This window comes from Cupriavidus sp. 96C5-1 (assembly GCF_057798855.1).
This window is the reverse complement of sequence record NZ_JBYOJU010000045.1, coordinates 1-55964: the sequence shown is the minus strand read 5'-3', so window position 1 is coordinate 55964 and position 55964 is coordinate 1. Positions and strand designations below refer to the sequence as shown.

The following is a 55964-nucleotide window of genomic DNA, read 5'->3' as shown; positions in this document are numbered from 1 at the left end:
AAGTGGGTAACGGTATCCGTCGATTAGCACATCGGCATCACCCACGTTTGGGGCCAGTGCCCGCATGACGGGGCACAGCAGCATGTCGGCCTGCTCGAACTGAGCCATTATCTGCTCAACTAGCATGCGCCGCAGGCGCTGTGCCTTTAGGTACCAGTGCCCCGGCAGGAACTGTGCCATCTCAAGGCGAACACGTACGTCCTCACCCAGTTTTTCGCCGCAATCCCGCAGGCGTTCCGAATGGGCGGCGGCCGCTTCAGTCGATACCGTGATGTACTGGATCGCCGGCGCCAGATCCATACCGCTTACCACAGAGTCGAACACGCGAGCGCCATCGTCTGTCAGCACTTGTGCACCGTGCTGCATCGCGGCACGGACATGCGTGTCCAGCGGGGCATCGAAGAAACCACCTAACCGCGCGACCCGCAGGCCGCGCAGCGGTCTCTCCGATAGACCGGGAAAGGCCGGCAGGCCGGTGAGGGCGGCAAAAGACCGGGCGCAGTCCATTACAGTGCGTCCAATCGGCCCCACGTGATCAAGCGAAGCTGCCACGTCAATCACGCCTTCACGCGAGACGGCGTCGTAGCTCGGTTTGAAGCCAACGACACCACAGCAGGCAGCGGGAATTCGGATCGAACCGCCGGTGTCCGTGGCCAGCGCGACATCCACAATGCCAGCTGCCACCGCCGCAGCAGATCCACCGCTAGAGCCGCCGGGAATACGCTCCGGGCTCAAGGGGTTCAGCACCCGGCCGAACACGGGGTTTGCGCTATTCGCGCCAAGTGCCAGCTCGTGCAGGTTGGCAAGCCCCATTGCCACGCCTCCCTGCCGCTTCATCGCGGCCACTGCGGCAGCGTCAGCCGCGAAAGGACTGGCGTCGCTCGACGCGCTGCCGCCCGTGCGTGGCATTCCTGCGACGCCTATCAGATCTTTGACCGCGAATGGGACTCCGCGTAGATAGCCATCTGCTGGCGGCGCCAGGCGCTCGGGCAGGTACGTGAAGGCATTGAGATGCGGTTGGGCCTGCGCGCGGACCAGCGCCTCCTGCGCCGTCAGGCCGCTAGCTGGCGCCGGGGCGAGCTGCGCCTCGGGCGCTTCGATTCGTACCGGCTCTGCCACGTAGGTTGGTCCCTGTGGCGTTGCTGCAGCGCGAAAACGCGACAGCTCCTCTTCGTTCATGCGAAAACGCTCCACCCACAGCGGCGCGCGTTCCCGATGGCAGTAGCCGAGCCAGTCCGCATATCCGGCCAATACTGCGGCAAAGTCGGAATCGTTGAGGCTCATTCCAGCGTCACCTTGGCGTCGCGAATCACGCGCTCCCAGCGAGCAATGTCGGTGCGCAACTGGTCGGCGAGGGTCTGCGGCGGGGTGCGGCGGATACTTCCGCCCTCCAACCCTTCCAGGAATGCCTTGACGTCATCCTGCGCGAGCACCCAGTTGATGTTGTCGTTCAGGCGTTGCACGGCCTCCCGAGGCGTGCCGGCTGGCGCGAAGATGCCATACCACGTACCGATATTGAAGGATTTCAGCCCCGCTGCTTCAGCAACCGTGGGGATGTCAGGTAGCGCTGTGCTCCGCTTAAGGCTGGTCACAGCCAGTGGCCGGAGCTTGCCGGCCTTGATGTGAGGCACGGCCAGCGAGATGGACGAATACATCAGCGACACTCGCTGGGCCATCACATCGGTCAGCGCGGGGGCCGAGCCTTTATAGGATACGTGGCGCATCTGGATGCCGGCCGCCTGGGCGAACAATTCGCCCGAAAGGTGGGGCGTAGTGCCCACGCCGGCAGAACCGAAGGTCAACAGGTTCGGGTCCGCCTTTCCCGCGCGCACCACGTCAGCCAGCGTCTTGTATGGCTGTCCAACTGATGTCACGATCAGGATTGGGATGTCGGCCAGATATGCTACGGCCTGTAAGTCGGTCAATGGGTTGTACGGCACGCTTTTGATTAGGAGGGGGGCGACGGCTAGGTTGTCGGCTTGGCCGATCAGGAGATTAAGTCCATCTGCCGGCATCTTGGCGGCCGCGCCGACGCCGATGGTACCGCTGGCGCCGGGCCGGTTATCTACCACCACTGGCATGCCCATGCGCTCACTGAGCCTGGCACCGATTAGGCGGGCCACCGCATCTGTACCTCCTCCGGGAGGAAATGGCACTACTAGTCGAACTTGGTTGCCTGCAACGAGCTGAGCGGCGGTCGGGCGCGACTGTAAAGGGCCAAGAAGACCACCAATGGCCAAGGAAAATATGAACTGTCGGCGCCCGAGGATTTTAGAGTACATGTGCGTCTCCTTTTTTTTGAAATGACACTCCGCCGTTCTGGACGGATGGAAGCGATTTTACGTATCTACGCCTGCTAGTCTCTCATCGTTTTTGAGCGCACCCCCCCTTCGCGGTCGGCGAAGGTTTCGACTCTACCCTCCGGTCAAACCAACCGTTCCAGACAATATGCAGTCTCCAGTATCCCAGCGTTTGCAATGCCTGCTGATTCAGAATTCCCGTTCCTGAGACGACCGATCCTTCGGACCGGAGCACATTCTCTGAGTGGGCAAGTCGCTTGGCAATGAGTGACCGAACGCTGGCACGCTTGGTCGAGCGTGAGACGGGTCTTCCTTGGGACGCTGGCGACAACAGCTTCACCCCCGGCTCAAGCCCCGTGGAAACTCTCCACAACGCTTGGGCGACTCAGTGGCACGCGCGCTGGTTAGCGCTTGGCATCGGCAAGCAATCGCAGTTGCTTGTCGGGCTGTGTGGAGGGCGTCGATTCGGCGGCAGGCTTGCCGCGTTGCGACGCGTGCCACGGCATCATACGTTCTTCGGCGAGTTCCAGGCCCTTGAACAGGATTACACCAAGGATGCACAGCAGCGCTAACGCGACGAAGACGGTCGGCGTGTCAAAGCTGCCTTGGGCAACCAGGATGATGTGCCCCAAGCCAGTCTCTCCTGCCACGAACTCGCCTACGATTGTGCCAACAAGTGCGAAAGAAATACCGACCTTCATTCCGGCAAAGCTGCTTGGCAGCGCGTTCGGAAAGCGAATCTTCCAAAGTGAGCCGCTCGATCTCGCGCCGGTAGGCAGATAGCGTCGCCGCGCTGTCGGTATAGCGCGCGAGCCAGGCGGTGACGGCAGCCAACTCGTCTGCGGCGGCAATCCGGGCGGCGGAGGCGGGGGCGCGGTTGCTGTCGCCACCCGTAGAACGAAGCAATTCTGTCACTCGGAATAGTCATTTCACCAGCTTCAAATCCCTCTTCACATCAGCACGCATTTCGAAGAGGCGTCGATGGAGCGCATTTACAAATAGGGAGGGATTCTTGAGAACAGCTTCCGCATGAAGCTTGGGACAGCCTAATCGACAGAGCCTTGCCGCTTTGCGGAGAATATGCGGCGGTTTGGTGTGGTTACGCTCAAGCAGCTTGCCTCATAGACGCTATCCCCTCGCCGGCTATTGCGCTCCAAGCCAGTCTAAGCCCTACCTCTTGAACTCGCGAATGTACTCGGGGAATCAGGCCTTGCTTCAAAAAGCCTTCCAGGTTCGGTAGAGGTGCTGGCCTCCACTTTTCATCTGGGAGCCGTCCCTCACCCATCCCGGGTTCTCCTGGCATCGTTCGCACAGCAATATGGTGGACATTATCAACTAGATGAATTACTATGTCCACAAATATAGAAACGGTCCAAATCAAGGAGACATGATGATGCGTCTGATGATGTACGTGCTGTGGACGGCTGCCTTACTGATGGTCAGCCCTGCGCGAGCTGCCTATCCGGATCGGCCGATCGTTCTGGTGGTGCCGTTTGCGGCCGGCGGGCCGGCTGACGTGATGGCGCGCACGCTCGCCAAGTCCATGGGTACCCGGATAGGACAGACGATCGTGGTGGAGAACCGGCCGGGCGCCGGAGGGCTGGTGGGAATTGCCGGTGTGGCGCGTGCCACGGCAGACGGATATACGCTTGGTATGGCCGGTACGGGCGCCCTGGTGTACGCTCCGTTCATTTCGCCGAAGATGCCATTCGACCCGCTTAAGGATGTGACCCATCTGAGCACGATGGTCTCCACCCCCAACCTGGTGGTCGTCAATGCCAGCTCTCCATTCAAATCGGTTGCCGATCTGTTGGCAGCGGCCAAACGCGAGCCGGAGAGGTTCACCGTGGCGTCGGCTGGCGTGGGCAGCAGCACCCATGTGGTTGGCGCGTTGTTCCAGCGCGAAGCGGGCATTCGTCTGCGCCACGTACCTTACAAGGGTGGCGCGCCCGCCGTGCAGGATCTGATGGGCGGGCAGGTGGACATGTTTATCGCCGAAGTCCCAGCCGTGGCGCACCTGATCAAGGGCGGCAAGCTCCGTGCACTGATGGTGACCGACACCAAACGGCTCGCGGCGCTACCGGACGTTCCCACAGCGGCCGAAGCAGGTTTGCCGAAGGTGCTCGCCGCGGGAGCGTACGGCATTGTCGCGCCGCGCGGCCTGCCTGAAGACGTGGCCCGCAAGATTGTCGATGCCGTCACCGGTGCATTGCGCGCCCCTGACGTTGTGGAAAAGTTTGCCGAGCAGGGCGGCATCGGGCAGTCCAGCACGCCGGACGCGTACCGGGCGCTGATCAAGTCCGAGCAGGGGCGATGGGGGCCGGTCATCAAGGCTGCCGGCATCACCGCAGAGTAACCGTTGCAGAGGAATCAGAACATGAGCATCAAGACGCGAATTACCGAGTTGCTCGGGATCCGCTACCCCATCATCCAGGCCGGCATGAGCTGGGCATCGTCAAGTTCGCTGTTGGCGGGGGCGGTGTCGAAGGCCGGCGGTTTGGGGGTGATTGCGGCTGGCCCGATGCGGCCCGATGACCTGAGGCGTGCGATCCGGGAAGTCCGTGCGATCACGGATGCGCCATTCGCGGTCAACGTGGCGCTGTACAACAAGCGCGCTGCCGAGCATCTGCAGATCGTGCTAGACGAAGCCGTGCCAATTCTGATCGCATCGCAGGGCAGCCCGCGCGACCACATTGGCCGTTTTCAGGCGGCCGGGGTCAAGTGGCTTCACGTGGTGGCGCATCCCGACCATGCGCGCAAGGCAGCCGCCGCCGGTGTTGATGGACTGATCGTGGTGGGTGGCGAGGCAGGCGGACATCCGCCGCCAAGCGGCACAAGCACGCTGGTGCTTGTGCGGTTGATTGCGCGTGCCGTCAACCTGCCGATCATTGCCGGTGGCGGGGTTGCCGATGGCGCGGGCGTTGCGGCCATGCTTTGCCTGGGCGCCGATGCCGTGCAGATGGGTACGCGCTTCCTGCTGACGCCCGAGGCCTCGCTGCATGATGCCTACAAGCAGAAGGTTCTGGGAGCCGGGGTGGGCGACACCACGCTCGTGGGCTGGCGTGGCCTGCCGATTCGCGCGGTGCGTAATGCGTTCACCGATGAGTACGAAGCCGCGGAAAGGGCCGGCAAGCCGCGCGAGGCGCTTGAGGCGCTGTTCGGCAGCCGTTCGCTCAAGATGGCGGCAATGGATGGTGATGTCGATCAGGGCAAGGTCGAGGCGGGGCAGAGTGCAGCGCTGGTCGATGCACTGGAGCCGGCCGCCGCGCTGGTCGAGCGCATTGCGGCCGAGACGCGCGAAGCGATGTCACGCATGGCAAATCAATTGAAGTAAAGAGGCTGGACATGAGCGAACTGCAGATTGAAAACGTCGGCCAGGTGCGCGTGCTGCGCATGAACCGCCCTGAAAAGCGCAACGCGCTGAACAATGCACTGACACGTGGGCTGGTGGATGCACTAGCGGCGGCCGAGGCCGATGAGGCTGTGCATGTGGTGGTGTTCACGGGCAACGGTTCGGCGTTCTGCGCCGGCGCCGACATCACGGAGTTCAAGGACCTGGCCCCGGACCAGATGTCGCGCGTGGAAGAGCGCGCCGAGCTGACGATGCAACTGCACCTCAGCGTATCGCGCATGAGCAAGCCCGTGATTGCCGCAATCAACGGGTTTGCCATGGGCGGTGGGGCAGGGCTGGCCATTGCGTGCGATCTGGCGCTGGCAGCGCGTTCGGCGCGCATTGGGTACCCGGAAGTGAAACATGGCATCGTGGCTGCCATCGTGCTGCCAAACCTGACGCGACAGATTGGTCGCAAGGCGGCCTTTCACATGGTGGCCACCGGTGAATCGATCGATGCGGAGCGCGCGGTCGAGCTCGGCATGGTCAACGCCGTGCATGACGACCATGTGTTGATGGATGAGACCATGGCGTTAGCCAGCCGTCTGGCGGGTGTCAGCCGCGCAGCCATGGCCACCACTAAGCAGACGTTTCACGAAGTGGTGGACCTGCCGCTGGCTCGCGGTCTCGAGATCGGCCGCGAAGCCAACAAGCGCATGCGCAGCTTCGTGCGGACGGAGCGGTAGCGCGCCATGAGCAAACCACTCGAACACATCACGATCCTCGATCTCTCGCGGGTGCTGGCCTGCCCGTTCGCATCGATGATCCTTGCGGAACTCGGTGCTACGGTGATCAAGGTCGAGCAGCCCGGCTGCGGTGACGAGACACGCAGTTTTGAACCACGCGTGGAGGCCGAGGGCGGTAGCGAAAGCGCCTACTACATGGCGTTCAATCGCAGCAAACAGTCGATCACGGTCAACCTGCGCAGCGAAGCGGGGCAGCAGATCGTACGAGATCTGGCCGCAAACGTCGATGTGGTGATCGAGAACTTCCCGGTCGGCACGCTCAAGCGCTATGGACTGGGCCCCGAAACGCTCAGGGAGATCAATCCGAAGCTGGTCTATCTATCTTGTACCGGATTTGGGCAGACCGGTCCCTACGCACCGCGCAAGGGCTACGACACCGTGTTCCAGGCGATGGGCGGGATCATGAGCCTGACCGGCGAGCGCGATGGCGGGCCGGTCAAGCCTGGCTTGCCGGTGGCCGACCTGACGTCCGGACTCTGGGCGGCCATTGCGGTACTGTCGGCGCTACAGGGCCGCAGTGCGTCAGGGCAGGGCTGTCACATCGATCTTTCGATGTTCGATGCGCAGGTCAGCCTGCTCACGCTGGCGGCGGCGCGCTGGTTCGCGCTGCAGGAAGTGCCGCAGCGTATGGGCACGGAGCACCCCGGCCGCGTGCCATCGGCAAGCTTTCAGGCCGCTTGTGGCCGCTGGCTTCATATCACGGCGAGCGACCAGCACTGGGAGCCGCTCCGCAAGGTGCTGAAACTGGAGACCTGGGGTGCGGATCCCGAACTGCAGACGAACGTGGGACGTGTGCGCCGGCGCGATGAAGTGATGCGGCGGCTGACTGACGCCGTAGCGGCGTGCGATCGCGACGAACTGTGCGCTGCCATGGATGCTGCGGGCGTGCCTGCCGGTCCGATCAAGTCGGTGGACGAAGTCCTCTCCGATCCCCATGTGCTGGCGCGCGGCATGGTGGCGAACTTCGACCATCCGGTCATCGGCCAGTTTCCGGCGCTGCCGGTGCCGCTGCGCTTTGACGGCTGGGACAACCCCGAGGTTGGGAGACCGCCGCTGCTTGGCGAACATACCGGCGACGTACTGCGCGAGCGGCTGGGTATGGACGCGCAGCGTGTGAAGGCGCTGCGCGAGGCCAAGGCCATCTGAAGTGTATGGAGATAGCTATGACTGAATCGAACGAAACGGGCACACAGCCTGCCGTGCTATACGCGGTCGAGGGCGGCATTGCCACAATCACGCTGAACCGGCCGGATAGCCGTAATGCGCTGAACCTGGCCATGTGCGAGGGTTTGCAGGCCGCAGCCACGGCGGCCGCCGCCGATGCAGACGTGCGAGTCGTGCTTGTGCGCGCTGCCGGTCCGGTGTTTTGCGCGGGGGCCGACCTCAAGGAACGCAAGACGATGGACGAAGCGCAGGTGCTGGCCCGCCGCATGCGTGGATTCTTTGCCTATGAAGCACTGGAAAGCCTGCTGATGCCGGTGATCGCCATTGTGGCAGGCCCGGCAGCGGGTTCCGGCGTGGAAATTGCCTCGGCCTGCGACTTTGCCGTGGCCACGCCCGCTGCCACGTTCTGGACGCCGGAGGCGCAGTGGGGCACCGTGGGTGCGACCCAACGCCTGGCGCGCATCGTCGGCAAGCGGCTGGCCAAGGACATGATGTTCACCGGACGGCGGCTGACGGCAGCGGAAGCACTGGATGTTGGGCTCGTCACGCGTATTGTCGCGCCGGACAGTCTGGAGGAGGAGGTGGCGAACCTGGCGGCAAGTGTCGCCAAGGCGCCGCCGCTGGGCATGCGCCTGGCCAAGCGTTGCATCGACCGTGGCATCGAACTGGGCCCACGTGGCGCGCTGGCCGAGGAATTGCTGGCGATTGAAAAGAATCTGGCCCGCTCGGACTGGCGTGCCGGCATCGGGGCATTTGGAGGCAGAGAATGACGTGGGAACCTCGGACACTGGCCGCGGTGCTGGCGCAGCAGGCCGGTTTGCGTGGCACGGAACACGCGCTGGTCACGCCCGGCGGGACTGCCTCATGGCGCAAACTAGAGGCGCAATCGCGCCGCGTCGCCAAGGCGTTGCTCGCGCGCGGTGTGCGCCGCGGAGATTTCGTTGGCCTGCTGTGCGGCAACGATGAGCATTGGGTGGCGAGCTTCTACGGCGCCGCCCAGATCGGCGCCGTGACCGTGCCCGTCAACACCCGTTTCAAGGCTGCGGAGATCGCGTATTGCCTGCGCCAGTCCGATGTGCGGCTGTTGATCCTGACCGACCGGTTCCTTAAGATCGATTTCATGGCGTTCCTGCGCGAGGTGGAGCCTGCCGTCGATCATGCGCTGCCGGGGCAGGCGCTGCCCTTGCTCCGCGATGTGGTGGTCGTTGGCAGCGATGTGCTGCGTGCCGGTCTCGAGTGGGAGGCATTTCTTGCCGCGGGCGATGCGCTGCCCGACGATGCGCTCGCGGGTGCCATCCGTGCCGTCACGCCGGAGGATCTGCTGCTGATCCAGTTCACGTCCGGTACGACGGCGCACCCCAAGGGCGTGATGCTCACGCACGACAACATGTTGCGCAATGCCGCGGCCGTAGGCCAGCGCCTTGGCATCGAACCTTCGGATTGCTATTTCAACTGCCGCCCGTTCTTTCACGTGGCCGGCTCCACGCTGTCGCTCCTTTGCGCGCTGTGCGCGGGCGCAAGCATCGCCACGCTGCCCACATTTGATGCCGGCGCTGCGCTGGCGATGCTGGAGCAAGAATGCTGCACGTTCATCTCCGGCAACGAGACCCTGTTCCAGATGCTGATCGCGCACGGGTCGTTCGAGCGCTCGCGATTGCATCTGCGTGGTGGCTGGGCAGCGGCAGGCCCTGACACGATGCAGCGCATTATTGACGAGATGGGCATCGATCAAATCTGCTGGGCGTATGGCCTGTCGGAGGCGTCACCGAATGTCGTCATCAATGATTGGCGCGATGATGTAGCGTTGCGCGTGGGGGGGGTCGCGCTCCCGCATGATGGTGTAGCGGTGCGAATTGTCGATGAGGCGTCGGGCGCCGTCTGTGACGCCGATGCGGTAGGCGAGATCCAGGTCAAGGGCTGGAGCGTGATGCGAGGCTACTACAAGCAGCCTGACGCGAACGCCAAGGTGTTCACTGCGGACGGCTGGCTGCGCACCGGCGATCTTGGGGCATTGCGCACGGATGGACGCTTGCGGCTGGTTGGCAGGTTGAAGGACGTGTTCCGTGTCGGCGGTGAGAACGTGGCGCCCGCCGAGGTGGAGCAGGTGCTGTTGTCCCATCCCGCAGTGGCATCGGCCCAGGTGGTGGGTGTGCCCGACACGCGCCTGGGCGAGGTGCCGGCAGCGTTTGTCACGCTCAAGCCCGGCATGACGCTGGACGCCGAAGCGCTGCTAGCGTGGGCCAGGCCGCGTATGGCGAACTTTCGCACACCACGCTACGCCGAAATTGTGACCGACTTCGAGCGCATCGGCATGACCGCCAGCGGCAAGGTGCAGAAGAACAAGCTGCGCGAGCATGCCATCGCGCTGTTTCACCTGTCGAGCCAATGAGCACCGAGCCGGAGATATCCATGACTGCCGAAGTCGTCCTGTGTGAATGCTTTGCCCGCGACGGGCTGCAACATGAGCCCGATTTTATGCCCACCGAAACGAAAATGGCACTCGTCGACCGCTTTGCGGCAATCGGCTTTCCCCGCGTGGAAGCCACGTCGTATTCGAATCCGAAGGTCGTGCCGCAGTTTGCCGATGCCACCGATCTGCTGCGCGCGCTGCCACGGCGCGATGGTGTGATGTACAAGGCGACCTGTGCCAACACCCACGCCGTGCAGCGCGCGCTGGCGGACCTTGATGCCGGTATTGGTGCCACCGAGGTGAGTCTGCTGGTGTCTGCCTCGTCGTCGCACTCCGAGCGCAACCTCAAGCGCAGCCGGGACGATCAATGGCAGAACATTCGCGCCATGGCAGATGCGGCGCGTGGGCGTTTCCGCATGGTCGGTACCATCTCGGTCGCGTTCGGTTGTCCGTTCGAAGGCCATGTCGACCTCCAGCAGGTGCTGCGCGATGTCGGGCGGTTTCGCGATGCCGGCGTCAGGCTCGTGACACTCGGTGACACGACCGGCATGGCCACACCCGAAACCGTGCGGGCATTGTTCCGCGCCATGCGCAATGACTTTCAGGACGTCACGCCAATTGCGCACTTCCACGACACACGCGGTACCGGCCTGGTCAACTATGTTGCCGCGCTGGAAGCCGGAGTAACCCACTTCGATTGCGCGATGGGCGGCGTGGGGGGGCACCCTGCTAAGGTGCAGTACGGTGGCGGGCATACCGGAAACGTCTGCACCGAGGACTGGGTGGCGTTGCTCGACGCGATGGGCGTCCGTACGGGCATCGATCTGGACGGCATGCTGGCGGCCGCGCAGGAATGCGAAGCCGTGCTCGGCCGGCGGTTGCACAGCCGGGTGCTGCGCAGTGGCCTGAACCCGTTACGCACCTCGTTACGCGCCGCCTGAGCCGCCTACCAGCCGGTTGAGACGTGACACCAGCGAGCGGATTTCGGCAAGATCGAGCCCGGTGCCGTCACCCTGTTCCATGGCGGCGTCAACCGCTGGCGCAGGGCTCTCCGTTTCGTCAATGGGTTCGCCCGCAGCGGCCCGCCGCTCTTCATCCAGCACTTGGCGCGCGCTGGCGGTGAGCATCGACAGCATTTCCATCAACTGTTTGCGCTGCTCTGGGCTGAGCGGACTCAGCAGCCGCTCGTTACGCACATTGGCGTCGATGATCACCTGCCGGTAGAGCACATCGCCAGCCTTAGTCAGACTGAGCAGCACCGCGCGTGCATCGGTGTCGCTACGCTCGCTGACGATCAACCCGCGCTCGATCAGGGTCGATACGGTGCGGCTGGCGTAGCTCTTGTCCAATGCGGCGCGGCGTGCGAGTTCCTTCAGCGAAAGCGGTGCGTGCGCGCCAAGCATGCCTATCGATCGCCATTCCAGCAGTGTCAGCCCGAACTTGCGCTGTACGCGCAACGATGCACTCGCGGCGGAGAGGCCGGCCAGGTTATGCAGACGTGAGGAAAGCAGGTCGGTAATGATCCGCGGTGCGGCACCTGAACTGCGTTTTGTTGCGCTCATTGGCGAGGGTTCCAATTAGTTGACTCTGTCAACTATTCTACCCGCATTGTCAAAGCTAGACGACAGATTACTGCGTCAATTTACGTGAAGTGTACTAAAACCCGGTCTCCCGCACTTTATGTGATGGCTGCGTCGAGGGCTTGATTTCCGGCCGATCTGGCTTTACGTCGATCGTTACCATGAGCCAAGTTCTCGGTGGGATCGATCGTATTCTCGCCCGTGTGGGTAAGCGCTTCGTCTCCAGCGACGCCCGAGGGGAGACCATCACCGTCGAAGCCTGCAATACGGTTCGCGCGGCACCTTGTCCTGCCTGCCATCGTTAGAGTAGCCGACTCCACGGCAGCTATGTGCGCAGGCTGGAAGAACGTCCGATGCTCGAGCAGCGGGTCGTTCTCGCCGTAGAGGTGCGTCGTTTCAAGTGTGCAAACGCCGGCTGCCCGCGTCGTATGTTTGCCGAGAACATCCACGCCTTGGCCGGTCGGCATCAACGTCGGACGCCATCGCAGGCTCGGGCGTTGCACGCGTTGGGCCATGCCATCGGTGGTGAGGCGGCAGCCCGGCTTGCCAACGCCTTGGGCTTGCGCAGCAGTGCCGACACGGTGCTGCGGGAGTTGAGTTGCGTGGTCCGCCTCCTTTTTCCGCAGGGCAAGGTACCGCTTGTTCAGGCACCCGTGCGCACGATGCCGTGCCCGTCGGCCCGGCGCGTGTTCGGATGGCTTGTCGGATGGAGGAAGCTCGCCGTCGAGGAGTCCAGGAGCGCGGACCACGAGCGCTTCGTGCAGGCGCTGTGCAAGATCGAACCCATGGTGGGTGAGGTCCACAGCCTCGCGCGGGAGTTTCTCGGGCTCATGCACCGGCGAAGTCTGCGGCAGTTCGATCGATGGTTGAAGCGTCTGTCGTGCTGCGACGCTGCGGAAATGCGTAGGTTCGCGCAAAGCTTGCGCGCCGACTTACCGGCTGTGCAGGCGGCCTTCAAGCTGCCATGGAGCAATGGCCAGATCGAAGGTCACGTCAACCGGCTCAAGTTCCTCAAGCGACATTCATATGCAATGACGCATGTGCGCCTATATATGGTTGTAAATGACAACGTTATGATTGACGATATCAACTATATCGCCTACAGTTGCGGTGTAGGCGACACAACTGGCATGGCGACTCCGCAGACAACGCTGAGCCGGACGTCACGCCGATTGGCCATTTCCACGACACGCGAGCCAGCGGCCTAGTCAACTATGCTGACGCGCCGGAGACGGGCGTTCCCCACTTTGATTGTGCTTTTGGTGGCGTGGGCGGCCATCCGGCCAAGGTTCGGTACGGCGGCGGGCATACCGGCAACGTCGCCACTGAAGATTGGGTCATTCTGCTCGAGTCAATGGGAGTGAAGACCGGCATCGATCTGGGAAGATTGCCGGCCGTTTCGGCTGAATGCGAGGCGGCGCTAGGTCGGGAGCTGCACGCACGTGTCACACGCAGTGGCCTGAACCCGTTGCTGGCGGTCGTCGCGGCGGAACGCAATCAATGGCCCAAGGCAAATTCCATTTGGCCGGCGGGCCCGACAACTTGCCACTGAAGTTAAGAATTGGAATTCAAAAGAAGAACATGAAGACGGAGGAGACGCAGATTGGATAGAAGACGATACATGGCGGCGGCCATTGCCGCATTGGGCCTGCTGGGTGGCACCGCCTTCGCTCAGGGCACCGACAAGACGGGAACGTATCCGGACCGTCCGATCCGGATCGTCGTTCCCTTTACCCCGGGCGCGATCAACGACGTGCTTGCCCGCGCGATGGCGGAGAAACTGACCCAGTCGCTGGGACAGCCGGTACTGGTCGAGAATCGTCCAGGCGCGGGTAGCGTTATGGGAACCGACTATGTGGCAAAGGCCGTGCCGGATGGTTACACGCTGCTGCAGGTGCCCGCCGCGTTCGCGATCAATGAGTCCTTGCTGCCGAAGCTGCCATACCGCTGGGACAAGGAATTCAGCTTCATCTCCATGGCCGCCACTTCGCCCTTTTTGCTGCTGGTGAGTGCATCTTCGCCAGCGAAGACAGTGAAAGACTTGGTGTCGATGGCGCAGGCTGCGCCGGGCCGCGTCGCCTTTGCCTCGACCGGAAAAGGGGGCAACGCGCATCTGATGGGGGAGATGCTGAAGACCATGGCAAAGATTGACGTGATCCACGTGCCATACAAGGGAGCCAACCAAGCCATCACCGACCTGATTGGTGGCCAAGTGCAGTTCACCTTCAGTACCTATACCGGTGCTGCCAGCGCCATCAAGGCGGGCCGCATACGTCCGCTGGCGGTGACCTCCGCCACGCGCTGGGCGGCATTGCCAAACCTGCCCACAATCGCCGAATCGGGGTATCCAGGTTACGAGGCCATAGGCTGGTGGGCGTATGCGGTGCCGGCCAGAACGCCCAAGCCCATCATCGACAAGCTGAATCGGGAGTTGAACAAGGTGATGCAAATGTCCGACGTGCAGCACCGGTTCCGCGCGGAAGGCATCGATCTGATGGGCGGTTCACCTTCGCAGGCGCGGCAGTTTGTGGCGAAGGAGATCGACACCTGGTCCGACGTGGTCCGGCAATCCCGGATCAGCCTGACGGAGTGAGGGAGGCATGAATGAAATGCACCACACCCGGACGGACAAGAAACATGTCCTGCAATGGCTGGATGCGGGCAAGGCCGGCCATGACGGCGCCAGGGTCCATGCCCTTGTGAAGGGCGATGACGTGGAGATCTACGTCATCGCGGAAGGGAGCGGCATGCCCATCGTGCTGTTGCCGTCGCGTGGGCGCGATTCCGAAGACTACGACGACGTGGCCGCGCGGCTGGCACGCGCCGGCTACCGCGTGCTGCGGCCTCAGCCTCGCGGGGTGGGCCGCAGCACCGGGCCGATGACCAGTTTGACTCTGCACGATCTTGCCGGAGATATCGCCTTGGTCATCCGAGCGATGTCGGACGAGCCCGCTGTCGTGGTGGGCCACGCCTTCGGAAACTGGGTGGCACGGATGACGGCGACGGACTATCCAGATCTGGTGCGCGGGGTCGTCATCGCCGCCGCTGCGGCGAAGCAGTTCCCGGCGGTGCTCAGCGAATACGTCAACAAGAGCGCGGACATGTCGCTACGCGCTGCCGAGCGCCTGCATTACCTGCGTATAACCTTCTTTGCCCCCGGTAACGATCCTACCGCTTGGCTGCAAGGCTGGTACCCGCGAGTGAGTGAGAGCCAGCGGTTGGCCGGACAGGCAACCATGCAGGCCGAATGGTGGGCAGGCGGTTCCGCCCCCATGCTTGATCTCCAGGCGGAGGCAGATCCGTTCAAGCCTGCCGACAAGCGCAACGAACTCAAGGAGGAGTTCGGCAGCCGGATCTCCGTCGCGCTCGTCGCGAACGCGAGCCATGCGCTGCTGACGGAGCAGCCAGCTGCGGTGGCGACAGCCATCGACGAGTGGATTAGCACTCTCTAACGCGGGGACACGTTCGAAGTTGTACCCATGCATCCTGCGCTGCACGCGCGGGAGGGCCGGCTGCTGCCAAAAAAACTACGGGATCCGGAAGGATTCCCAATCCAAGAAGATCGGTCAGAAAGGAGACAATTCAATGAAGCACCCAATTCGCGTCAGCATGCTGATCCATCCGCTTGTGTTGCTCTGCGCTAGCAGCGGGGCACATGCGCAGTCGAGCGTCTCGCTATACGGAATAGCCGACGCCGGTATCCGGTATGCGACCAATGCGAATGCCGGAAAAGACCGGAAGTTTGAATTATCGGAGGGTGCGCTGACCGGCTCGCGCTTTGGTCTCAGGGGCGAAGAAAACCTCGGCGGGAGCCTATTGACTTTCTTCCAACTGGAAGGTGGCTTCGACTTGGGCACGGGGGCATCGCTTCAGAGTTCGGCCAGCACCGGCTACGCGCAAACCGGGACTGGCGGCAGCGGGCGGCTGTTCGGCCGTCAGGCATTCGTTGGCATCAAGAGCGAATACGGTGCCATTTCTTTCGGGCGGCAATACTCGGTCGGCTACCAGAGCATGGCCGGTGCGCAGATCTTTGGCAACCCGAATCTGGACACGCTGATCATCGTCAGCAAGTACACAGGGAGCCGGCAAGATAACGCGGTCAAATACGAAGGTAAGTTCGGGGGCTTCAGTGCCGCGGCCGACTACGCCTTCGGCGAGATCACTGGCAATACGAGCGCCAACTCCGCAGCCGGCGTCGCACTCGGTTACATGGCGGGCGGCATCAGCGTGGGCTTGAACTATACGACCGCGCACAGCGCGGACGGGCGCGAAGCACGCCGCACGGTGGGTATCGCCGGCGGCTATGCGATAGGGCCGTTCAAGGCAACGCTAGGTTACTTGGGCAATCGATACAAGACTGCGGAAACCAGGAATGATGTCTTTATCGGCGGCCTCAGCTACACTCCGGTCGCGGCCTGGCTGTTCGGCGTCGGTGCCTTCCGCGACAAACAGCGCGACCCGGGTGGAAGCCGAGCGACCATCTACGGGATGATCGACTATCGACTCTCCAAACGAACCAATGTGTACCTCGAAACTGACTACAATCGCATTACCGGCCGCTACGAACTGATCAAGTCGCAGGGCGTGCCTGGTGGCAAGTTCGGCGCAATGCTTGGTCTGCGACATCTGTTTTGACGCGCGTTGGACAGCGGAAACGGGTGGTCAAGGCGCCGCGGATAACCTTGCCCGTATGGAGTCATTTGCGTCGCCTCGTAATAGCGCAGCCTACTATTTCTAGCTGCCGAGTCGATCCGGTGCCGCTCCTGCGTGGCCTCATGTCGCGCATTGTCCTCGCTGTGCGGGTAGTCTCGTCGCCGGCAGCGAGCAGCAACAAGGCATGGTTTTTTGCGGCGCGAGGAGCGTATGCCTATCGCAACCGTACCTTCGTGTATGGGACCGCGGGTATATCGACAACCGAAGCACATGCTGTAGAGCACCTGCAGCAGCATGGCGCGCAGCGACTTCTCCGGCGCGATGCTGGGCCGGCCACCCTTGATATCGGCCTCGTACATCTGCGCGAGCAACCGGTCCATCTTCACCAGCGCCTGGTTGGCCATGGTTCGGATCGAGCGCAGCGGGTGCGACTTCGGCACGAAATCATCCAGACGCCGTATGGTGAACAAGCTTTCGGTGAATGTGTCTGTGCCGCGCATGGATGTTGGGGTTGGATGGTGTCCTCAAATCAACGCCTCAGCCAGTTGTCGCGCCGACGTCCGCTGGAGGTGTTTCAGCGACCCGCTAGGGCTGAAAAGTCAAGATTTTTGCGAAGGTAGGAGAGCTGCAACGCGTTCACCCAATCGGTCTGCTACCTGTCGCGCCTCTTGTCGCAGAGCCGCCCAATCATCGCTTTTCCGGTTCAGATATCCTTCTCGCGCCCTGGCAAGCAATATGGCAGCCTCAGCGGGCAGGCGGGGCAATGCCCATGCTGCGGCAACGTCTTTGGGCACGAAATCTCCCTGGGCCAGCGTTCGCCACATACGCGCGAGCGTCAACAGAACATTGCGCTCATCGCCTTCCATGGCTTCGAGCAACGTGGGAAGAGCGTCCCCAATCGCGTGGCATATATCAGAGTACGGGATGATGGGCAGCAACTCTGTCGTATCGGGGCCGATCAGCGCCATTGCTTCGTTCCGGGCTTGCGCCAGGAGCAAGGTGAACTCGGGATCAGAAGCTGGCTCGGGCACCTCGCCGGCTTCGAATGCGTCTCGTAGCCACTCCCCGTAAACGAACTCGCTGCGGGCGGGGTAGGCCAATGCCGCGAGATCAGCGCGTTGAAAAATGATCAGTTCAAGAGGACGCGGGCTATCAGGGGGAGCAGGATACCGTCCCGAAACACCCATTAACTCTGCCACTAGACGTTTGCGAACTGCATGTGTCATCGGTTGCTCGACAACGGCAAGTAAGTCGACATCACTGTTTGGACGCAGGCCACCCCTTACCGCCGAACCGTGGAGGTAGGCCGCAAGGAGCGAATTTCCTAAGCATCGTTGCACTACCAACAATGCTTGCGATGCTTCGACTGGAGTTTGCGACATGTCTTTCTTCATATTTACCATCTATAGGACGTGCGAACGCAATGCCTTCGCGTTGGCGCGCGCGCTCGAACGTGCGGACGCTCTCTCACTGACAACATCAGATCGCCAATGGAGAGTCTTCGCCTGTGAACGGCTTCCTGCCGAGAAGACGCTCGCACCCATGCTGGGAATTATCGCAGCCCAACTACGGATTTCGCCAGCCGTGTGGAACCTGTAACGAAGCCCGTCGAGAGCCATCCTACGCGACGCGGGCGAGCCGCCTTTCGCTGCTGACCCATATTGGTGTCCCAAGGTTGGAGGAACTTCAAACACCAATGGCGTGGGTTTCAGACCGAGAATGGCTCCCGTACTGCTTCGACTGCCTAGTTCTGAATCCCGCCGACGTTTTATCGCCGCGCTGGAAGCGGGATTGGCTAGATCCGCACACGGCTGTCTGCCGAGCCCCTGGCCATAGACTGAATGCGCTCCCGCCATTCACGCTACGCATGTGCGGGAATCTCACTGCGGTGCTCGGCGCGATCAGCAAGCGACAGCGCAAGGGGTAGGTAGCAGAGTCCAGATCTCGGCATTGGCGGAAATAACGTTCTGCAATTGTGGTTGCGCTCTTCCGCCAGTGGGGCGTCCCACGTATCCAGGCGAAGCCGTTACGCCGAACCTAAAATGCAATTAATCGCCAGGCTTTGCCTGCAACCATTAGCCACTGGCTGGCATGAGGCAGTTCCCCTCTGCGTAGAAGGCAGCCAATCCCGTTTAGATTATAATTTCACTTTCATGAAATAATCTGGCCAGCAGCCTCCACGCTGGTTTGCCTTCTTCACGGGACGGGCCTCCATGCCGCGACCGCTACCTGATCCGACGCCACCGTCGCGCGCGACGATTCGCACCATTCACCAACTGGGCGACCGCATTCGAGCCACCCGCGCAGGGGAAGGGATGCCCATTGACCAGGCGGCGAGGCATTGCGGTGTCCCCGCCGGCATGCTGTCTAAGCTAGAGAACGGCAAGGCATCAATCTCGAGCACGCCCTGCGTGTGATGGACGGACTGGGTTTGACGATGCTGGTCGTTCCCAAGACGCATGCGCCTTGGCTCGAACAGGCAGCGGCCCATGCGGCCAAGATCGGCGAGGATGCGGCCAGGGAACAGCATGCCTGGCTGGAAGGGTAGAGACGCCGATCAGGACGGGCGTCATTCTCGGATGCGGTCCGCGATCGGTGCGGAAATGCCATTCGCTTTCGTGCGGACGCGCCTTCCGCCTTGCTGAGAGCTCTTGTCCCGATTCAGCCTGGTGACGACATCTTCGACGGTTTGGTTTGGATCGTGCCGGTGGCGCACGCCTCGCTTGCAGTTGCTGCGCACGTTTTGCATCCTCCGGTCGGGCGTGCCCGGCCTCTAGGCCGGCCAGATCCCTTAGAGGCCAGTTCAAAAAGGCTGGTCCATACGCCTGAGGATGTTCCAGCAGACGAGAGCGCAGCCGAACTTCAGGAATGCTTCGTGAATGTCGGCCCGACGATCGAAGCCAATGCGTAGACGACGGAAGTTGTGGGGCCACGAGTGAATCCGTTCAACCTCCCATCGGAATTTTCCCAGCCCGATGCCATGCTCTGTGCGGCGCCCGGCGATCACCGGCTTGCTGCCTCGTTCGCGCAGTTGCTGACGATGCCAGTCGGGTTCGCAGCCTCGATCGGCGTAGATTCTTGGGCGAAATAAGGGCAACTCACGCTGGCATGATGATCGCTGTGCCGGCCGAGGTCTGGCGCGCCTATGACTCACTCGCCCCGGCCAAACTCGGCTGCGTGCTGATGAACATCGCGGCACACGTTGACCCCCGCGCGTTGCGCAAGCATGCGCGGAGACCGAAAGCGCCGAGTGAGAAGGGCCAAGTTGCCGGATGCGTGGCACGACGGCATGTCTCTACCGCCCGTGTCATCAAGACTGGACGTGTCGTTCAATCACCTTGAAAGGGGGGCTCTAAGCCCTCGTCCAGGTAGGTGTGCGCGCCCGCATGTGCCTGCAGCATCGGCAGCGCAAGCGGCAAGCCAGTGAGTGCCCCGGCCATGCCCAACGACTTCAGCCATGCACGGGCCCCGGCATTCTGCGATGAGCCTGTGACCCGTCGCAACGCTTCGCCCCCCTTCGATGGAAGGGTTGCCGGAGCGCCTGACAGCATGCGAGAGAAGCGCTGAGACTAAGCGCAAGGACGAAACCCAGACGAGCCCCCGACCAAGGCACCGAAGGATGCCGCTCGCCTCAAGCCACGGAGCTCACGAAGGCCTCGAACGCGCAGGCCTCCACCGGCGGACAGAAGAAGTGGCCTTGCCCGTAGTCGCAGCCGGCAGCCAGCAGGATGTCGCGCTGCGACTCGGTCTCGACGCCCTCGGCAATCACGCGGATGCGCAGTGCATGCGCCATGCTGATGATGGCGCGGCACAAGGCCACGTCGTCCGGGCCCCGCGTCAGCGAGCGGATGAAGGACTGGTCGATCTTGATGTAGTCAATGTCCAGGCGCCGCAGGTACGACAAGGACGAGTAGCCGGTGCCGAAGTCGTCGAGCGCGATCTCGATGCCGGCCGCCTGGAAGCGGGAGAGCTGGTCCATGACATCGGCGTTCTGCTCCATCAGCGAGCCTTCGGTGATCTCGATGACGAGGCTGCCCACCGGCACGTTCCTGCGCTCGATCATGCTGGACCAGGACTCGGGCCCGCTCGCAGGCGCGCAGAACTCCACTGGTGATTTGTTGACCGAGATCTGGAAGCCCTTGCCCAGCAGCACCTGCCAGCGCGCAAGCTGGTTTAGCGCTTCCGTCAGCACCCAGCGGCCGATGTCGATGATGAGGCCGGATTCCTCCGCAACGGCAATGAAATCGGCCGGGTGGATCGGCCCGCGTACCGGATGGTCCCAGCGGATCAGGGCCTCGGCCTTGCAGACCTTGCCCGTGCGCAGATTGACAATGGGCTGGTAGTGCAGCGCGAACTGCCCGGACGCCAGCGCCGTGCGCAGATCCTGGGTGATGCGCAAGCGCTCCCTCTCCGCCTGCAGCAGCGCCTGGGTGAAGACCTTCCAGCGATTGCGGCCCTCCTCCTTGGCGGCAAACATCGCCTGGTCGGCGCACACCAGCAGGGCCTCGGCATTGTCGGCGTCCTTGGGGTAGGTCGCCACGCCGATGCTGGCCGACACCACCACCAGCTCGCCGGCCAGGCGGTAAGGCGCGGCAATCCGCTCCAGGATCGCCTGGGCAATGCCCTCGGCAACGCCGGCATCGCCCACCGCGGGCAGGATCACGGTGAACTCGTCGCCGGCCAGCCGCGCCACGGTATCCGAAGCGCGCACTGATGCCGCAATGCGCCGCGCCGCCTCCAGCAGCAACAGGTCGCCCTGGTCGTGGCCGAGGGTATCGTTCACCTCCTTGAAACGATCCAGGTCGATGAACAGCAGCGCCAGCACATCCTGCGTGCCGCGCGAACGCTCGATCTCCTGTTCCAGCCGGTCGAAGAACAGGCGGCGGTTGGGCAGATCCGTCAGCGCATCGAAATTCGCCTGGTGCCGGATGACTTCTTCCGCCTGGCGCTTCTCGGTCATGTCATGGATCAGCGCAACGCGGCGGCGCTCGCCATACGCGTGGGCCAGGTAGGTATCCACGGTCAGGTAGGCGGGAAACTCGCTGCCGTCCTTGCGGCGGATCGAGAGTTCGCCGCTCCATGTGCCCTTGGCTGCCACGGTGGCCCGCAGGCGCTCGACCAGCCCTGCCGCATTGCCTGCCCCGCTGACGCTATAGCCCGAGCGGCCCTTGACCTCCTCGACTGTATAGCCGGTGGCGGCGGCAAAGGCCGGATTCACGTCGATGATGGTGCCATCGAGCGACGTCACCACCATGGCCTCGCTGCTGGACGAATAGACCAGCGAAGCCAGCCGCATCTCCTCCATATGGCGCCGTCGCTCCCCCATGGAGCGGCGCAGGCTGTAGTACAACAGGCCAAGCAGCAGCGTGGAAGCAATGGCACCGGCCAAGGTAACGCGGCGATAAACCTCGTAGGGCGCCAGCACCAGGCCGACCGACTCGCCCACCACGAAATTGAGCCCGAACTCCGGCGCACGGTAATAGCCGAAGACCCGCTCCACGCCTTCGGAGCCCGACACCGCCCGGTAACTTCCAGACTGGGGCGACTCGCTGGCGAGGTACGGCCTGTTGCTGACCGCCCTGGCCAGCGCGCCCTCCAGGGCCGGCACGCGCGCAATGACCTGGCCGGAAGTCTTGATGACCGACGCCACTTCGCCATCGCGGTTAGTGAACGTCTGCGCAAAGCTGGCGAACTGCTCCGGACTGACCGAGACCACGATGACCCCGTCGAAGCTGCCCGCACGCAGGATGGGGCGCGTGAACTGGATCGACCATTTGCGCGAGACCTTGCCCTTCACCGGGTCGCTGATGAACAGCATGTCGCGCCCGCCCGCGTTCTGATGGACCCGGAAATGCTCGCGCCCGCTCAGGTCGACCTTCTCGCCGCGCGCGGGCGGGGCGATGGACGAGTAGATGAGCAGGCCATGCTTGTCGATCACCGACACCTGGAACGACAGGTCCACCACCAGGTTCTCCCGCTCACGCACCATCTCGATGAACCCCGGCTGGCCGGCCAGCCAACTGGCCCGCAGGTCGAGGAGGAATTCGGACAGCCGCAGGATGCTGGATTTCGAGTACGCGCCGAACGCCCGGGCCTCCGCCTGGGTACGCTCCGCGGCGTCGTGCAGCAAGCGGTCCCGCTCGCTCACGAGCTGAAACGCCGCGAACGCCCACGTTGCAATCAGCCACGCCGCCGCCCCCAGGTTCAACGGGGAAAAGACCTGGCGCAGGCGCTGCAGCGCCTTGCCATATCGGGTGGTCGAGCGTTCTGGCATCAAATGGGTATCGCAGCGCAGCGAAGAATCGACATCGATAACAGGCTAGTCGAGGTCAGCGAACCCGACAAGCAGCACACACTCTAGTCCCGTGCTCACCGCGCGGAGCCGGGCCGGCGCGCGCCGAAAGCGTCACGTCGTGATCATGCCCCGCTCGAGTGGCAAAAGCGGCGTGGCAGCCGTGGAATCGCGAAGCAATGATGTCAAAGCGCTCTCCGGATATGCACCGGCAGGGCTTGCAGGAGGTGCGCCGCCCGCCGGCGAGACGGCGGGTAACGGCGACCAAGCGAATGTGCAAAGGCTGGCCGGCATGCATTATGGCTACTATGTGCCATTCCGGCCTGATTGACTCCCCCCAAAAGGGGGCTAAGGTATTTCCGCGACAGACATTTCGGCGCCGCTGTCTTGCCCGCGCAGGCGGACATCAGGCGCCTTTCACGGCAGTGGAATCCGCGCAAAGACGCTGGGTCCCCGCCTCCGCAGATACTGTGTTGCTCAAGCCTTTGTAAGTGTTTTTCCCAAGTCGAAGGCCTGAGCGTGCTTTAGAGGCCAGTTCAAAAACGCCGTGAGGGGGCTGTTTGCATTCCGGCGAAGCTGTTAACCTTGGCTGCCTCAACAACGAAGCCCAAGGAATGGAAGCGCCGGTCATTGATGACGAACTGTGGATACTGATCGAATCGTTGCTGCCGCGACCGAAGCCACGGCGCAAGAAGCACCCTGGCCGGCCGCGCGCATCGGATCGGGCGGCGCTCAACGGCATCCTGTTCGTGCTCAAGACAGGAATGAGGTGGGACCACCTGCCGACCCGCTTGGGCTTCGGCTCGGGTGCAAGCTGCCGGCGGCGACTGCGCGACTGTCAGACGGCCGGTGTATGGCGTCGGATGCACGAGTTGCTGCACGACAAGCTGCGCGAGGCTGGCCAAATCGACTTCTCATACGTCGCAGTCGATGCCTCGTCGGTACGAGCTGTTGGGGTGGGCGAAAAACAGGCCCGAACCCCACGGATCGCGCGCGACCTGGTTTCAAGCACCACATCCTTGTAGACGCCAATGGCGTTCCCGTCAGCGCCATCCTGACTGGCGCGAACCGCAACGACGTCACGCAGTTGCTGCCGCTGGTCGACGCGATTACGCCGATCCGCGGTACGCGTGGCCGACCGCTCCAGAAGCCCAAGATCATCTACGCCGATCGAGGCTGCGATTCCGACTGGCATCGTCAGCAACTGCGCGAACGAGGCAGCAAGCCGGTGATCGCCGGGCGCCGCACAGAGCATGGCAGCGGGTTGGGAAAATTCCGATGGGAGGTTGAACGGATTCACTCGTGGCCCCACAACTTCCGTCGTCTACGCATTGGCTTCGATCGTCGGGCCGACATTCACGAAGCATTCCAGAAGTTCGGCTGCGCTCTCGTCTGCTGGAACATCCTCAGGTGTATGGACCAGCCTTTTTGAACTGGCCTCTAAGAACACAATTGCCGGATCAATAATCAGCCCAGGGCGATTGGGGGGCTGGGGTTGGTCCAGCCATTCTCGAACACCATCTCGCCCAGGGATTGCCGTCTGGCCCAGCCTTCCTGTTCCCGCATCGGCTTCTCATAGAAGGTGTCGACCTGGCCGACGCACAGCACAGCCACTGGCCGGGCACCGGGCGGCAGCCGCAGCAGCCGGCCAAGCTGTTCAGGGGCGAACAAGGAAACCCAGCCCACGCCGATTCCTTCGGCGCGCGCAGCAAGCCAGAGGTTCTGGATGGCGCAGGCCACCGAAGCGAGATCCATGTCCGGCATGGTGCGCCGACCGAAGATATGCGGCGCACGTCCATCCATCAGCGCTGCCACCAGGACTTCCCCGCAGTCCAGGATGCCCTCTACCGTGAGTCGCATGAACTCGTCCTGGCGTTCGCCCAAGGCGACCGCGGTGCGCTGGCGTTCGGCGACGACCAGCGCGGACCTGCGCTCTCAGGCTCCTGTCAGTGATGCGGATGAGGCGCCAGGGTTGCATGAAGCCGACGCTGGGGGCGAGATGCGCAGCGTGCAACAAGCGTTCCAGCAATGCAGGATCGAGCGGGTCCGGCCGAAAGTTGTGCATGTCGCGACGCTCCCGGATGGCGCGATAGACAGCGGCAATTTCATTGTCGCTGTACCGATATGGGTTCATGGCTTGCATAGCGCGGCGGTGCTTAGGCTGGAGGGAAAGTCGCAATGCAGGTAGCTCGGCACGATGGTGCCGTGACGATAGACGGCTTTGCCCTGTGTGGTTTGGCGATGCTGGCTCATCCTAGGTCTTGCTGGTCCAACCGATGCGATGCCGCTCTTGGGTGGCCTCATGCCGCGCATCCTCCTCGCTGTGCAGGTAGCCGCTCGTCGTCGACAGCGAACTGTGACCGAAGTTGTCGCGCACAAAGCGCAGGTCGACCTGCTGGTCGGTCATGTGCGAGCCGGCGGTGTGGCGCAGCCAGTGCGCCGAGGCGCTGGCCAGCACCGCGGCTTGCGGTTCCCATTCCGGCCCGCGTCCCCGCAGGCGCGTCGCGGCCATGCCGAATACCTCTTTCAGGATCAGGTGCAGCGCGCCGCGTGACAGCGGCTTTTCGCTGCCCGCTTTTCCAATCACCGGCAGCACCAGTGGACGCGTCTCCCCCAACTGCGCGGTAGGGGGCAACGCGTGGGCGCGGCGGTAGCGCGCGAGTTCGGCAATCAACTCGTCGGTCGCCGGCACCAGCCGGGTCTTGTTGCCTTTGCCGGTCACCTCGAGCCACCAGCGCTCGATGCCCTGGGCATCGCGTCGGCAGAAGAACGCGCCCATGGTGGTGGCCGTCAGCTCGGAGGCGCGCAGGCCGCCCAGGTAGAGCACGGTCAGCACCCACCGACAGCGCGCCGCGTGCAGGCGCTCGCGTGCGGTGTCAGTCGGCATGGCTGCCACCGCGTCCTTCACGGTCTCCCACAGGTCGTGGCTCAGATAGCGGGTGATGCGCGCCTGGTTGGGGGCGCGCCGGCGGCGGGCGAGGGCGAGCGGGTTGCCGGCCAGGTAGCCCGCCTCGGTCAGCCAGGCGAAGCACGCGTTCAGGATCACCATCGCTTGGCGCACGCTGCCGGGCGACAGCGGCCCGGCAAACGGGCGCCAGTCGGGGTGGTCGCGCGCGAGTTTCTTTTTGCTGCCGGCCAGGACCCAACGCGCGGCCGGTTGCGGGTCTGCGAGGAAGCGCTCGTACGTGAGCAGATCCTCGTGTGTCAGCGAGGACAGGGGCCTGCCCAACTGCAGCACGGCCCACAGCAGGAGCCGCTCGGCTTCGCGCCGGTAGGTGGCAAGCGTCGTCGCGCTGTCGGTATAGCGCGCGAGCCAGGCGGTGACCGCGGCGAGGTCGTCAGCAGCGGCGATGCGAGTGGCGGTGGCCGGGGCGCGGTTGCTGCCGGCCACTCCGGACAGCCCCGGGGTCAGGCGCAGACGCTCCAGCGGGGTGAGGAGTGGGGCGGCCGGGCCGTCCGAAGATTGGATCGGGAGCAGTTCCATGAAGGGTGTCGGCTGAAGCACATGCTGTATGCATCAATATAGCAGATTAATAGACATAAGCGCAGTTATGTCTAAAGATTTGTAAAATTATTCAATAAATTAACGTATTACGTAGTAATATTTAATTAAACTGATCTCGTGTACCGCCCAAATATGACCGCCAGCCCTGAATCCCCATCGTCCGAGGCCGCCCTGCAGGCCACGCTCGCCGCCGACGTGGCGACCCTGCGCGCGCAGTTCCCCGAGACCCGCGCGCTCTACCGCGAGGTCTGCGCCCTGCTGTTTTTCAGGTATGGCATCACGCCCACCGCCAACAAGCTCTACGGCCTGGTGCGCAAAGGCAGCATGGGCACGCCGACCGAGGTGCTGGCGCAGTTCTGGGCGGACCTGCGCGGCAAGATGCGCGTGACCATCGACCAGCCCGGGCTGCCGGATGCGCTCAAGTCGATCGCCGCCGACGCCGTGCAGTCGATCTGGCAGGCCGCCAACGCGGCCGCTAGCAGCGAGCTGGCCGCCTTGCGGGCCGAAGCGCGGCTGCAGGCGAGCGAGGCGGAGGCGCAGCGCGACCAGGCGCGCGCCGCGGTGGTCGTGGCCGAGCAGGAGACCGCCGCCGTACAGGCGGACTTCGACGCAGCCCAGCAGGCGCGCGCGGCGCTACAGGGGGAACTGGAGGCCGAGCGCCAGGCCCACGCGGCCGCGCGGGCGCGCCAGGAGGAGGGCCGGCGCCAGATCGAGGCGCTCGAGCGGCAACTGGGGGAGATGCGTACCCAATTCTCGGCGGATCTGGAGCGCACCCGCGAGCAGGTGGCGGTGGCGCAGGAACGCGCCGAGGCCACCGAGCGCCGCGCGCTGCGCGAGATCGACCAGGAACGCACGCTGCGCCAGAAGGCCGAGCAGGCGTTCGCGGACCTGCGCGCTGAGTTGGCGGCGGTGCAAGCGCGGGCGCAGGACGCCGCCGTGGCCAGTGCCGAGGAACGGGCAAGGCAGCAGGCCGAGCGCGACACGCTCAGCCGGCAACTGGCACAGGCGCAACAGGCGCTGGCGGAGGGGCAGGCGGTGCAGGGCAGGCTGGAGGCGGAACTGGAGATGGCAGTCCGGCGCGCGGAGCGGGCCAATGCGGAAGCCACCGCGGCCCGGCGCCTGGTATCGCCCAGGCGCCGGGCGCCGGTGACGAAAACCAAGTTCAAGCCCGGGCCGGCCTGAGAACAGGAGCGGGATAGAAATTGTCCACCGTTCGCTGGGATAAGCCTGTGGACAAGCCGCGCGGGGGCGGATGGCCGATGGTCTCAGCAGATTTGATTAAAATTTAAGCAGTGAGGGCGACGGCCACGTCCTCCCGCCAGCGCGGATTCCCGCTGCAGCCGTTACCTGGAACAACCCCGAAATCCAGCGCTGCCGCCAGACGGCATCACGCGGGATCCGGCGCCGCCCCCAAATCTATTCACCCACACCATGTCGATCGAAATCGAGCGCGCGCAAGCGATTACCAGGATCCGCATCCAGATGGCCCAGCACGGCCTGACTTTGACCGACCTGCAAGCGGCGGGCTGCTTTGCCGAGCCGCCGCCGACTCCAACGCAAGGAGCGGTGCGTTACCGCAACGCGCACGGGCAGAGTTGGGACGGCCGCGGTGCCATGCCGGACTGGCTGCAGCGGGCAGTCAACGCCGGGCAGACCGTGGAACATTTCCGTATCGGGTAGGACTCACGCGGCGACGTCGTCCCATGGGACGGCCTGGGGCCTTGCATTGCTCGCCAACTGACCAACCCGGATAATGAGGGGAGACCGGCGCTGCCGGCCCGTAATCCGAAACGAAACCGAATGCCGGACGCAACGCTCCCTTCCCCCGACTACACCGCTTGGCTCGCCGATCTGAAAAAGCGGGTGGAGCAGGCACGTCAGCGTGCCGTCCTCTCTGTCAACCGAGAACTGGTGATGCTCTATTGGCAGATCGGACGCGACATCCTTCAACGGCAGCAGCAGCAGGGGTGGGGTGCTAGGGTGATAGACCGGCTTGCGCACGATCTGCGAGCGACATTTCCGGACATGAAGGGATTCTCGCCGCGCAACCTCAAATACATGCGCGCGCTGGCCGAGGCTTGGCCGAGCGGCGAATTTGTGCAGCAGGCTGCTGCACAATTGCCCTGGTTCCACCTTTGCACACTGCTGGACAAACTGAAATCGAACGAATTGCGCGAATGGTATGCCAGCCAGGCCGCCGAGCACGGCTGGTCGCGCAATATCCTTGTGATGCAGATCGAAACTCGCCTGCACGAGCGGCAAGGCCGCGCGGTCAGCAATTTTGCGGACCGGTTGCCGCCGGCCCACTCGGACCTGGCCCGCGACGCGCTTAAGGATCCCTACATCTTTGACTTCCTGGGCTTGGCGGAAGATGCCCAAGAACGGGACATCGAGCGTGCCCTGACCCAGCATATCACGCGTTTTCTGCTGGAACTCGGGGCCGGCTTTGCCTTTGTTGGCCGTCAGTACCGCCTGGAAGTGGGCGGCGACGAGTTTTTCGTTGACCTGCTGTTCTACCACCTTAAGCTGCGCTGCTACGTGGTGGTCGAACTGAAAACTACGCCCTTCAAGCCTGAGTATGCCGGGCAGCTCAATTTCTACTTATCCGCGATCGACACGCAACTTAAGGCAGCTGACGATCGGCCGTCGATTGGACTCCTACTTTGCAAAGAGAATAACCGTCTAGTCGCAGAGTACGCGTTGCGTGGCATGGCGAAACCGATGGGTGTCGCCGAATACCAGTTGCTACGCGAGATTCCGCCGCCCTTGACGCCGGATCTGCCGTCGATCGCACAGATCGAAGCCGAGCTTGCCTCAGGTGAGTAGGAATGTGAAGGACCGACTGCTCGATCGGGGCCGAAGCCGGGGCGTACGTTTGACCGCGAGGGCTAAGCGAAACGTTGTGATGTCTGACAGACAGGGGCCGCTGTCCCGGCGAGGAGAAGCTGGCTCGTTTTAACGAGTGGGAAATTGTGCAGCAAGTTGCTGCACAGTTGTGCTTAGCACCCATCGAGCGGCAATCCATCAATCAGATAAAGCGCCTATGTGCTCACATTAATTGTCACGCGACAACACGTAATATGTTTGATGATGCACTTTTATGCGGCATCTGGACATCTATACGGTATATTTTTCTGCATGTCGTACCCAAAGGGGTCAAGGCGCGAAGGGGCGAAGGACGGGCTTGTGACGCCGGCCAACGGCAACCTGTCGATGCTCCTGCGCAAGGTCAACGCCAGCGACTTCGCTGGGGCAGCAGACGAGTTCCTGAAGTGGAGCAAGGCGGGGTGATCGTGCTTTCGCTGCAAAATGATACGCCGGCGCTAGAAATTCTCTTTGAAATCAACAATTTGCACACAACGACTTTTCCACGAAAAGCTCTTTGCACAACTCGTTGATACAGAGCGGTTTACTTGCTGAAACCGTGTCAATCAGCACCGAAAGCACGATCACCCCTTCTTCATGTTGCACGGTAACCGGCTCGGATCTTGGGTGGGAGAGCGGATTCTGGAGGCGGCAGAGGCGGGAATCATCTCGCTGCCCGAGCACGACTACCAAGTGCTGAAGGACTGGAGTCGCGTGCCGTATGGCTTCTAAGCGTAGGTGCTCTTTGCCAAGCTGGCAGGAAAGAGCGCTGCAGCGCGCGATGTGAAGAGGCCCCTCGTGTGAGCGAAGGGCCTTTTCATTTTCAGCGCACCCGGCAACCGAGCGCGCTGAATAGCTATCAGCACACCACCGGATCACTCCGCAATCAGAAAATTGTCCCGATTCTTGCCGAGCCAGGCCGGTGCACGCCCACGGCCGGTCCAGGTAGCGCCGGTCTTGGGATCCTGGTACTTCGGCGGCAGCGAGGTCTTGGCCTTGGTCTTCGACCTTGCCTGAGCGCCGCCGGCAGGACGGCCGCGCCGACGCTTCTGGGCGATGTCATCGACCGTCAATTCGTACTCCGCCATCAGATATGACAAGAGACGTTGCAGGCTGCCGGATGTGAGCAAAGTAGCTTTTCCTACGTCGATTGCATCCGTCGACGGCTAGTGGCGTGGCAAGAGACGAACTGAGCGGGGCTTGAACTGCAAGAGCTCAACGTTATTGCGCCCATCTTCAGGTTGAGATGCATCCGGCCCGGCTTGCAGCGTGCAACGCGTTATGGATGGCGAAAAGCGTCGATTCGGATTGGGGGCCAACGCCGGACAACAAAAGCAACTTCTCTCGATATCGATCGAATTCAGCCCGCGCGTCCAGTCTCGCGACAAGCCGCTCGATGTGAGGCGGTGGGATGACGTGAGGGAGGGGAGCTGCGAAACCCACGTATGCGGCGCGTCCCAGGACAGCCGCAATCACAACAAAAGCTACAGCGCTGACAAATTGGAATAGGAGCCGAGTTCGGTTCGGCGTTTCGCGAGCACCGGCTTGATGCCGCGCTCGCGTAGCTTCTGCCGATGCAGTTCGGAATCGTAGCCGCGATCGGCGTAGATGATTTTGGGCTTCTGAAGTGGTCGGCCACGCACGCCGCGAATGGGTGGAATCGCGTCGACGAGCGGCAGCAGTTGGGTGGCGTCGTTTCGGTTCGCGCCGGTCAGGATCGCGCTGACGGTGATTCCGTTGGCATCGACGAGGATGTGGTGCTTGGAACTTGGTCGCGCGCGATCCGTGGGGTTCGGACCCGTTTGTCGCCCGCCCCAACAGCTCGCATCGACGACGAATCGACGGCTGCTCGTGAGAAATCGAGTTGGCTTTGGCGCGGTTTCTTATATGGAAAACGCGCTGCAGTTGGTGCGCCGTGCCTGCCGCCGACGCGCGCTCTCCAGCGCGCCAGCAGGCGTGCCCATGGGGTCGGGAACAAAGTTCTGCAAGAACTGTGAACAAATTTATGAGCGCCGTTTTCGTCGTCCGGGCATGATCATCGGAGTTGCGGGCAACGGTCCACCTGAATAGAAGTCGGAGATCAGACGCTTGCGGTTGATTTCCGCAAATGCAAAGCCGTTTATCGGGATAGCATTTGCGATATGTGGCTGTACGATGAGATATCGTGCCCGTACCGCATCGGCGGTCAGAATGTAAGCCCGAAGATGCCGCATTCCCAGCCCCCGCACGGTCCACCGGGGCTTCAAGTGAGACACTCTCGCATACTCTTCAGCGTGAGCGCGCGAGATGAACAGCGCTCCAAAGATCTCATCCCCTTGTGTAAAGGAATAGGGTTCTTTCGTCTCGAGGTCGTACAACGTCCAGAACGGTTCGCCTTTCACTTCAGGGCCAGGCATCACAACGTTGTCCAGGCGCAAGGCAAGAAGTTGCCCAATGGACGGAAGTTCTTCAACCGACAGCACCTTCAGGCCATTTTCGTTGGCGGAGTCAACAGCCCCACTTTGATAGCCGTTGGCTGAGACAACTACGCCGACCACCCCTTGGCAATCGTGCACTTTCATTGCAAACGCTAGAACATCATCCCTTTCCATGGGGCGGCTGGTGTTCTTACATTCAATCGCAACACGGTGTCGCAGACCAGCAATCTCAAATTCGTAGTACACGTCTATCTGGTAAATGCTCCCCTTTGATCCCCGTAAGCTGACTCCACGCCCGACGACAGCGTTCTCAAGTTCGAGGTCAAGCAAAGTCTGATAGACATTGCGGACATGGTCCTCGAGCCCTGGCCCATCTCCTACTTCGGGTCTCGTGGTGCTTTCATTCAGTAGAGCTATGAGACCTGCCATCGAACGTTGGTTCGTCATACTCGAAAACCCTTTAACTGCCTGCGCAACAGGACGGAAGACCGACCGGCTCTTTACCAGCGCAGTCCAACGGCACGCTCGTGAGCCTCTCGGTTCTGCTGAAGGATGCGATTGCGCTCGTCGTCATCGTCAATTGCGTACCGTAGCAGATACTCGAAGCCGTCGATTCCCTCCGCGGCGGCGGCTTCGCTCATGGCTTTTGCTGTCTCGATGCGTCGCAGTTCTGTCACTTCCTCCCCCAGCGCGTCTGCTACCGCTTGCGTGATAGAGTTCACTCGGTCTACAGCTTGTGGGTGGTCTGCCAGAAATCTGCCGCGTCCTCGCGCAATTTGCTCTTCGGTCAATTTACTCATGTCGGTAGATATTTTGTATCGAGCTTGGAATTCTGCTCGCTTTGCCAAGCCGGATTTGCAGTTGAGATGCATGGAAGTATGCCACTAGTATCTCCGGAAAATCGCTCACGCCGCTAAATTTATGCTTGACAACGTCCGATATTTTCGTCGGCGATATACCGGTATCTCGGCTTACCAACGAACGATATGACAGGCAATGAACTGAAACTTCGAGCGGCTATTTACACCTTTATGGATGGAAATGGCAGCATGCCGACGGACGCGGCATCGTTCGATTCGGTCATAGCGGAAGCATAGGCAATGCGCTTGATCACCATGATCAGCGTGTTGATGGCTTCAACCACATTGGTGCCCAAGGGCCAGCGGGCGTGGGCGAGAATGCCTATGCCTAGCAAGTAAGGCCTGAGCCGCCGGGCGAACTGACACAGCGGCCCGATCTTACAGCTCATAGTCGTACCAGTCCTGCTGACGAGGCGGAGCTACTGCGCGGCGCCCACGCGGCTCGCAGGGTGGTGGGGGCCTCGCGTTGGCCTGCTACGAAACCGGGAGAACGCACCCTATCCGAGGGTCGGCCGGGATTCGCAAAAAATCCGTCACATCTCCGCTAAGCCGCTGATTTAAATAGGAAATCGATCGATGGATCGAGTGGCGGCACGCGCCGCTGCAAGTCGAGTAGGTAATCGCCGAACCGGTTGACACGCTCGCGGCGGTATGGCGACAGCGCCTTCAGCACTTCGGCATTCACCGGGTGCCCGCGTTCCTGCAAATCCTTCAGCTTGCGTGACATCCACTGAACGTTGTGGAGGATGACCATGTTGGCGACCAGTTGGTTGCACTTGATCACCTTGCGCAGTTCGCACCGTACCCGGATCAGCTCTTCGATCAGCACGTTGACGATGTCGGGCAATTCGACCTTGGTGTGCGCCGCATCGGTTGCGAGCGCCTCCAGCCATTTCAGCGTGTTGGCCTCGGCCGGCCGAATGTGGAGGTACCCGCGTAGCAACTTCTGATGCCGGGAGCGTGTGCCAGAGGCATCGTAGAGCTTGACCGCGCTTGTGAGTCCGTGCATCGATGTGCTCTCCGTGGGGGTGCCGCCGGCACGACGGCGTGTCGCGCGACACTACGGACAAGCGTAGGGACTAGAGCCTGCCCGCGAAGGATACAGTTCTTGCGGAACCGCTAAAGCTCAGTTTGCAGAGCCGGAAGAAGCGCTTGCCAGGCGCCACAAAGCAAATACAGATAGCGCTATTGCGCGGGATCACAGTCATGGATGGATCCCGCTGCATCGACGATCCGGAACCAGCTCCATGGACTGCGCCGGCGGCCGCTTTATTGACGGATCGGGACGCAGCGGACCGCCGGTGCGGGCGCTCAGCTGAACAGCGTCACGGCCTTGCCGAGGGTCGACCAGATGCCCGCGCCCAGCGGGATGAGCACGTAGGCCCAGAACGCGAGCAGCAGCAGGGTCTTGCCGAAAGTGCGGTCGTTTTGCATGGCTGGGGTTCCTGTGTGTTGGGGAATGGCGTTCAGGCGGCGCTGGCCACTTCGCGCAGGTGGTGGCGCTCATGCACGGGCCGGATCAGCAGGTTGCAGACGAAACCCGCCACCAGCAGGCCTGCCATGATGTGCAGGGTGTCGACGTAGACCTCCGACCTGGGCACGCCCATTGCCAGCTTGTGCTCGCGGATGTAGTTCACCAGCACCGGCCCGGCGATCCCGGCGGCGGCCCAGGCGGTCAGCAGGCGGCCATGGATGCCACCGACGTAGGCCGTGCCGAACATGTCGGCCAGATAGGCCGGAATGGTGCTGAAGCCGCCGCCGTACATGGTGAGGATCAGGAAGTAGCAGACCACGAACAGGGCCACGTTACCGGACGCGCCGACGGCCGGCACGGCCATGTAGAGCGCGGCGCCGAAGGCGAAAAAGATGGCGTAGGTCACCTTGCGGCCGAAGTAGTCGCTGGCGGAGCTCCACAGGAAGCGCCCCGTCATGTTGCCGATGCTGAGCAGGCCGACAAAGCCGGCCGCGGCGGCGGCAGTGATGGTGCCCTTGAAGGTTTCCTGGATCATCACCGCGGCCTGGCCCAGCACGCCGATGCCGGCCGTGATGTTCAGGAACAGGATCAGCCATAGCAGGTAGAACTGCGGCGTCTTCAGCGCCTGGTCAATATGCACGTTGGCGTGCGTGACCATCTTGCTAGCATTGGCGGTGGGCATGTAGCCCGGGGGCGCCCAGCCCGGGGCAGGGATGCGGATGGCCATCGCGCCGATCGACATCGAGATGAAATAGACCACGCCCATGACGAGGAAGGTCTGCGCCACGCCCGCGCTGGTCGCGCTCTTGAAGTGGTTCATCAAGGCGACCGACAATGGCGCGCCGATCATCGCGCCGCCGCCGAAGCCCATGATCGCGAGCCCGGTGGCCATGCCGCGGCGGTCCGGGAACCAGCGGATCAGCGTGGAGACCGGCGACACGTAGCCGAGCCCCAGCCCGACCCCGCCCAGCACGCCGTACCCCAGGTACAGCAGCCAGATCTGGTGCAGCCAGATGCCCAACGCCGACACCAGGAAGCCACCGCTGAAGCAGCACACCGCCGTGAACATGGTGCGGCGCGGCCCGACCTTCTCCAGCCACTTGCCGGCAAAGGCGGCCGAGATGCCGAGGAAGAAGATCGCCAGCGAGAACACCCAGCCCAGCGTGGTCAGTTGCCAGTCGCCCGGGGCGGACTGCGTGACGCCGATGATCCGGGTCAGCGGCTCGTTGAAAACTGAGAAGGCATAGGCCTGGCCGATGCACAGGTGCACCGCCAGCGCGGCAGGCGGCACCATCCAGCGGTTGAAGCCCGGGCCGGCGATGATGGCCTCCTTGGAGAAGGCCGAGGGGCGCGGCGATAGCCGGGACGGCGGCGCATGTTGGGACCGCTGCTGCGAGGATTGCGACGGCGTTTGCGCTTGCGCGGGATATGACATGAAGTTGTCTCCTACCTGGAAGTGGCAGCCTCTTTTTGCGCGTGGTGCGATGGGCTGGAGTGCGTCGTTCAGCAAGACCTGTGCCCATGGCGGATTCCGTTTGCCATCAATGGTTTGCAGCGCGCTGACGGTGCCGCCAGGAGAAGCCGTGGACAAAATGTCCTGCCGGCGGCCCCTCGCCTTGGCCAAACTGTCCATCTGCGGCCGCGATTTCCGCGGCTGGCTCGGTTTACTCCCAATACTGGCGGATGGTGCACTGTCGTTAGACTCTCCTCTTGCCCCCGCAACAACTAAAGTGATGAGCGAACGACAAAGCAACGCAGCCGAACCAGACAACTGGCAGCGCCGCGCGATCCTGGTGGTGGACGACGAGGCCGGCATGGGTTCGTTCCTGTCCCGCGCGCTGGAAGCCAAGGTGGACAGCGTGGTGACGGCCGACAGCGCCGAAGCGGGCGCCGCGCTGCTGGAGCAACGCCATTTCGACCTGATCCTGCTCGATGTGGCGCTGCCCGGCATCAGCGGGGTGGAGTGGCTCAAGGCACTGCGCGCGGCCGGCAACCCGGCCGATGTGATCCTGATGACCGCCTTCGCTGACATGGACACGGCGATCGCCGCACTACGCTCGGGCGCAGCGGACTTTATCGTCAAGCCGTTCCGCGTCGACCAGATGCTCAATGCCATCCAGCGCTGCTTCGACCGGACCCGGCTCGCGCGCGAGAACTACCTGCTGCGCCGCGAGCTGGACAAGTACACCATCCACAAACACTTCATCGGCGAGTCGGAAGCCATGAAGAAGGTCATGGCCCTGGTCGCGCGTGTGGCGCCGATGCCGTCGACGGTACTGGTGACGGGCGAGTCCGGCACCGGCAAGGAAGTGGTGGCGCGCGAGCTGCACCGGCTCAGCGGGCGGCAGGGCCAGTTCGTGCCGCTGAATTGCGGCGCGATGGCGCCCGACATCATCGAAAGCGAATTGTTCGGCCACGCCAAGGGTGCCTTCACCGGCGCGGCCGGGGCGCGTCACGGCCTGTTCCTCTATGCCGACGGCGGCACGCTGTTCCTGGACGAGATCTCGGAGCTGCCGTTGCCGATGCAGGCCAAGCTGTTGCGGGTGATTGAAGACCGGCGCATCCGGCCGCTCGGCAGCGAGCGCGAGATTGCCGTGGACGTGCGCATCGTCGCCGCCGGCAACCGCAACCTGGCCAACGAGGTTGCCGCCGGGCGCTTCCGGCAGGACCTGTACTACCGGCTCGACGTAGTGTCCGTCGCCATCCCGCCGTTGCGCACGCGGCCGGAAGACATCGTGCCGCTGGCCGAGCATTTCTCGGAACAGTTGTCCGCGCAGTTCGGACTGCCCCCAGTGCCGCAGTCGCCTTCATTGATCCGGCTGCTCAAGGGCTATGACTGGCCAGGCAATGCGCGCGAGCTGCGCAACCTGGTGGAGCGGGCATTGATCCTGGGCGAATACCCGGTCGAGTTGCTGGCGCAGCATGCCGATCCGGCGCAGGCCGGCCTGCCGGAAGAGGCCTGCGAGGACGCAGCCACGCCGGCCGACGACGCCACGTTGCTGGAGGCGGTGGAGCGGCGGCACATCCTGCAAGTGCTGGCGGCGGAGGGCGGCAGCCGGGTGGAAGCAGCGCGCCGGCTGGGCATCTCGCGCCGCACCCTGGACCGGAAATGCCTGCAGTGGGGCCTGCGTCCTTGAGCCCGGCCGCGCTGCTGCGCCGCTATCGCGCCTCGCTGCGCGCCAAGCTTGTATCGATCGTGGTCGCGCCCCTGCTGGTGGCGCTGATGGCGCTCCTGTTGATCATGGGATTGTGGGGCAACCGCGCGTTCCAGGCGTTGCTGGCATACAAGGTCAACAGCGACCTGCTGGTCGCCCACGAGTACTTCGAGCATATGGTGGGTGGCGTGGGCGACCGTGTCCTGCAGGAGGCAAGGTCGTATGCGCTGGTGGACGGACTTGGCCGCCGCGACGTCTTGCCCGGCATCCTGGCCGACGCGCGGCGCACGCACGGGCTCGATTTCCTGCAGTTGCTCGACCCGCGAGGGCGGCTGCTTGCCGCTGCGCCAGCCGGCGCAGCAGGGGCCGACTATGCCGCCTGGCGCGTGGTGGCTAGTGCCGCGGCTGGCCGCGCGGACGCCGCCACGGACGTCTGGTCTGCCACGCAACTGGCCGCCGTTTCCGTCGAGCTTGCCCGGCGTGCACAGGTGGCGCTACGCCCCACCGTCAACGCAGCGGCGACCGACAGGACCCAGGAAACCCGCGGCATGGTGGTGCACGCGGCGGCACCGGTATTCGATGAAGCGGGCAAACTGGTGGCGATCCTGCACGGTGGCACACTGCTGAATAACAACCTTGGCTTTATCGACACGATCAACGCGCTGGTCTACCAGCCGGAATCCCTGCCTCGTGGCAGCCAGGGCACGGCGACCCTGTTCCTGGACGACACGCGCATTGCCACCAATGTGCGGCTGTTCCATGGCGAGCGGGCGCTGGGCACGCGGGTCTCGCGCGAGGTGCGCGACAAGGTGCTGCTGCGCGGCGAGAAATGGCTGGACCTGGCCTTCGTCGTCAGCGACAGGTACATGAGCGCCTACGAGCCGATCGCCGACAGCCGCGGCCAGCGCATCGGCATGCTGTACGTGGGCTACCTGGCCAGGCCGATCAGCCAGGCCAAAGACCTGGCGCTGGGCGTGCTGGTGGGCTTGTTCCTGCTGCTGGCCGTGGCCGGGGCGCTGTTTTCGCTGCTATGGGCCAGGCGCGTGTTCGCGCCGATGGCACGGATGGTCGGCACCATGCACGCGCTCAAGGCCGGCGATACGGAGGCACGGGTAGGCCCGGTGGGCAGCGAAGACGAACTGGGCCAGCTTGCCGGCCAGTTCGACCAGCTGCTGTCGGACCTGCAGCTGCGAAATGCCCAGCTCAAGGACTGGGCGGACTCACTCGATCGCAAGGTGGCCGAACGCACCCGCGAGCTGGAGGAATCCAACGCCGTCTTGCGGGCGGCCCGGCAGCAGCTGATCACGTCGGAAAAGCTCGCCGTCGCCGGGCAGCTTACCGCCGGCGTGGCGCATGAAGTCAACAATCCGATTGCCGTGATCCAGGGCAACCTGGACGTGGCACGCGAGATCCTGGGCCCGGCTGCGGAACCGGTCCGGCATGAACTGCGGCTGATCGACGAACAGGTCCGCCGTATTCAGTTGCTGACCAACCGGCTCCTGCAGTTTGTCCGGCCAGAAGCCTACGCCGGCAGTATCGAGAACCTGGATGTGGGCGAGGTCTCGGCAGGCTGCGTCGAACTGGTCCAGCACATGCTGAAGGGCGCCGCGATCCGGGTCGAACTGGACTGCCAGGCCACGCGGCAGGTGCGCATCAGCCGCAGCGAACTGCAGCAGGTGGTGGTCAACTTGCTGACCAATGCCATCCACGCCATGCCCGGGGGCGGCACGCTCACGCTGGGTACGCGCGATTGGGGCGGGCGGGGCGTGACGCTTTATGTGCGCGACACCGGCCAGGGCATCGGGGAAGAAGACCTGCCCAACCTGTTCAACCCGTTCTTCACCACCAAGAAGCAGATGGGAACCGGGTTGGGTTTGTCGATCAGTTATGCGCTGGTGGAGCGGTATGGCGGCCGCATCACGGTGGAAAGCACGCTTGGGCAGGGCGCCGAATTCATCATGTGGCTGCGCGACGACGGGCTCCCGACGCAGTCAGAGGCAGGCGGCGAAGTGTGATGACGTGGCATGCGGCAGCGCCTTGCCGCTCGGCAGTTTGAGTGCCCGCTTTGGGTTGCGGTATCGGCCTCTCGACTCGAGAAAGGTCACCGCAGGCGGCCGTTCACGGCCAGAAGCAATCAATCGCATTCGACCAGCCCGTGACGCGCACCGCTCAAGCCGGCACGCCATGCAGCACTATCGCTATCCTTAGATAGGCCGAGCACTTTGCGCGCGTGTTCGATGCAGCTCCTGCGTTCAACTGGAGTCCCGTCACTGCCTCGAGTACCGCGCGCTTGAGCAGACGGTCTATTGGCGTGCAACGCGGCGCCAGTACAGTGTCGCCGCCAATACGCCCACCCACGCGATCGACACGCCGTAGTTGATGCGCTGATACAAGCCGAACGGACCGCCAGTTCCTGCGGTCTGGGCCATCAGCGGTAATGTCAACAAACAAAAGAGCGTTGTAACGGCCGACAGTGCACTGAGCCAACCAAGACCGAGCGCACGCTTTCCCAGCACGATCCACAGCGTATTGGCACTCAGTAACGACAATGCCATGACAAGGCCAGCCAAATTGTGGATCTGCTGGGACGACGACACGGCGTCCAGACGACATCCAGCATCGCAAGTCCACATCCCCGTCGCGACATTTCCCAAGCCGTGAATCAGTAGCAACACGGCGCTCACGCGGGCAAGCCGGTTCTCCGTAAATGTGCGCCAGACGGCGCATCCGAACGAGACGAACCAGAACGCCAACGGGAAATTGTTGATCAGGGGCGACCACCGATGCGAGCGGGCTCCATCGCTATTCCTTCGGCCTAAACGTAATCGTGAAATCTGTCCGTTGGCCTTTCGGTGGCACGGGCAAAGGCGATGCATTTCTGATGGCACGAAGGACGGTGGAATTCCAGACGGGATTGTCACTGACTTCCTCTGTGCGGACCTGCAACACATTTCCTTCGCTGTCGATGAAGACCCGAACAACAACCTTTGGGTTCCTTTCTAAGTCTTCCAGTGCGCCTCCATAGGCTATAAAGGGACGGACTTGATCGCGGACGGCACTAGCGAAGTCTTCAATAGTGCCTGGAGCTACCGTACCGGCTGATGCCCCGGCGACCAGAGATTGCAGTCTTGCAAGAGCTACCCTGCGATCATCTAGCGTCTGCCGAGGCGGGCTCGACGCGCTCTCGATTGTCAGATCATCTCCCTTCTTACTCGTTTGGGTCGAATCGAGTGCAAATGCTATTGGTTGAATCGCGGTTACCTTATGCAACTTCCCGTCGGCGGTCTGGTAGGGGCGGCATCTCATGCTTAGCACGGCGAACTGTGCTGCCTTATCCAGCGATGCGAATCCAGAAGATCTGCGAATGCCCGCAAAACGCACCAAGCCACTTTCATCGGCGAGCAATCGAACCAATACTGTGCCAGACTGATTTTGGCGCCGAGCGGCAGCGGGATAAGTAACCTTCGGTAGGGTGCATGCGAGGTCGGTCAAGTTGACCTCGGCGACATGTCTTACGCCTGGGACTGGCTCAAGGGCAGCCTTGCATTCCGGTGAGTCTGCCTTGAATTGGCCTTTAGCGATCTCGGCATACTTCTGGACGGTCAGGCGATCTAAAAGCTTGAGGCCAAGTGGGGTGTTAAAGAACTGTCTTTCCGCATCCAAGTCTGCTTCCGTTCTAGACGAGACCGGCGACAGATTCCGTTGCCGATCCGCATAGCGCTGACCGGGCCCGCTTCCTAGAAAGTCCAAGGCCTCTTGAAATTCGGAGGCAGAAAAGTCCGACGCGACTACGCCGGCCAGCTTCTTGCCCAATGCCGATGGCGCCATCCACGCCGCACAGGGCAGCGCATCATCAGTGCGGCCCCAATCAGCCAGTAGTTGCTGCCGAACTTTGTCAGCGATGAATACTTGCGCAATTTCGGCCGTATTGGGTTGCGCCAAGACGTAAGTGGGGAAAATCGCGATCAGCGAATGAAGTACCGTCGTCGCCACGGCGCTAGCGAATTTCATGGACAATTTTCACGTTGAGCGAGAGTGCCATTATTTTCACATTTTTATTCCTGCTCGCGAGCCTGCTGATTCAAGTCATTGACGGCGCGGTGCGACAGTAGCACATGCAGGTCGGTGTCGCCGAGAAGAATGTAGTCGTCGGCCACCTCAGTGCAACCAGCATCACGAAGCAACTGGATGGCCGCTTGAGAGAGTTTCGCCACTGCTTTTCCTTGTTGTCACAGGTACGACGCCAGGGCGTTCCTTAGATCCTGCTCCGCGAGATCTCCCGCATCCTTTCCCTCCGGCAGGTACACCACCTGGTTGGCGAACTTGGCCAGCTTCCGGCCGGCAGCATCTCCGTCGCACACGGCAACTGTGAGCTGCGGCAAGCAGGCGAGCCACTGACGCAGCGGCTTTGGATCACTGCCAAGCGTCGCGACGCACGAGAGTCCCAGGGAATGCAGCTTGCATGCGTCGAAGACACCCTCGCAAAGGAACAGAGGACTCCCAGCCTGCGCGGTTTCCAACCCCCAGACAGCCAACTCCGGTGTCCGTGCCCCATAGCGCGAGACGAACGTGAAGTAGCGTTGCTCGCGCGGATCTCCATCGTGAGCCTTCGGCCGATCCGGGCGGTAGGTCTGATAGCCGACCATTTGCCCCGACAGATTCCACAGAGCAAACGTCACGCTATCATCAGAGACAAACACGCCTCTGTAGCGTGCTGGGTCGAGCCCGCGCGCCGCCAAGTGCGTCCTCATTGCTTCCATGACGTCCTCCGTCTTTTTCCTAATCGCAGATAGCGATGATCTGGTTTAGCTGCTCACACGCCGCAGAGAAAACGTCTGCCGGAACTTGCTTCCACGGGTGAGCCTTCGCTCCACGGGCACGCCAGTCAAACGATTTTGGCTGGTGCGCGAGCACGTAGCTCGCCAGATTTTTCGGCCCCTTGAACTTGATCGCAAACGGATTGCTGTCGTTGAACTCGGCAGTCGTCATCGGGAGCCCAATCACAATGCCGGTCCGCTCGTTGAATGCCTTTGGCGACAGGACCAGCATGGGGTGCAGGTCCTTCATCTCACGACCCACTTGGGGGTTGCAATCGATCCAAATGATGTCGCGACGATCCGGCACCCATGAAGCTCCCGCCATCAGAACACCTCCGCACCGATACGGCCGGTAGCCATTGCTTCGCCGCCGTGCCTGGCCGGATCAAACAGCGCTAGCTTCTCGGCCAGCGTCAGTTTGCGCGGGCCAACTGGCTTAACGGTCACACCGACCTCATCGGTTGTGACCTGGACTTCCTGCCCGACCTCAAAATGTGCGGCCCGAGCAACCGCAGCAGGGATGCGAACCGCCAGGCTATTGCCCCACTGCTGGAGCGTGAGCGTTGCTGTCTTTGCCATGATGCAAACCTCCTGAATTCGTAGAAACCAGTTTAGACGAATCGCCCTTGGGTTTCAACATGTTTATACGCGCCCATGCGCAGAAGCGGGCGCGGGCTGACGGCCATGGCCAGGCTGCTATACGCAGGATCAGCGCACGCCTCCCCCTCAAAACATCGGCGGTGGCGGGTCGTGCTTTAGCGATCGCGCCCCCTTGCAAGTAGGGCGCGCACGCCTTCGGCGCCGCCAAGCAGAAGAATGGATTCGACGGCTTCGCCAGCAGCTTCGAAGTCGCGCTTGGTGACTTCGAGGTATGGGGAAACATGGTCGAGCTGTGAATGTCCAAGTAGCAATTGAACGGTGTCGAGGGAATGCCCCTGCGCGAGTAGCTTGCTGGCAAACGTCCGCCTTCCGGAATGGCTGCTGTAGCCCTTGCCGAGCCCTGCGGCGCGATAAAGGCCCGTCACATAGGTTTGCAGGCTGTCGGCGGCCAAGCAATAGACTTGCTCGTCGGCATCGTTGATTCGGCGCTTGATGCTCAGCTCGTAGGGGCCGCCCTTCTGCGTGAGGATAAGACACGTTCGGGGCATCGGACCACGATACATGCGACGGTCCAACGCCGTGCCCTTGTCGCGCCCCCATCGCCATTCGATATAGCGTTCCAGGGCGGCAACCGTTTTGGGATGGGTCAGATAAACGCACCGCTGACGGCAGCCTTTGGTGATCGCGGCCCTCAGGCTCATCTCATCTCGAATCTTGCCCGAAGGTAGCAAAACATCGGCTACTTCGATTCGGGCTATCGCCGATACTCGCATGCCACAGGTAAAGCCAAGAAGCAGTATGAGCACGTCGCGCTCCGGGTGCCGGTTGGTGGCCTCGATGACGCGGAGCAGGTGGCGGATTTGGGGAGGCTTGAGGGTCTTTGCGCGTTTGATTTCCATGGTTCCTCCGATCTCGGAATACGCTCGATTTCGAGCTGCGTTACGAGAGAGAAACGGCCAGCGCTCCTTTCCATGATAAACCGGCTTGTTTCCTGACTTCCTAGGAAAAACAGGAAATCTGGATACCCCTTACCGGTTTTGTCGATAGGTAAGTCAAAGCACTCGTTTCGCTAAGACGGCGCGCAGGTGCTCGCCCGCCTGTTACGGCCCCCTGCTGCCGTACGACGACGATTTGAGCCGCATAGCGATTGTGGGCATCCAACTTGCCTGCTAATGCCTGCTAGCGGTCCCCGTTGGCGGGCACGCACTTGAGCAAATGCGTGTCTGCGCAGAACCGCGGGCTCTTCTGGACTTCTCGTCCACCCCTTCAAAACTGGCAGGGACTATCGGCTACCTGGCAGCGGCATCGGCAACCGTGGTGCGTTGACAGGAGCGCATCATGGTCTGACTTCAGACAGGAACGCGAAGACCAGTGGCTACGGAATATGGGGCCGAAGTGGTGCAATCCATTGAGGACGAGAAGGGGGACGCTGCTGCGTCTTGGTCGCCGCTCCGTTCACTGTGGCGCGGGGCCGGTGGTGCCGCGGCGCGCCAGGCTCACCGGTAGCTCCGTTCGGCCTGGAATGGTGCCGTCCTGCGACCAGTCCAGCAGCGCGTGCGCGGCGAGTTCGCCAAGCTGACGGGTATGCAGGGAGATGGTGGTCAGCCCCGGCGCGATTTCGGCGGCGATCGGCAGGTCGTCGCAGCCGATGACCGATAGATCGTCGGGGACCCGTATGCCGAGTGAGGCGGCTTCAAAGAGGCATCCGAGCGCGAGTACGTCATTGCCGCAGAAGATAGCAGTGGGGCGCTCTGCGCCAACGCTCATCAGACGCTGCAACCCGGCCCGTCCGCCCGCGAAACCGTAGGGCTGCTCACAGATCGCGCCTGGCTGAGGAGCCAGGCCGTGTGCCTTCAACGTGTTGACGAAGCCCTCCACGCGTTGGCGTGCGCGGTCATTATGCCGTGTGATGCCGGAGATCATGCCGAAGCGGCGGTGGCCGAGCTCGAGCAGGTGGCGCGCGGCCATCGCGCCAATCTCGAAGTTGTCGAAGCCGATGCAAGGGTAGTCGTTGGACAGCGACCACGTCAGCAGGGCATGGATCCCACTCTTTTCCAGAATCGAGAACGTTTCATGCGCATGCTCGCTGCCCACCAGCACCAAGGCGTCCACCGCGCGCTCCGATAAGGCGCGAACCACGGCGATCTCGCTTTTCAGATTGTAGTTGTGGGTGGCCAAGAGCAACTGGTACCCGTGCTCGGCCAGGGTCGTCTGAAGGCCTTGGATCGCATTTGAAAATATGGCGTTATCCAAAGTGGGTACCACCGCCCCGACCGTGCGCGAGCGCCCGGAGGCGAGCGTGCGTGCGGACGCGTCCGGTACATAGCCCAGCGCCGCAATGGCCGACTGGACCCGCTCAAGGGTCTTCTCCCGCACCACCGCGGGTGAGGAAAGGGCACGCGAGACGGTCGCCATCGATACGCCCGCGAGTTTCGCCACATCTTCTAACCTTGCACGCCGCACAGCCTCTGCTCCGTCTGTCGAATGGCGTCATTGTCTCCGATCTTCCCGCGCGCGGGTCGGGTGAATGGTGCGACGCAACATAGCGTTCCCGCTCAAACCACAGGAAAACCCTAGCTTGCATCGACTGGCCGGTGCACTATTCTTACGCATGAAAGCGCTTACATTAAATCTGAGGTGACATTGGATCGGAAGAGATTATGTGCTTTATCAGTGCATGAAATGCCGTTTCAATCATGATGATCAAGACTTGATAGCGCTTGCATATTTGACACCAACCTGCACTAGGGAAATCATGATCTACCTGAAGAAAGCCAACAAAACGCCGGAGACCGAAACGGCAACTGCCCAGCAAGTCGTGACGGAGATGTTGGCCCAGATCCGGACGCGCGGCGACGATGCCGTTCGCCAGTACGCCAGGGATTTGGATGGCTGGAGCGGCGACTTCATCCTTACGCCGGAGCAGATCCGGCGGCAAACCGCCGAGGTGCCGGCCGCGGTACGTGCCGACATCGACTTCGCCATCAAGCAGGTGCACGACTTCGCCATGGCGCAGCGCGAGTCGCTGCGCGAGTTTTCCGTGGAGCTGCATCCCGGCGTGACGGCGGGGCAGCGGGTGATTCCCGTCAATGTGGTTGGCTGTTACGCGCCAGCCGGGCGCTATGCGCATATCGCGTCGGCCTATATGGGCGTGGCCACGGCCAAAGCCGCGGGTGTGAAGACGGTGGTCGCGTGCTCCAGCCCGTTCCGGGGCCAGGGCATGCACCCCCACGTGCTCTATGCCTTTCAGGCGGCCGGCGCGGACGTGATCATGACGCTGGGCGGCGTGCAGGCCATTGCCTCGATGGCCTACGGGCTGTTCACCGGCAAGCCGGCCGATGTGGTGGTGGGGCCGGGCAACAAGTTCGTGGCGGAGGCCAAGCGAGCCCTGTTCGGCCAGGTTGGCATCGATGTGTTCGCTGGACCGTCGGAGGTGGCGGTGATCGCCGACGACAGCGCCGATCCCCGCATCGTTGCCAGCGACCTGGTCGGGCAGGCCGAGCACGGGCACGAGTCGCCGGCCTGGCTGTTCACGACTTCCCGCCGGTTGGCCGAGCGTGTCATAGCCCTGGTCCCCGAGCTGATCGCTGACCTGCCGCCCACGGCACGTGACGCGGCAGCGGCGGCCTGGCGCGACTACGGCGAAGTGATCCTGTGCGATAGCCGCGAAGAGGTGGTGGAGGTGTCCGACCGATATGCTTCCGAGCACCTGGAGGTACATGCCGACGACCTGGATTGGTGGCTCGCGCGGCTGACCTGCTACGGCTCGCTCTTCCTGGGCGAGGAAACCACGGTGGCTTTTGGCGACAAGACCAGCGGGCCTAACCACGTGCTGCCCACCAAGGGCGCGGCGCGTTACTCGGGGGGGCTGTCGGTACACAAGTTCATGAAGACGCTGACCTGGCAGAAGATGACACGCGAAGCCGCACAGCAGATCGGGCAAGTGACCGCGCGCATTTCCCGGCTGGAAGGCATGGAGGCGCATGCGCGTACCGCCGACGACCGGCTGGCCAAGTATTTCCCTGCCGAGCGCTTCGAAACCGGTGTTCCGGTCGAGGTTTGACAATGCCATATCCAACTATCACTTCGGCCGCCCTGCCGCCAGGGCTGGTACCGGATCTGCGAGGGCGGCAAGCCCTGGTGACTGGCGGCAGTTCCGGCATAGGCGAGGCCATCGCCACCGCGCTGGGGCTGGCCGGCGCGCGCGTGGTGCTGACCGCCCGGCGGCAGGGCCAGCTTGACGAAGCGGCGGCCCGGCTGGATGCACTGGGCATCACGGCCGAAACCGTCGCCGGCGACATGTCCGACCTGGACGCACTGCCGGCGTTGTCGGAGGCTATCCTGCACCGCTTCGGTGCCATCGATATCCTCGTCAACGCGGCGGGCATGAACCTGCGCGAGCCTTTCGGGGCGGTGACGCCGGCCAGCTGGCGCCTGCAACTGGATACGCACGTCGGCGCGCCCTTCTTCCTCGCGCAGGGCCTGGCGCCCGCCATGCAGGCCCGCGGCTGGGGCCGCATCCTGAACATCGCATCGCTCCAATCCCATCGGGCCTTCGCCAACAGCGCGCCGTACGGCGCCGCCAAAGGTGCGATCGTCCAGTTGACCCGCGCCATGGCCGAGCAGTGGTCGCCGCACGGCATCACCTGCAACGCAATCGGTCCGGGCTTCTTCCCGACGGCGCTGACCGGCCCGGTATTTGCCGACACCGAGCTGGCCGGCTATCACGCGGCGCGCACCTGCATGGGCCGCAACGGCGAACTGAAGGACCTGCACGGGCTGGCGGCCTTCCTCGCCAGCGATATGGCGGCCTACATCACCGGCCAGACCTTCATGGTGGATGGAGGCTACACGGCAAGGTAAACACGCAGACCATGGCGCCAGAAGTGCAGTCGCGCTTGCGCGCGGCGGCCGCCATGCCCCTACATAAAAATACAAGGCAGGAGACAGGATCATGGATTCGACAGCGAGCAGAGGTGCGTCAGCGCACAAGCTGCGCAAGGTAGTCACATCGAGCACGATCGGCGCGATGGTGGAGTGGTACGATTTTTTCCTGTACGGCGTGGTCGCCGGACTGGTCTTCAACAAGCTGTATTTCCCCTCGGACGATCCTGTCGTGGGCACGCTGCTGGCCTATGCGACCTTCGCCGCGGGCTTTGTGGCACGTCCGCTCGGCGGCGTCATCTTCGGCCACTTCGGCGACACGCTGGGCCGCAAACGTATGCTGGTCCTCACGCTGATGATCATGGGCGTGGCCACCACCGCCATCGGCCTGATTCCCACCTACGACCAGATCGGCGTCTGGGCGCCCATTTTGCTGCTGGTGTGCCGGCTGGCGCAGGGGATCGGCCTGGGCGGGGAGTGGGGCGGGGCGGTGCTGATGACCTTCGAGAGCGCGCCCAGCCATCGGCGCGGCTTCTTCGCAAGCCTGCCGCAGACCGGAATGTCGCTCGGTCTGGTGCTCGCCAGCGGCGTGATCGCCACCCTGTCTCTGCTGTTGTCGGACCAGGATTTCCTGGCCTGGGGCTGGCGCGTTGCCTTCCTGCTCAGCGCCGTGATGGTGGGCATCGGCTCCTATATGCGCTCGCATGTGGATGAGTCGCCCGAGTTTGCGCAGGCAAAGACGCGCGGCAAGCAGGCCCAGGGGCTGCCCTTCATGGCCATGCTGCGCCGCTATCCCCGCGTGGTGCTGGCCTGCATGGGCGCGCGCTTTATCGATGGCGTGTTCTTCAATGTATTCGGTGTCTATTCCCTGTCCTACCTGACCCAGACGCTGCAACTGTCGCGCAACCATGCTTTGCTGGGGGTGCTGATCGGCGCCGCCGTGATGACGTTCTTCATCCCGCTGTGGGGTGCGGTTTCGGATCGCGTGGGTCGTCCTCTGGTCTATGGCACAGGCGCGTTGCTGGCGGGCTTGTCGGCCTTTCCGGCGTTCTGGTTGATGGAGCACAGCAACGGGAATATCGCGCTGGTATGGGCCGCCATCATCATTCCCTTTGGCATCTTTCACGCCGCGGTGTTCGGCACCATGTCCTCGATGTTCTCCGAGGTGTTCGACGCCAGTGTGCGCTACACCGGGATTTCCTTCGTCTATCAGTTCGCCGGCGTGTTCGCCGGCGGCCTGACCCCGATCATTGCCACCTGGCTCAACGCCAAGGCTGGTGGGCAGCCCTGGTACCTGTGCATGTACGTGCTGGCGATCGGCCTCATGAGCGCGGCCTGCACCGCCTGGATTGCCGCCCACCGCGCCCGCGCGAGCGCGTTCACGCCTGCCAAGCTGGACGCCTGATGCACAACGCACGCATATCACTATTTCAGGAAGGAAACAGATGAAAGCGCTTGTCTACACCGAACCGAACCGCGTCGAGCTGCAGGAGCGCGAGATGCCGACATTGGTTGCCGGGGAGGCCGTGCTGCGGATCGATGCCACCGGCATCTGCGGGTCCGACATGCACGCCTACCATGGCCACGATCCGCGCCGCCAGCCGGGACTGGTGCTCGGGCACGAGTTTGCTGGAACCGTTGTGTCCTCCGCCGACGAGCGTGCGTTGCCGATCGGCACGCGCGTCACCGCGAACCCGCTGATTACCTGCGGCCATTGCGACTACTGCCTGCAGGGCCGCGACAACCTGTGCTCCAACCGCACCATGGTGGGCATGACCCGGCCCGGCTCATTCTCCGAATTCCTGTCGATACCGCTGGCCTGCGCGATTCCCCTGCCGGGCAGCCTGTCCAGCATCCACGCGGCCCTGACAGAGCCGGCGGCCACCGCGCTGCACGCGGTCAACCTGTCGATGCGCGCAATGGTCAGGCCGGTGCCGGAGGTGCGCACGCTGATTCTCGGCGGCGGGGCGATCGGCATGCTGGCTGCCGCCTTGCTGCGTTCCTATGGCTGCCGCGAGGTCACCGTGGCCGAGACCAACCCGCTGCGGCGCGCTTCGATTGCCGACAACCTGGGCTGCGCGACACTGGATCCGCGTACGCAAGCGCCGGCGGAGGCGGCATGGGATCTGGTGATCGACGCAGTAGGCGCCAAGGCGACGCGCAACACCGCACTGGCGGCCACGCGTCCGGGTGGCGTCATCATGCACATCGGCCTACAGGACTGGGCCAGCGAGATCGATATGCGCAAGCTGACGCTGGCGGAACTGACGCTGCTGGGTACCTATACCTACACCATGGCCGACCTGCGCGCCACGGTGGCCGCGCTCGACGGCGGCGCCTTCGGCGACCTGGGCTGGGTGGAGACCCGAGCGCTGGAGGATGGCGCGCAGGCCTTCCGCGATCTTGATGGCGGCAAGGTGGCGGGAGCCAAGGTGGTGCTGCTGCCCGAAGCCGCAATGGTCTGATTTTCCAGCAAACCTGTACACGCGCGCTGCCGCGGCTTCGCCCGCGGCATTTTCTCCAAACCAGTACCGGTATCGCACGTTCGCGCTTGTTGCAGGCGCGCGCGTGTCGTTTCGTGCCCGATCGACGCAGGCGGGACCGTATCGCTCCAGCGCTCAGGTTCTTTCTTGCGCCACAGCACATCTACCTACCAATGCAAGTCATATATATGAGCTAGTTGACATGGATGAATTTGGATTCTATGATCATTCCACACCCCAACCAGACCGCGAGGAGACAAAGATGATTCACGTTGTATTGCATGACGCCAAGGACACGGTGGCAGTGGCCGTGGTGGAAGGAATCGAGGCCGGTACCGAGCTGAATGCCTGGATCATGGACGAGGACCGCACGATCTCGGTGAAGGCGCTGCAGGCGATCCCGATGGGCCACAAGGTCGCGCTGCGCGACATGGCGGTAAGCGACACGGTCTACAAGTACGGGATCGACATCGGCAAGGTCGTGGCACCGATCAAGGCAGGCGAGCACGCGCACGTCCACAACATCAAGACCAAGCGCTGGTAAGCCACCCGGTCATTCATTCCGCTAGAAAAATCCCACAGACTGCACAGAGAAAGCCATGACGATCATCGACCGCAACACCACCTTCTGGGGCTATCGCCGCGACAATAACCGTGTGGGCGTGCGCAACCACGTCATCATCCTGCCGCTGGACGACCTCTCCAACGCCGCCGCCGAGGCGGTCGCCGCTGCCATCAAGGGCACCATGGCGATCCCTCATCCCTATGGCCGCCTCCAGTTCGGTCCGGACCTGGACCTGCACTTCCGCACCCTGATCGGTGCCGGCAGCAACCCCAATGTGGCTGCGGTGGTGGTGATCGGCATCGAGGACGGCTGGACCAAGAAAGTGGTCGACGGTATCGCCAAGACTGGCAAGCCGGTGGTCGGCTTCGGCATCGAGGGCCACGGCGACCATGACACCATCATGCGCGCCTCCAAGGCCGCCAAGGAATTCGTGCAATACGCCACGGCGCTGCACCGGGTGGAATGCCCGATCAGCGACCTGTGGGTCTCGACCAAGTGCGGTGAGTCCGATACCACCTCCGGCTGCGGCGCCAACCCCACCGTAGGCAACGCCTTCGACAAGTTGCATCCGCTCGGTACCACGCTGGTGTTCGGCGAAACCTCCGAGCTGACCGGCGGCGAGCACATCGTGGCCGCACGCTGTGCCAACGACAAGGTGCGCGACGAGTTCATGGCGATGTTCAACCGCTACCAGGGCATGATCGACCGCTGGAAGACCACCGACCTGTCCGAGTCGCAGCCGACCAAGGGCAACATCGCCGGCGGCCTGACCACCATCGAGGAGAAGGCGCTAGGCAATATCCAGAAGATCGGCAAGAAGTGCACCGTCGATGGCGTGCTGGACAAGGCCGAAGAGCCGACCGGTCCGGGGCTGTGGTTCATGGATTCGTCTTCCGCCGCGGCCGAGATGGTGACGCTGTGCGCTGCTTCGGGCTATGTGGTGCACTTCTTCCCGACCGGGCAGGGCAACGTCATCGGCAATCCGATCGTGCCGGTGATCAAGCTGTGCGCCAACCCGCGTACCGTGCGCCTGATGAGCGAACACATGGATGTGGATTGCTCGGGCCTGCTGCAGCGCGAGCTGACGCTGGACCAGACCGGCGACAAGCTGCTCGAATGCATGTTGGCCACGATCAATGGACGCTGGACCGCCGCCGAGGCGCTGGGCCACCGCGAATTCGTCCTGACCCGCATCCACGAGTCCGCATGATGGAGCGCATCTGCGTTAGCGAGTTCATGGCCCCCGATGCCGTGGCAGTGCTGGCCGCAGGGTTCGACCTGCAGTACGAGCCCGGCTGGGTTGACCGCCGCGCCGACCTGCTGGCCGCGGTCGGCCAGGCCAGCGCGCTGGTGGTGCGCAACCGCACCCAGGTGGACGCCGCGCTGCTGGCGGCAGCGCCCGCTTTGCGTGTGGTGGGACGGCTGGGTGTGGGGCTGGACAATATCGACGTGAAGGCCTGCCAGGCGCGCGGGATCCGCGTAATTCCGGCCACCGGCGCCAACGCTCGTTCGGTCGCGGAATATGTGGTGACCACGGCGCTGATGCTGCTGCGCGGCGCCTATGGCAGCCACGGGGCGATGGTGGCGGGGCAGTGGCCGCGCGCGGCGTTGTCGGAAGGGAGGGAGGTGCTGGGCAAGGTGCTGGGACTGATCGGATTCGGCGATATCGGCCGGCAGACGGCGGCGCTGGCTCAGGCGCTGGGCATGCGCGTGGTGGCCTTCGATCCGTTGATGACGCCAGAGGATCCTGTGTGGCAAGACAGCGGGGTCACGCCGCTGGCACTCGATGCGCTGCTGGCACGAGCGGATGCGGTCAGCCTGCACGTGCCGCTGGTGCCGGCCACCCAGCATCTGATCGACGCCGAGCGGCTGGCGGCGATGAAGCCCGGCGCGGTGCTGATCAACAGCGCGCGCGGCGGGGTGGTCGACGAGGCCGCCCTGGCCGAAGCGCTGCGCTCCGGGCGGCTGGCGGGCGCGGCGCTGGATGTGTTCGAGCACGAGCCGCTGCCGGCCAAGTCGGCACTGACCGAGGCACCGAACCTGATCCTGACGCCGCATATCGGCGGCGTCACGCGCGAGGCCAATGCCCGCGTTTCCATGTTGATCGCGCAGCAGGTGCGCCAAGCGCTGGAGGGCGAACGATGAGCCGGCTCGATGTGGACACGCTGACGCAGCTGGCGGCGCGCGCCTTGCGCAGCGCTGGCGCCAGCCGATTGCAGGCCAGCGCCACGGCAGCGGCGCTGGTGCGGGCAGATGCGACCGGATTGCCTTCACATGGCGTCTCTCGGGTGCCAATGTACGTGGCGCACCTGCGGCGCGATCGCGTAGACGGGCGCGCCGTGCCCGCCGTGCGCCGGCAGCAGTCCAGCGCGGTGCTGGTGGATGCTGGCAGTGGCTTCGCATTCCCCGCCTGTATGTTGGCGGTGGCCGAAGCGATGGAGCGGGCCCGTGCCACGGGCGTGGGGGTTGCCGCAGTGACGAACAGCCACCACTTTGGCGCGGCGGCGATTCATCTCGACGCCGTCGCGGCGGCGGGCATGGTCGGCCTGGCGCTGGGCAACTCGCCCGCGGCGATGCCGGCATGGGGCGGGCGCAAGCCGCTCTTCGGCACCAATCCGATCGCCGCCGCGTTCCCGCGGCGCGGGGCGCCGCCGGTCGTGATCGATCTGTCGTTGTCGGAAGTGGCGCGCGGCAAGATCATGGTCGCGGCGAAACAGGGTAAGCCGATACCGCTAGGCTGGGCACTCGATGAAGAGGGCCGGCCCACCACCGACGCGACAGCCGCGCTGCGCGGCTCGATGCTGCCCGCGGGCGGGGTCAAGGGTGCAATGCTGGCGCTAATGGTGGAGTTGCTGGTTGTCTCGCTGGCTGGCGCGCAGTTTGGTGCGGAGGCGGACTCCTTCTTCGAGGACGAGGGAAACCGGCCGCGTATCGGACAGCTGTTCCTGGTGCTGGATCCGGCGGCTTTCGGCGGCGGCGAGGTGTACTACGGCAGGGTGGAGGCACTGTTGGCGGCCATGCTGGCTGATCCTGGCACGCGCCTGCCTGGCGCACGCCGACAGGCCACGGAAGCCGAGGCAGCGGCGCAAGGCATCGAGGTGCCGGACGTACTTCTGGCTGAACTGCAGGCCCTGGCCGGGGAGGGCATGAAGTAACGTCCGGCACACCAATAAAACGCCCGCCATGGACGGGCGCATCCATACACACAGGAGACACAACATGCACCGATTTCTGGTCCGGCTTCTGGCCGGCCTGTCTGTCGCGCTGCTCGTCACGCCGGTACTTGGCCAGAGTGCGGCGGCGCCCGTCGATTATCCAAGCAAGCCCATTCGCTATGTGGTGCCGTTCGCAGCCGGCGGACTGACCGACATCATGGCGCGCCTTGTCGGACACCAGCTCTCCGAGGATTGGAGGAAGCCGGTGGTGGTGGACAACAAGCCCGGCGGGAACGCCAATATCGGTGCGGACCAGGTGGCCAAGGCGCCGGCCGATGGCTATACCTGGCTGGCAGTGACCCTGACCCATGCGGCTAATGTCACGCTGTTTCCCAAGCTGCCGTTCAATATGCAGAAAGACCTGGTGCCGGTGGCGCGCATCGCGTCGTCGCCTATGCTGGTGGTGGTCCCGATGAACTCGCCGATCAAGTCGATGAAGGATCTGGCCGAAGTGGCGCGCCACGGCAAGCTGAATGCCGGATCGAGCGGCAACGGCACACCGCCGCACCTGACCCTGGCGCTGTTCGAAGACCTGGCCAAGGCGGACCTGACGCACATACCCTACAAGGGCGGCGCGCCGTCCTTGACGGACCTGATCGGTGGGCAGATCGACGTGGTGTTCTCTAACTTCCCGGAATCGCTGCAGTATGTGAAGGGTGGCAAGCTGCGTGCGCTGGCGGTGACCGCACGCGAACGCCATCCGCTTCTGCCGGGTGTGCCCACGGTGGTGGAGAGCGGCTTCCCCGACCTGATCGTGGAGAACTGGACTGGCGTGATGATGCCGGCGGGCACCCCCCGGCCGGTGCAGGAAAAGGTAGGCGCATCGGTGGCGAAGATGCTGGAATCGAAGGACATACGGGACCGGATTACCGCAGCCGGGTTTACGCCGGCACCGCAGGCCAACGCCGCGTTCACCGAGTACTTCAACGGCGAAGTGTCGCGCTGGGCCCGCGTGATCGTCGATAAGCAGATCCGGGCCGAATGATCCGGTCGATCCGACTGCAAGCCAGGAGGGGCGGCCTGTCCTGGCCGCCGTCTCATTCCTAAGTGGCAGAATTTTGCGGAAAGCGCATGATGAAAATCGGGATCCCGCGGGAAACGCGGGCAGGGGAAACACGCGTCGCGGCTACGCCGGAGACCGTTAAGAAGTACGTCGCACAGGGCCACCAGGTGATTGTCGAGTCAGGCGCCGGCGTGCGTGCGAGCCTGCCGGATTCTGTCTACGAGGCCGTCGGCGCGCGCATCGGCACGGCCGCACAGGCGTTCGAAGGGGATCTGGTGCTCAAGGTGGGCGCCCCGGATGGTGCTGAGCTTGCGCTGATGAAGCCGGGCACCGTGCTGATCGGCATGCTCAATCCATTCGACGCGGAGAACAACGCATGCATGACCGCAGCCGGGATTGTCGCCTTCGCGCTGGAAGCCGCGCCGCGCACCACGCGCGCGCAGAGCATGGACGTGTTGTCTTCGCAGGCCAATATCGCCGGCTACAAGGCCGTGCTGATCGCCGCCCACCACTACCAGCGGTTCATGCCCATGTTGATGACGGCCGCGGGCACCGTCAAGGCCGCGCGCGTGCTGATCCTCGGCGCCGGCGTGGCGGGGCTGCAGGCCATCGCCACCGCCAAGCGGCTGGGCGCGGTGATCGAAGCCTCCGACGTGCGTCCCGCCGTCAAGGAGCAGATCGAATCGCTGGGCGCGAAGTTCCTCGATGTGCCGTTCGTCACCGATGAAGAGCGCGAGATCGCGCAGGGCGAGGGCGGCTATGCACGTCCGATGCCGGCGGACTGGATGCGGCGCCAGGCCGAACTGGTGCACGAGCGCGCCAAGGCCGCCGACATCGTCATCACCACGGCGCTGATCCCGGGCCGGCAGGCGCCGGTGCTGCTCCGGGATGAGACCGTGCGGGCCATGAAGCCGGGCTCGGTGGTGGTCGACCTGGCCGCGGCGCAGGGCGGCAACTGCCCGCTCACGGTGGCCGACGAGGTGGTGGAGCGCCACGGCGTCACGCTGATCGGGCACACCAACCTGGCCAGCATGGTGGCGGCCGACGCTTCGGCACTCTATGCACGCAATGTGCTCGACTTTCTCAAGTTGATCGTCAAAGACGGCAAGTTGGCCGTCGACCAGGGGGACGACATCGTCGCCGCCTGCCTGATGACCAAGGACGCTGAACAGGCGCTGGCACAGTAAGCAACCTCCAAGGAATCCTTCATGGAAGGCATTAACCACACGGTGATCAACCTGATCATCTTCGTGCTGGCGATCTACGTGGGCTACCACGTGGTCTGGACGGTAACGCCCGCCCTGCACACCCCGCTGATGGCCGTGACCAATGCGATCTCGGCCATCATCATCGTCGGCGCCATGCTGGCGGCCGGCCTGACCGAGGGCGCGGTGGGCCGCACCATGGGCACGCTGGCGGTGGCGCTCGCCGCGGTCAACGTGTTCGGCGGCTTCCTGGTGACCCAGCGCATGCTGGAGATGTTCAAGAAAAAGGAACCCAAGGCCAAGGCCGGCAAGGGCCATGAGGAGGGCGCCAAGTGAGCATGAACCTCGTCACCCTGCTCTACCTGCTGGCCTCGGTCTGC

54 protein-coding genes and 5 pseudogenes (1 of these 59 running past the window's edge) are annotated in these 55964 nt (G+C 63.3%); 32 read left to right on the top strand and 27 right to left on the bottom strand.

Annotated elements, in window-relative coordinates:
* The 4 genes and pseudogenes from AC3FOF_RS35240 to AC3FOF_RS35225 all read right to left on the bottom strand — a co-directional run.
* Positions 1-1284, bottom strand: the 5' portion of a protein-coding gene (locus AC3FOF_RS35240; protein ID WP_017227468.1) for an amidase. 210 nt of this gene lie to the left of the window's left edge; only the first 1284 of its 1494 coding nucleotides appear in the window; the start codon lies at positions 1282-1284; its stop codon lies off the left edge, out of view.
* Entirely contained in the window at positions 1281-2282 is a 1002-nt protein-coding gene (locus AC3FOF_RS35235) for a Bug family tripartite tricarboxylate transporter substrate binding protein (protein ID WP_276265911.1), read from the bottom strand. The genes AC3FOF_RS35240 and AC3FOF_RS35235 overlap by 4 nt, the downstream gene beginning before the upstream one ends.
* Positions 2283-2704: 422 nt before the next feature.
* Positions 2705-3022: an ABC transporter permease gene (locus AC3FOF_RS35230; RefSeq protein ID WP_488729250.1), complete on the bottom strand. Its 318-nt coding sequence runs from the start codon at positions 3020-3022 to the stop codon at positions 2705-2707.
* Positions 3023-3044: 22 nt separating this feature from the next.
* Positions 3045-3182, bottom strand: a pseudogene (locus AC3FOF_RS35225) (tyrosine-type recombinase/integrase); the annotation flags it as partial.
* 505 nt (positions 3183-3687) lie between these two features.
* On the opposite strand from AC3FOF_RS35225, the gene AC3FOF_RS35220 reads away from it, so the two are divergent.
* The 7 genes from AC3FOF_RS35220 to AC3FOF_RS35190 are packed head-to-tail and all read left to right on the top strand — an operon-like array spanning position 3688 to position 10952.
* Positions 3688-4656: a Bug family tripartite tricarboxylate transporter substrate binding protein gene (locus AC3FOF_RS35220; RefSeq protein WP_488729229.1), complete on the top strand. Its 969-nt coding sequence runs from the start codon at positions 3688-3690 to the stop codon at positions 4654-4656.
* Positions 4657-4677: 21 nt separating this feature from the next.
* Positions 4678-5634 (top strand): NAD(P)H-dependent flavin oxidoreductase, encoded by a 957-nt coding sequence (locus AC3FOF_RS35215; protein WP_017227472.1) that lies wholly within the window; start codon positions 4678-4680, stop codon positions 5632-5634.
* A gap of 11 nt (positions 5635-5645) precedes the next feature.
* Positions 5646-6377, top strand: coding sequence for an enoyl-CoA hydratase/isomerase family protein (locus AC3FOF_RS35210; RefSeq protein ID WP_488729228.1), 732 nt, complete (start codon positions 5646-5648; stop codon positions 6375-6377).
* A 6-nt stretch (positions 6378-6383) separates the two neighbouring features.
* Positions 6384-7583, top strand: coding sequence for a CaiB/BaiF CoA transferase family protein (locus tag AC3FOF_RS35205; protein WP_276265909.1), 1200 nt, complete (start codon positions 6384-6386; stop codon positions 7581-7583).
* A 17-nt stretch (positions 7584-7600) separates the two neighbouring features.
* Positions 7601-8371 (top strand): enoyl-CoA hydratase/isomerase family protein, encoded by a 771-nt coding sequence (locus AC3FOF_RS35200; protein ID WP_488729227.1) that lies wholly within the window; start codon positions 7601-7603, stop codon positions 8369-8371.
* Positions 8368-9990 (top strand): AMP-binding protein, encoded by a 1623-nt coding sequence (locus tag AC3FOF_RS35195; protein WP_488729226.1) that lies wholly within the window; start codon positions 8368-8370, stop codon positions 9988-9990. Before AC3FOF_RS35200 ends, AC3FOF_RS35195 begins: the two co-directional genes overlap by 4 nt.
* A 20-nt stretch (positions 9991-10010) precedes the next feature.
* Entirely contained in the window at positions 10011-10952 is a 942-nt protein-coding gene (locus AC3FOF_RS35190; RefSeq protein WP_488729225.1) for a hydroxymethylglutaryl-CoA lyase, read from the top strand.
* Here the strand turns inward: AC3FOF_RS35190 and AC3FOF_RS35185 are convergent.
* Positions 10938-11588, bottom strand: a complete 651-nt coding sequence (locus tag AC3FOF_RS35185) for a MarR family winged helix-turn-helix transcriptional regulator (protein WP_276265906.1) — start codon at positions 11586-11588, stop codon at positions 10938-10940. The genes AC3FOF_RS35190 and AC3FOF_RS35185 overlap by 15 nt on opposite strands.
* Positions 11589-11944: 356 nt before the next feature.
* On the opposite strand from AC3FOF_RS35185, the gene AC3FOF_RS35180 reads away from it, so the two are divergent.
* The 5 genes from AC3FOF_RS35180 to AC3FOF_RS35160 all read left to right on the top strand — a co-directional run bounded on the left by AC3FOF_RS35180 (position 11945) and on the right by AC3FOF_RS35160 (position 16226).
* Positions 11945-12799, top strand: a complete 855-nt coding sequence (locus tag AC3FOF_RS35180; RefSeq protein ID WP_488729224.1) for a transposase — start codon at positions 11945-11947, stop codon at positions 12797-12799.
* On the top strand, positions 12697-13143 hold the full coding sequence (locus AC3FOF_RS35175; protein ID WP_488729223.1) for a hypothetical protein: 447 nt from the start codon (positions 12697-12699) through the stop codon (positions 13141-13143). Before AC3FOF_RS35180 ends, AC3FOF_RS35175 begins: the two co-directional genes overlap by 103 nt.
* 69 nt (positions 13144-13212) lie before the next feature.
* Entirely contained in the window at positions 13213-14184 is a 972-nt protein-coding gene (locus AC3FOF_RS35170; protein WP_488729222.1) for a tripartite tricarboxylate transporter substrate binding protein, read from the top strand.
* Between the two features lie 7 nt (positions 14185-14191).
* Complete coding sequence (locus AC3FOF_RS35165) at positions 14192-15043, top strand: alpha/beta fold hydrolase (RefSeq protein WP_488729221.1); 852 nt, start codon at positions 14192-14194, stop codon at positions 15041-15043.
* A gap of 133 nt (positions 15044-15176) precedes the next feature.
* Positions 15177-16226, top strand: coding sequence for a porin (locus AC3FOF_RS35160; RefSeq protein ID WP_488729220.1), 1050 nt, complete (start codon positions 15177-15179; stop codon positions 16224-16226).
* Positions 16227-16513: 287 nt separating this feature from the next.
* Here AC3FOF_RS35160 and AC3FOF_RS35155 read toward each other — a convergent pair.
* Together AC3FOF_RS35155 and AC3FOF_RS35150 are read right to left on the bottom strand one after the other, a co-directional pair.
* A pseudogene (locus AC3FOF_RS35155) lies at positions 16514-16744 on the bottom strand (transposase); the annotation flags it as partial.
* A 99-nt stretch (positions 16745-16843) separates the two neighbouring features.
* Entirely contained in the window at positions 16844-17638 is a 795-nt protein-coding gene (locus AC3FOF_RS35150; protein ID WP_276265901.1) for an aminoglycoside adenylyltransferase family protein, read from the bottom strand.
* A gap of 819 nt (positions 17639-18457) precedes the next feature.
* On the opposite strand from AC3FOF_RS35150, the gene AC3FOF_RS35145 reads away from it, so the two are divergent.
* Positions 18458-18661, top strand: coding sequence for a helix-turn-helix domain-containing protein (locus tag AC3FOF_RS35145; RefSeq protein ID WP_346430273.1), 204 nt, complete (start codon positions 18458-18460; stop codon positions 18659-18661).
* A 386-nt stretch (positions 18662-19047) separates the two neighbouring features.
* On the opposite strand, the pseudogene AC3FOF_RS35140 reads toward AC3FOF_RS35145, so the two are convergent.
* Together AC3FOF_RS35140 and AC3FOF_RS35135 are read right to left on the bottom strand one after the other, a co-directional pair.
* Positions 19048-19347 (bottom strand): annotated as a pseudogene (locus tag AC3FOF_RS35140) (IS5/IS1182 family transposase); the annotation flags it as partial.
* Between the two features lie 528 nt (positions 19348-19875).
* Positions 19876-22518, bottom strand: a complete 2643-nt coding sequence (locus AC3FOF_RS35135; protein ID WP_488729219.1) for a bifunctional diguanylate cyclase/phosphodiesterase — start codon at positions 22516-22518, stop codon at positions 19876-19878.
* A gap of 578 nt (positions 22519-23096) precedes the next feature.
* Between AC3FOF_RS35135 and AC3FOF_RS35130 the strand changes: the two genes are divergently transcribed.
* Both AC3FOF_RS35130 and AC3FOF_RS35125 read left to right on the top strand, forming a co-directional pair.
* Complete coding sequence (locus AC3FOF_RS35130; RefSeq protein ID WP_488729218.1) at positions 23097-23561, top strand: transposase; 465 nt, start codon at positions 23097-23099, stop codon at positions 23559-23561.
* Entirely contained in the window at positions 23453-23968 is a 516-nt protein-coding gene (locus AC3FOF_RS35125; protein WP_488729249.1) for an IS5 family transposase, read from the top strand. Before AC3FOF_RS35130 ends, AC3FOF_RS35125 begins: the two co-directional genes overlap by 109 nt.
* Before the next feature lie 35 nt (positions 23969-24003).
* Here AC3FOF_RS35125 and bluB read toward each other — a convergent pair.
* Both bluB and AC3FOF_RS35115 read right to left on the bottom strand, forming a co-directional pair.
* Positions 24004-24670, bottom strand: a pseudogene (bluB, locus tag AC3FOF_RS35120) (5,6-dimethylbenzimidazole synthase).
* Between the two features lie 120 nt (positions 24671-24790).
* Entirely contained in the window at positions 24791-26020 is a 1230-nt protein-coding gene (locus AC3FOF_RS35115; protein WP_488729217.1) for a tyrosine-type recombinase/integrase, read from the bottom strand.
* A 153-nt stretch (positions 26021-26173) separates the two neighbouring features.
* On the opposite strand from AC3FOF_RS35115, the gene AC3FOF_RS35110 reads away from it, so the two are divergent.
* From AC3FOF_RS35110 to AC3FOF_RS35095, 4 genes are all read left to right on the top strand, one after another.
* Complete coding sequence (locus AC3FOF_RS35110; protein WP_488729216.1) at positions 26174-27223, top strand: DNA-binding protein; 1050 nt, start codon at positions 26174-26176, stop codon at positions 27221-27223.
* Positions 27224-27472: 249 nt separating this feature from the next.
* Complete coding sequence (locus AC3FOF_RS35105) at positions 27473-27721, top strand: H-NS histone family protein (protein ID WP_488729215.1); 249 nt, start codon at positions 27473-27475, stop codon at positions 27719-27721.
* A gap of 120 nt (positions 27722-27841) precedes the next feature.
* A complete protein-coding gene (locus tag AC3FOF_RS35100; protein ID WP_488729214.1) occupies positions 27842-28867 on the top strand; it encodes a PDDEXK nuclease domain-containing protein in 1026 nt (341 codons plus the stop codon).
* Between the two features lie 312 nt (positions 28868-29179).
* The gene (locus tag AC3FOF_RS35095) at positions 29180-29332 is read left to right on the top strand and encodes a hypothetical protein (RefSeq protein WP_276265241.1); all 153 of its coding nucleotides are present in this window, start codon (positions 29180-29182) and stop codon (positions 29330-29332) included.
* A 449-nt stretch (positions 29333-29781) separates the two neighbouring features.
* On the opposite strand, the gene AC3FOF_RS35090 is transcribed toward AC3FOF_RS35095, so the two are convergent.
* The 8 genes and pseudogenes from AC3FOF_RS35090 to AC3FOF_RS35055 all read right to left on the bottom strand — a co-directional run bounded on the left by AC3FOF_RS35090 (position 29782) and on the right by AC3FOF_RS35055 (position 35092).
* Positions 29782-29994 carry an H-NS histone family protein gene (locus AC3FOF_RS35090; protein WP_488729248.1) on the bottom strand — a complete coding sequence of 71 codons (213 nt, stop codon included), beginning with the start codon at positions 29992-29994 and terminating at the stop codon, positions 29782-29784.
* A gap of 420 nt (positions 29995-30414) precedes the next feature.
* Positions 30415-30776, bottom strand: a pseudogene (locus AC3FOF_RS35085) (transposase); the annotation flags it as partial.
* A gap of 133 nt (positions 30777-30909) precedes the next feature.
* Positions 30910-31752 (bottom strand): restriction endonuclease, encoded by an 843-nt coding sequence (locus tag AC3FOF_RS35080; RefSeq protein WP_488729247.1) that lies wholly within the window; start codon positions 31750-31752, stop codon positions 30910-30912.
* A gap of 71 nt (positions 31753-31823) precedes the next feature.
* On the bottom strand, positions 31824-32195 hold the full coding sequence (locus AC3FOF_RS35075) for a DUF6388 family protein (protein ID WP_488729213.1): 372 nt from the start codon (positions 32193-32195) through the stop codon (positions 31824-31826).
* Between the two features lie 149 nt (positions 32196-32344).
* A complete protein-coding gene (locus AC3FOF_RS35070) occupies positions 32345-32572 on the bottom strand; it encodes a hypothetical protein (RefSeq protein WP_488729212.1) in 228 nt (75 codons plus the stop codon).
* 155 nt (positions 32573-32727) lie between these two features.
* Positions 32728-33192, bottom strand: a complete 465-nt coding sequence (locus AC3FOF_RS35065) for a Tn3 family transposase (protein WP_488729211.1) — start codon at positions 33190-33192, stop codon at positions 32728-32730.
* 302 nt (positions 33193-33494) lie between these two features.
* Entirely contained in the window at positions 33495-33617 is a 123-nt protein-coding gene (locus AC3FOF_RS35060) for an MFS transporter small subunit (RefSeq protein WP_488729210.1), read from the bottom strand.
* 32 nt (positions 33618-33649) lie between these two features.
* Positions 33650-35092: an L-lactate MFS transporter gene (locus tag AC3FOF_RS35055; RefSeq protein ID WP_488729209.1), complete on the bottom strand. Its 1443-nt coding sequence runs from the start codon at positions 35090-35092 to the stop codon at positions 33650-33652.
* 298 nt (positions 35093-35390) lie between these two features.
* Between AC3FOF_RS35055 and AC3FOF_RS35050 the strand changes: the two genes are divergently transcribed.
* Together AC3FOF_RS35050 and AC3FOF_RS35045 are read left to right on the top strand one after the other, a co-directional pair.
* The gene (locus AC3FOF_RS35050; RefSeq protein ID WP_488729208.1) at positions 35391-36794 is read left to right on the top strand and encodes a sigma-54-dependent transcriptional regulator; all 1404 of its coding nucleotides are present in this window, start codon (positions 35391-35393) and stop codon (positions 36792-36794) included.
* Complete coding sequence (locus tag AC3FOF_RS35045) at positions 36767-38827, top strand: sensor histidine kinase (RefSeq protein ID WP_488729207.1); 2061 nt, start codon at positions 36767-36769, stop codon at positions 38825-38827. Before AC3FOF_RS35050 ends, AC3FOF_RS35045 begins: the two co-directional genes overlap by 28 nt.
* Positions 38828-39115: 288 nt before the next feature.
* Here the strand turns inward: AC3FOF_RS35045 and AC3FOF_RS35040 are convergent, their stop codons facing one another.
* The 8 genes from AC3FOF_RS35040 to AC3FOF_RS35005 form a co-directional block, all read right to left on the bottom strand.
* Positions 39116-39688 (bottom strand): DUF998 domain-containing protein, encoded by a 573-nt coding sequence (locus tag AC3FOF_RS35040; protein ID WP_488729206.1) that lies wholly within the window; start codon positions 39686-39688, stop codon positions 39116-39118.
* Positions 39615-40823, bottom strand: coding sequence for a TonB family protein (locus AC3FOF_RS35035; protein WP_488729205.1), 1209 nt, complete (start codon positions 40821-40823; stop codon positions 39615-39617). The genes AC3FOF_RS35040 and AC3FOF_RS35035 overlap by 74 nt, the downstream gene beginning before the upstream one ends.
* A 44-nt stretch (positions 40824-40867) precedes the next feature.
* A complete protein-coding gene (locus AC3FOF_RS35030; RefSeq protein WP_017229420.1) occupies positions 40868-41026 on the bottom strand; it encodes a hypothetical protein in 159 nt (52 codons plus the stop codon).
* 15 nt (positions 41027-41041) lie between these two features.
* A complete protein-coding gene (locus AC3FOF_RS35025) occupies positions 41042-41572 on the bottom strand; it encodes a toprim domain-containing protein (protein ID WP_017229421.1) in 531 nt (176 codons plus the stop codon).
* Between the two features lie 19 nt (positions 41573-41591).
* Entirely contained in the window at positions 41592-41954 is a 363-nt protein-coding gene (locus tag AC3FOF_RS35020) for a type II toxin-antitoxin system PemK/MazF family toxin (RefSeq protein ID WP_488729204.1), read from the bottom strand.
* Positions 41954-42208, bottom strand: a complete 255-nt coding sequence (locus AC3FOF_RS35015) for an AbrB/MazE/SpoVT family DNA-binding domain-containing protein (protein WP_017229423.1) — start codon at positions 42206-42208, stop codon at positions 41954-41956. The genes AC3FOF_RS35020 and AC3FOF_RS35015 overlap by 1 nt, the downstream gene beginning before the upstream one ends.
* A 176-nt stretch (positions 42209-42384) precedes the next feature.
* On the bottom strand, positions 42385-43128 hold the full coding sequence (locus AC3FOF_RS35010) for a tyrosine-type recombinase/integrase (protein WP_488729203.1): 744 nt from the start codon (positions 43126-43128) through the stop codon (positions 42385-42387).
* 556 nt (positions 43129-43684) lie between these two features.
* The gene (locus tag AC3FOF_RS35005) at positions 43685-44668 is read right to left on the bottom strand and encodes a LacI family DNA-binding transcriptional regulator (RefSeq protein ID WP_276265214.1); all 984 of its coding nucleotides are present in this window, start codon (positions 44666-44668) and stop codon (positions 43685-43687) included.
* A gap of 313 nt (positions 44669-44981) precedes the next feature.
* On the opposite strand from AC3FOF_RS35005, the gene hpsN reads away from it, so the two are divergent.
* From hpsN to AC3FOF_RS34950, 11 genes are all read left to right on the top strand, one after another.
* Entirely contained in the window at positions 44982-46292 is a 1311-nt protein-coding gene (gene hpsN, locus AC3FOF_RS35000; RefSeq protein ID WP_488729246.1) for a sulfopropanediol 3-dehydrogenase, read from the top strand.
* Positions 46293-46294: 2 nt separating this feature from the next.
* On the top strand, positions 46295-47092 hold the full coding sequence (gene hpsO / locus AC3FOF_RS34995; protein WP_488729202.1) for a (S)-sulfopropanediol 2-dehydrogenase HpsO: 798 nt from the start codon (positions 46295-46297) through the stop codon (positions 47090-47092).
* 91 nt (positions 47093-47183) lie between these two features.
* On the top strand, positions 47184-48518 hold the full coding sequence (locus tag AC3FOF_RS34990) for an MFS transporter (protein ID WP_488729201.1): 1335 nt from the start codon (positions 47184-47186) through the stop codon (positions 48516-48518).
* A gap of 40 nt (positions 48519-48558) precedes the next feature.
* Complete coding sequence (locus AC3FOF_RS34985) at positions 48559-49578, top strand: galactitol-1-phosphate 5-dehydrogenase (RefSeq protein ID WP_017229429.1); 1020 nt, start codon at positions 48559-48561, stop codon at positions 49576-49578.
* Positions 49579-49858: 280 nt separating this feature from the next.
* On the top strand, positions 49859-50140 hold the full coding sequence (locus AC3FOF_RS34980; RefSeq protein ID WP_017229430.1) for a UxaA family hydrolase: 282 nt from the start codon (positions 49859-49861) through the stop codon (positions 50138-50140).
* Positions 50141-50195: 55 nt separating this feature from the next.
* Positions 50196-51371, top strand: a complete 1176-nt coding sequence (locus AC3FOF_RS34975) for a UxaA family hydrolase (RefSeq protein ID WP_017229431.1) — start codon at positions 50196-50198, stop codon at positions 51369-51371.
* The gene (locus AC3FOF_RS34970; protein WP_488729245.1) at positions 51371-52306 is read left to right on the top strand and encodes a hydroxyacid dehydrogenase; all 936 of its coding nucleotides are present in this window, start codon (positions 51371-51373) and stop codon (positions 52304-52306) included. Before AC3FOF_RS34975 ends, AC3FOF_RS34970 begins: the two co-directional genes overlap by 1 nt.
* A complete protein-coding gene (locus tag AC3FOF_RS34965; RefSeq protein ID WP_488729200.1) occupies positions 52303-53316 on the top strand; it encodes an Ldh family oxidoreductase in 1014 nt (337 codons plus the stop codon). The genes AC3FOF_RS34970 and AC3FOF_RS34965 overlap by 4 nt, the downstream gene beginning before the upstream one ends.
* Before the next feature lie 64 nt (positions 53317-53380).
* Entirely contained in the window at positions 53381-54361 is a 981-nt protein-coding gene (locus AC3FOF_RS34960) for a Bug family tripartite tricarboxylate transporter substrate binding protein (RefSeq protein WP_276265210.1), read from the top strand.
* An 89-nt stretch (positions 54362-54450) separates the two neighbouring features.
* Positions 54451-55566: a Re/Si-specific NAD(P)(+) transhydrogenase subunit alpha gene (locus tag AC3FOF_RS34955; protein ID WP_488729244.1), complete on the top strand. Its 1116-nt coding sequence runs from the start codon at positions 54451-54453 to the stop codon at positions 55564-55566.
* Positions 55567-55587: 21 nt separating this feature from the next.
* Positions 55588-55920 (top strand): NAD(P) transhydrogenase subunit alpha part 2, encoded by a 333-nt coding sequence (locus AC3FOF_RS34950; protein WP_488729199.1) that lies wholly within the window; start codon positions 55588-55590, stop codon positions 55918-55920.
* Positions 55921-55964: the final 44 nt, after the last annotated feature.

What these genes read in the sequence shown, in the direction of transcription:
- AC3FOF_RS35235 (WP_276265911.1), bottom strand. Translation starts at nt 2,282, where the DNA reads ATGTACTCTAAAATCCTCGGGCGCCGACAGTTCATATTTTCCTTGGCC.
- AC3FOF_RS35220 (WP_488729229.1), top strand. Translation starts at nt 3,688, where the DNA reads ATGATGATGCGTCTGATGATGTACGTGCTGTGGACGGCTGCCTTACTG.
- AC3FOF_RS35215 (WP_017227472.1), top strand. Translation starts at nt 4,678, where the DNA reads ATGAGCATCAAGACGCGAATTACCGAGTTGCTCGGGATCCGCTACCCC.
- AC3FOF_RS35210 (WP_488729228.1), top strand. Translation starts at nt 5,646, where the DNA reads ATGAGCGAACTGCAGATTGAAAACGTCGGCCAGGTGCGCGTGCTGCGC.
- AC3FOF_RS35205 (WP_276265909.1), top strand. Translation starts at nt 6,384, where the DNA reads ATGAGCAAACCACTCGAACACATCACGATCCTCGATCTCTCGCGGGTG.
- AC3FOF_RS35200 (WP_488729227.1), top strand. Translation starts at nt 7,601, where the DNA reads ATGACTGAATCGAACGAAACGGGCACACAGCCTGCCGTGCTATACGCG.
- AC3FOF_RS35195 (WP_488729226.1), top strand. Translation starts at nt 8,368, where the DNA reads ATGACGTGGGAACCTCGGACACTGGCCGCGGTGCTGGCGCAGCAGGCC.
- AC3FOF_RS35190 (WP_488729225.1), top strand. Translation starts at nt 10,011, where the DNA reads ATGACTGCCGAAGTCGTCCTGTGTGAATGCTTTGCCCGCGACGGGCTG.
- AC3FOF_RS35180 (WP_488729224.1), top strand. Translation starts at nt 11,945, where the DNA reads ATGCTCGAGCAGCGGGTCGTTCTCGCCGTAGAGGTGCGTCGTTTCAAG.
- AC3FOF_RS35170 (WP_488729222.1), top strand. Translation starts at nt 13,213, where the DNA reads ATGGCGGCGGCCATTGCCGCATTGGGCCTGCTGGGTGGCACCGCCTTC.
- AC3FOF_RS35165 (WP_488729221.1), top strand. Translation starts at nt 14,192, where the DNA reads ATGAATGAAATGCACCACACCCGGACGGACAAGAAACATGTCCTGCAA.
- AC3FOF_RS35160 (WP_488729220.1), top strand. Translation starts at nt 15,177, where the DNA reads ATGAAGCACCCAATTCGCGTCAGCATGCTGATCCATCCGCTTGTGTTG.
- AC3FOF_RS35150 (WP_276265901.1), bottom strand. Translation starts at nt 17,638, where the DNA reads ATGAAGAAAGACATGTCGCAAACTCCAGTCGAAGCATCGCAAGCATTG.
- AC3FOF_RS35145 (WP_346430273.1), top strand. Translation starts at nt 18,458, where the DNA reads ATGCCGCGACCGCTACCTGATCCGACGCCACCGTCGCGCGCGACGATT.
- AC3FOF_RS35135 (WP_488729219.1), bottom strand. Translation starts at nt 22,518, where the DNA reads ATGCCAGAACGCTCGACCACCCGATATGGCAAGGCGCTGCAGCGCCTG.
- AC3FOF_RS35115 (WP_488729217.1), bottom strand. Translation starts at nt 26,020, where the DNA reads ATGGAACTGCTCCCGATCCAATCTTCGGACGGCCCGGCCGCCCCACTC.
- AC3FOF_RS35110 (WP_488729216.1), top strand. Translation starts at nt 26,174, where the DNA reads ATGACCGCCAGCCCTGAATCCCCATCGTCCGAGGCCGCCCTGCAGGCC.
- AC3FOF_RS35105 (WP_488729215.1), top strand. Translation starts at nt 27,473, where the DNA reads ATGTCGATCGAAATCGAGCGCGCGCAAGCGATTACCAGGATCCGCATC.
- AC3FOF_RS35100 (WP_488729214.1), top strand. Translation starts at nt 27,842, where the DNA reads ATGCCGGACGCAACGCTCCCTTCCCCCGACTACACCGCTTGGCTCGCC.
- AC3FOF_RS35095 (WP_276265241.1), top strand. Translation starts at nt 29,180, where the DNA reads ATGTCGTACCCAAAGGGGTCAAGGCGCGAAGGGGCGAAGGACGGGCTT.
- AC3FOF_RS35090 (WP_488729248.1), bottom strand. Translation starts at nt 29,994, where the DNA reads ATGGCGGAGTACGAATTGACGGTCGATGACATCGCCCAGAAGCGTCGG.
- AC3FOF_RS35080 (WP_488729247.1), bottom strand. Translation starts at nt 31,752, where the DNA reads ATGGCAGGTCTCATAGCTCTACTGAATGAAAGCACCACGAGACCCGAA.
- AC3FOF_RS35075 (WP_488729213.1), bottom strand. Translation starts at nt 32,195, where the DNA reads ATGCATCTCAACTGCAAATCCGGCTTGGCAAAGCGAGCAGAATTCCAA.
- AC3FOF_RS35070 (WP_488729212.1), bottom strand. Translation starts at nt 32,572, where the DNA reads ATGAGCTGTAAGATCGGGCCGCTGTGTCAGTTCGCCCGGCGGCTCAGG.
- AC3FOF_RS35065 (WP_488729211.1), bottom strand. Translation starts at nt 33,192, where the DNA reads ATGCACGGACTCACAAGCGCGGTCAAGCTCTACGATGCCTCTGGCACA.
- AC3FOF_RS35060 (WP_488729210.1), bottom strand. Translation starts at nt 33,617, where the DNA reads ATGCAAAACGACCGCACTTTCGGCAAGACCCTGCTGCTGCTCGCGTTC.
- AC3FOF_RS35055 (WP_488729209.1), bottom strand. Translation starts at nt 35,092, where the DNA reads ATGTCATATCCCGCGCAAGCGCAAACGCCGTCGCAATCCTCGCAGCAG.
- AC3FOF_RS35050 (WP_488729208.1), top strand. Translation starts at nt 35,391, where the DNA reads ATGAGCGAACGACAAAGCAACGCAGCCGAACCAGACAACTGGCAGCGC.
- AC3FOF_RS35045 (WP_488729207.1), top strand. Translation starts at nt 36,767, where the DNA reads ATGCCTGCAGTGGGGCCTGCGTCCTTGAGCCCGGCCGCGCTGCTGCGC.
- AC3FOF_RS35040 (WP_488729206.1), bottom strand. Translation starts at nt 39,688, where the DNA reads ATGCATCGCCTTTGCCCGTGCCACCGAAAGGCCAACGGACAGATTTCA.
- AC3FOF_RS35035 (WP_488729205.1), bottom strand. Translation starts at nt 40,823, where the DNA reads ATGAAATTCGCTAGCGCCGTGGCGACGACGGTACTTCATTCGCTGATC.
- AC3FOF_RS35025 (WP_017229421.1), bottom strand. Translation starts at nt 41,572, where the DNA reads ATGGAAGCAATGAGGACGCACTTGGCGGCGCGCGGGCTCGACCCAGCA.
- AC3FOF_RS35020 (WP_488729204.1), bottom strand. Translation starts at nt 41,954, where the DNA reads ATGGCGGGAGCTTCATGGGTGCCGGATCGTCGCGACATCATTTGGATC.
- AC3FOF_RS35015 (WP_017229423.1), bottom strand. Translation starts at nt 42,208, where the DNA reads ATGGCAAAGACAGCAACGCTCACGCTCCAGCAGTGGGGCAATAGCCTG.
- AC3FOF_RS35010 (WP_488729203.1), bottom strand. Translation starts at nt 43,128, where the DNA reads ATGGAAATCAAACGCGCAAAGACCCTCAAGCCTCCCCAAATCCGCCAC.
- hpsO (WP_488729202.1), top strand. Translation starts at nt 46,295, where the DNA reads ATGCCATATCCAACTATCACTTCGGCCGCCCTGCCGCCAGGGCTGGTA.
- AC3FOF_RS34990 (WP_488729201.1), top strand. Translation starts at nt 47,184, where the DNA reads ATGGATTCGACAGCGAGCAGAGGTGCGTCAGCGCACAAGCTGCGCAAG.
- AC3FOF_RS34985 (WP_017229429.1), top strand. Translation starts at nt 48,559, where the DNA reads ATGAAAGCGCTTGTCTACACCGAACCGAACCGCGTCGAGCTGCAGGAG.
- AC3FOF_RS34980 (WP_017229430.1), top strand. Translation starts at nt 49,859, where the DNA reads ATGATTCACGTTGTATTGCATGACGCCAAGGACACGGTGGCAGTGGCC.
- AC3FOF_RS34975 (WP_017229431.1), top strand. Translation starts at nt 50,196, where the DNA reads ATGACGATCATCGACCGCAACACCACCTTCTGGGGCTATCGCCGCGAC.
- AC3FOF_RS34970 (WP_488729245.1), top strand. Translation starts at nt 51,371, where the DNA reads ATGGAGCGCATCTGCGTTAGCGAGTTCATGGCCCCCGATGCCGTGGCA.
- AC3FOF_RS34965 (WP_488729200.1), top strand. Translation starts at nt 52,303, where the DNA reads ATGAGCCGGCTCGATGTGGACACGCTGACGCAGCTGGCGGCGCGCGCC.
- AC3FOF_RS34960 (WP_276265210.1), top strand. Translation starts at nt 53,381, where the DNA reads ATGCACCGATTTCTGGTCCGGCTTCTGGCCGGCCTGTCTGTCGCGCTG.
- AC3FOF_RS34955 (WP_488729244.1), top strand. Translation starts at nt 54,451, where the DNA reads ATGAAAATCGGGATCCCGCGGGAAACGCGGGCAGGGGAAACACGCGTC.
- AC3FOF_RS34950 (WP_488729199.1), top strand. Translation starts at nt 55,588, where the DNA reads ATGGAAGGCATTAACCACACGGTGATCAACCTGATCATCTTCGTGCTG.